60 protein-coding genes and 1 tRNA gene (2 of these 61 cut by a window edge) are annotated in these 54227 nt (G+C 67.1%); 38 read left to right on the top strand and 23 right to left on the bottom strand.

All coding sequences use genetic code 11. The annotated features are described in order from the left end of the window. The 4 genes in view from KV697_RS15295 to KV697_RS15280 are tightly spaced (at most 34 nt apart) and all read left to right on the top strand, a layout consistent with a single transcriptional unit that may run on beyond the window. A protein-coding gene (locus tag KV697_RS15295) for an OprO/OprP family phosphate-selective porin (RefSeq protein WP_374011370.1) crosses the window boundary here: on the top strand, positions 1–1034 show its 3' portion. Its footprint begins 457 nt before the window's first position; only the last 1034 of its 1491 coding nucleotides appear in the window; the start codon falls outside the window, past its left edge; it ends in the stop codon at positions 1032–1034. A gap of 34 nt (positions 1035–1068) precedes the next feature. Next, on the top strand, positions 1069–2370 hold the full coding sequence (locus tag KV697_RS15290) for a CitMHS family transporter (RefSeq protein ID WP_219018929.1): 1302 nt from the start codon (positions 1069–1071) through the stop codon (positions 2368–2370). Positions 2371–2374: 4 nt separating this feature from the next. Further along, entirely contained in the window at positions 2375–3022 is a 648-nt protein-coding gene (locus tag KV697_RS15285; protein ID WP_219018928.1) for a YjbE family putative metal transport protein, read from the top strand. Between the two features lie 33 nt (positions 3023–3055). After that, positions 3056–3712, top strand: coding sequence for an alpha/beta fold hydrolase (locus KV697_RS15280; protein ID WP_257575362.1), 657 nt, complete (start codon positions 3056–3058; stop codon positions 3710–3712). Between the two features lie 359 nt (positions 3713–4071). On the opposite strand, the gene KV697_RS15275 is transcribed toward KV697_RS15280, so the two are convergent. From KV697_RS15275 to KV697_RS15265, 3 genes are all read right to left on the bottom strand, one after another. Continuing rightward, positions 4072–4614: a cytochrome b gene (locus tag KV697_RS15275; protein ID WP_219018927.1), complete on the bottom strand. Its 543-nt coding sequence runs from the start codon at positions 4612–4614 to the stop codon at positions 4072–4074. Between the two features lie 4 nt (positions 4615–4618). Beyond that, positions 4619–5392, bottom strand: coding sequence for a SapC family protein (locus KV697_RS15270; RefSeq protein ID WP_076711644.1), 774 nt, complete (start codon positions 5390–5392; stop codon positions 4619–4621). A 76-nt stretch (positions 5393–5468) separates the two neighbouring features. Continuing rightward, the gene (locus KV697_RS15265; protein WP_219018926.1) at positions 5469–6893 is read right to left on the bottom strand and encodes an FAD-binding oxidoreductase; all 1425 of its coding nucleotides are present in this window, start codon (positions 6891–6893) and stop codon (positions 5469–5471) included. Between the two features lie 67 nt (positions 6894–6960). On the opposite strand from KV697_RS15265, the gene KV697_RS15260 reads away from it, so the two are divergent. The 3 genes from KV697_RS15260 (at position 6961) to KV697_RS15250 (ending at position 9401) form a co-directional block, all read left to right on the top strand. Next, a complete protein-coding gene (locus tag KV697_RS15260; RefSeq protein ID WP_219018925.1) occupies positions 6961–7407 on the top strand; it encodes a hypothetical protein in 447 nt (148 codons plus the stop codon). Between the two features lie 310 nt (positions 7408–7717). After that, a complete protein-coding gene (locus tag KV697_RS15255; RefSeq protein WP_219018924.1) occupies positions 7718–9172 on the top strand; it encodes a DEAD/DEAH box helicase in 1455 nt (484 codons plus the stop codon). Positions 9173–9179: 7 nt separating this feature from the next. Beyond that, positions 9180–9401, top strand: coding sequence for a DUF1289 domain-containing protein (locus KV697_RS15250; protein WP_219018923.1), 222 nt, complete (start codon positions 9180–9182; stop codon positions 9399–9401). A 163-nt stretch (positions 9402–9564) separates the two neighbouring features. Here the strand turns inward: KV697_RS15250 and hemA are convergent, their stop codons facing one another. Next, complete coding sequence (gene hemA / locus KV697_RS15245; RefSeq protein WP_306822653.1) at positions 9565–10806, bottom strand: 5-aminolevulinate synthase; 1242 nt, start codon at positions 10804–10806, stop codon at positions 9565–9567. A 243-nt stretch (positions 10807–11049) separates the two neighbouring features. After that, positions 11050–11847 (bottom strand): glutamate racemase, encoded by a 798-nt coding sequence (murI, locus tag KV697_RS15240; protein ID WP_219018922.1) that lies wholly within the window; start codon positions 11845–11847, stop codon positions 11050–11052. A gap of 103 nt (positions 11848–11950) precedes the next feature. Between murI and plsY the strand changes: the two genes are divergently transcribed. The 4 genes from plsY to topA all read left to right on the top strand — a co-directional run bounded on the left by plsY (position 11951) and on the right by topA (position 16931). Beyond that, a complete protein-coding gene (plsY, locus tag KV697_RS15235) occupies positions 11951–12556 on the top strand; it encodes a glycerol-3-phosphate 1-O-acyltransferase PlsY (protein WP_219018921.1) in 606 nt (201 codons plus the stop codon). Beyond that, the gene (dprA, locus tag KV697_RS15230) at positions 12549–13628 is read left to right on the top strand and encodes a DNA-processing protein DprA (protein WP_219018920.1); all 1080 of its coding nucleotides are present in this window, start codon (positions 12549–12551) and stop codon (positions 13626–13628) included. Before plsY ends, dprA begins: the two co-directional genes overlap by 8 nt. Further along, complete coding sequence (locus tag KV697_RS15225; RefSeq protein ID WP_219018919.1) at positions 13625–14131, top strand: GNAT family N-acetyltransferase; 507 nt, start codon at positions 13625–13627, stop codon at positions 14129–14131. Before dprA ends, KV697_RS15225 begins: the two co-directional genes overlap by 4 nt. 190 nt (positions 14132–14321) lie before the next feature. Beyond that, positions 14322–16931 carry a type I DNA topoisomerase gene (gene topA, locus KV697_RS15220; RefSeq protein ID WP_219018918.1) on the top strand — a complete coding sequence of 870 codons (2610 nt, stop codon included), beginning with the start codon at positions 14322–14324 and terminating at the stop codon, positions 16929–16931. A gap of 71 nt (positions 16932–17002) precedes the next feature. Here topA and KV697_RS15215 read toward each other — a convergent pair whose 3' ends face one another. After that, positions 17003–17308 carry a hypothetical protein gene (locus KV697_RS15215; RefSeq protein ID WP_219018917.1) on the bottom strand — a complete coding sequence of 102 codons (306 nt, stop codon included), beginning with the start codon at positions 17306–17308 and terminating at the stop codon, positions 17003–17005. 74 nt (positions 17309–17382) lie between these two features. Beyond that, positions 17383–18228: a pantoate--beta-alanine ligase gene (gene panC, locus KV697_RS15210; protein WP_219018916.1), complete on the bottom strand. Its 846-nt coding sequence runs from the start codon at positions 18226–18228 to the stop codon at positions 17383–17385. Between the two features lie 75 nt (positions 18229–18303). Here panC and KV697_RS15205 point away from each other — a divergent pair, with 75 nt between their 5' ends. Genes KV697_RS15205 through pgmG form a run of 3 tightly spaced genes read left to right on the top strand, consistent with a single transcriptional unit; the run spans position 18304 to position 20763 of the window. Then, entirely contained in the window at positions 18304–19119 is an 816-nt protein-coding gene (locus tag KV697_RS15205) for a division plane positioning ATPase MipZ (protein WP_219018915.1), read from the top strand. Next, entirely contained in the window at positions 19116–19385 is a 270-nt protein-coding gene (locus KV697_RS15200; RefSeq protein WP_219018914.1) for a J domain-containing protein, read from the top strand. The genes KV697_RS15205 and KV697_RS15200 overlap by 4 nt, the downstream gene beginning before the upstream one ends. Next, positions 19378–20763, top strand: coding sequence for a phosphoglucomutase/phosphomannomutase PgmG (pgmG, locus tag KV697_RS15195; protein ID WP_219018913.1), 1386 nt, complete (start codon positions 19378–19380; stop codon positions 20761–20763). Before KV697_RS15200 ends, pgmG begins: the two co-directional genes overlap by 8 nt. Before the next feature lie 129 nt (positions 20764–20892). On the opposite strand, the gene KV697_RS15190 is transcribed toward pgmG, so the two are convergent. After that, entirely contained in the window at positions 20893–21999 is a 1107-nt protein-coding gene (locus tag KV697_RS15190) for a M14 family metallopeptidase (protein ID WP_219018912.1), read from the bottom strand. Positions 22000–22003: 4 nt separating this feature from the next. Further along, positions 22004–22621: a DUF4136 domain-containing protein gene (locus KV697_RS15185; protein WP_219018911.1), complete on the bottom strand. Its 618-nt coding sequence runs from the start codon at positions 22619–22621 to the stop codon at positions 22004–22006. A 188-nt stretch (positions 22622–22809) separates the two neighbouring features. On the opposite strand from KV697_RS15185, the gene ykgO reads away from it, so the two are divergent. Both ykgO and KV697_RS15175 read left to right on the top strand, forming a co-directional pair. Continuing rightward, positions 22810–22935 (top strand): type B 50S ribosomal protein L36, encoded by a 126-nt coding sequence (gene ykgO, locus KV697_RS15180; protein WP_003046794.1) that lies wholly within the window; start codon positions 22810–22812, stop codon positions 22933–22935. 9 nt (positions 22936–22944) lie between these two features. After that, entirely contained in the window at positions 22945–23604 is a 660-nt protein-coding gene (locus KV697_RS15175; protein ID WP_219018910.1) for an HAD family hydrolase, read from the top strand. A 94-nt stretch (positions 23605–23698) separates the two neighbouring features. On the opposite strand, the gene KV697_RS15170 is transcribed toward KV697_RS15175, so the two are convergent. Further along, positions 23699–24301 (bottom strand): L,D-transpeptidase family protein, encoded by a 603-nt coding sequence (locus KV697_RS15170; RefSeq protein ID WP_219018909.1) that lies wholly within the window; start codon positions 24299–24301, stop codon positions 23699–23701. 197 nt (positions 24302–24498) lie between these two features. Between KV697_RS15170 and KV697_RS15165 the strand changes: the two genes are divergently transcribed. The 11 genes from KV697_RS15165 to KV697_RS15115 all read left to right on the top strand — a co-directional run bounded on the left by KV697_RS15165 (position 24499) and on the right by KV697_RS15115 (position 31463). Next, positions 24499–25212 (top strand): murein L,D-transpeptidase catalytic domain family protein, encoded by a 714-nt coding sequence (locus tag KV697_RS15165; protein WP_219018908.1) that lies wholly within the window; start codon positions 24499–24501, stop codon positions 25210–25212. 183 nt (positions 25213–25395) lie between these two features. Further along, positions 25396–26058 carry an ATP phosphoribosyltransferase gene (gene hisG / locus KV697_RS15160; protein ID WP_219018907.1) on the top strand — a complete coding sequence of 221 codons (663 nt, stop codon included), beginning with the start codon at positions 25396–25398 and terminating at the stop codon, positions 26056–26058. Further along, positions 26055–27350 (top strand): histidinol dehydrogenase, encoded by a 1296-nt coding sequence (gene hisD, locus KV697_RS15155; protein ID WP_219018906.1) that lies wholly within the window; start codon positions 26055–26057, stop codon positions 27348–27350. The genes hisG and hisD overlap by 4 nt, the downstream gene beginning before the upstream one ends. 133 nt (positions 27351–27483) lie before the next feature. Next, positions 27484–27762 carry an aminoglycoside 6'-N-acetyltransferase gene (gene aac(6'), locus KV697_RS15150; RefSeq protein WP_219018905.1) on the top strand — a complete coding sequence of 93 codons (279 nt, stop codon included), beginning with the start codon at positions 27484–27486 and terminating at the stop codon, positions 27760–27762. Positions 27763–27927: 165 nt separating this feature from the next. After that, entirely contained in the window at positions 27928–28383 is a 456-nt protein-coding gene (nusB, locus tag KV697_RS15145; protein WP_219018904.1) for a transcription antitermination factor NusB, read from the top strand. 16 nt (positions 28384–28399) lie between these two features. Next, positions 28400–29305, top strand: coding sequence for a thiamine-phosphate kinase (thiL, locus tag KV697_RS15140; RefSeq protein ID WP_219018903.1), 906 nt, complete (start codon positions 28400–28402; stop codon positions 29303–29305). A gap of 141 nt (positions 29306–29446) precedes the next feature. Beyond that, positions 29447–29665: a translation initiation factor IF-1 gene (infA, locus tag KV697_RS15135; protein ID WP_007403889.1), complete on the top strand. Its 219-nt coding sequence runs from the start codon at positions 29447–29449 to the stop codon at positions 29663–29665. A 14-nt stretch (positions 29666–29679) separates the two neighbouring features. Then, positions 29680–30249 carry a Maf family protein gene (locus KV697_RS15130; protein ID WP_219018902.1) on the top strand — a complete coding sequence of 190 codons (570 nt, stop codon included), beginning with the start codon at positions 29680–29682 and terminating at the stop codon, positions 30247–30249. Then, a complete protein-coding gene (locus KV697_RS15125; protein WP_219018901.1) occupies positions 30242–31192 on the top strand; it encodes a ribonuclease in 951 nt (316 codons plus the stop codon). The genes KV697_RS15130 and KV697_RS15125 overlap by 8 nt, the downstream gene beginning before the upstream one ends. Continuing rightward, on the top strand, positions 31189–31356 hold the full coding sequence (locus KV697_RS15120) for a DNA gyrase inhibitor YacG (protein WP_219018900.1): 168 nt from the start codon (positions 31189–31191) through the stop codon (positions 31354–31356). Before KV697_RS15125 ends, KV697_RS15120 begins: the two co-directional genes overlap by 4 nt. Positions 31357–31387: 31 nt before the next feature. Then, positions 31388–31463, top strand: a tRNA-Phe gene (locus KV697_RS15115). A gap of 236 nt (positions 31464–31699) precedes the next feature. Here KV697_RS15115 and KV697_RS15110 read toward each other — a convergent pair. Genes KV697_RS15110 through KV697_RS15095 form a run of 4 tightly spaced genes read right to left on the bottom strand, consistent with a single transcriptional unit; the run spans position 31700 to position 34031 of the window. After that, positions 31700–32599 (bottom strand): pirin family protein, encoded by a 900-nt coding sequence (locus tag KV697_RS15110; protein WP_219018899.1) that lies wholly within the window; start codon positions 32597–32599, stop codon positions 31700–31702. Beyond that, a complete protein-coding gene (locus tag KV697_RS15105; protein ID WP_219018898.1) occupies positions 32592–33053 on the bottom strand; it encodes an NUDIX hydrolase in 462 nt (153 codons plus the stop codon). Before KV697_RS15105 ends, KV697_RS15110 begins: the two co-directional genes overlap by 8 nt. Beyond that, a complete protein-coding gene (locus KV697_RS15100) occupies positions 33050–33742 on the bottom strand; it encodes a glutathione S-transferase (RefSeq protein ID WP_219018897.1) in 693 nt (230 codons plus the stop codon). The genes KV697_RS15105 and KV697_RS15100 overlap by 4 nt, the downstream gene beginning before the upstream one ends. A gap of 4 nt (positions 33743–33746) precedes the next feature. Then, the gene (locus KV697_RS15095) at positions 33747–34031 is read right to left on the bottom strand and encodes a BolA family protein (protein WP_219018896.1); all 285 of its coding nucleotides are present in this window, start codon (positions 34029–34031) and stop codon (positions 33747–33749) included. Between the two features lie 40 nt (positions 34032–34071). Here KV697_RS15095 and KV697_RS15090 point away from each other — a divergent pair, with 40 nt between their 5' ends. Then, positions 34072–34686, top strand: coding sequence for a J domain-containing protein (locus KV697_RS15090; protein ID WP_219018895.1), 615 nt, complete (start codon positions 34072–34074; stop codon positions 34684–34686). 123 nt (positions 34687–34809) lie between these two features. Here KV697_RS15090 and KV697_RS15085 read toward each other — a convergent pair whose 3' ends face one another. Further along, positions 34810–35574, bottom strand: a complete 765-nt coding sequence (locus KV697_RS15085; protein ID WP_219018894.1) for a VOC family protein — start codon at positions 35572–35574, stop codon at positions 34810–34812. A 192-nt stretch (positions 35575–35766) separates the two neighbouring features. Here KV697_RS15085 and cobS point away from each other — a divergent pair, with 192 nt between their 5' ends. The 4 genes from cobS (at position 35767) to KV697_RS15065 (ending at position 40076) form a co-directional block, all read left to right on the top strand. Continuing rightward, positions 35767–36771 (top strand): cobaltochelatase subunit CobS, encoded by a 1005-nt coding sequence (gene cobS, locus KV697_RS15080; RefSeq protein ID WP_056432053.1) that lies wholly within the window; start codon positions 35767–35769, stop codon positions 36769–36771. A gap of 5 nt (positions 36772–36776) precedes the next feature. Continuing rightward, a complete protein-coding gene (gene cobT / locus KV697_RS15075; RefSeq protein ID WP_219018893.1) occupies positions 36777–38600 on the top strand; it encodes a cobaltochelatase subunit CobT in 1824 nt (607 codons plus the stop codon). Then, positions 38597–38842 carry a ribbon-helix-helix domain-containing protein gene (locus KV697_RS15070; RefSeq protein WP_219018892.1) on the top strand — a complete coding sequence of 82 codons (246 nt, stop codon included), beginning with the start codon at positions 38597–38599 and terminating at the stop codon, positions 38840–38842. The genes cobT and KV697_RS15070 overlap by 4 nt, the downstream gene beginning before the upstream one ends. Before the next feature lie 217 nt (positions 38843–39059). After that, the gene (locus tag KV697_RS15065; protein ID WP_219018891.1) at positions 39060–40076 is read left to right on the top strand and encodes a PepSY-associated TM helix domain-containing protein; all 1017 of its coding nucleotides are present in this window, start codon (positions 39060–39062) and stop codon (positions 40074–40076) included. On the opposite strand, the gene KV697_RS15060 is transcribed toward KV697_RS15065, so the two are convergent. Together KV697_RS15060 and KV697_RS15055 are read right to left on the bottom strand one after the other, a co-directional pair. Continuing rightward, positions 40057–40413, bottom strand: a complete 357-nt coding sequence (locus KV697_RS15060; RefSeq protein WP_219018890.1) for a GntR family transcriptional regulator — start codon at positions 40411–40413, stop codon at positions 40057–40059. The two genes, KV697_RS15065 and KV697_RS15060, sit on opposite strands and share 20 nt — an antisense overlap. A gap of 83 nt (positions 40414–40496) precedes the next feature. Then, complete coding sequence (locus KV697_RS15055) at positions 40497–41087, bottom strand: nitroreductase family protein (RefSeq protein ID WP_219018889.1); 591 nt, start codon at positions 41085–41087, stop codon at positions 40497–40499. Between the two features lie 128 nt (positions 41088–41215). Between KV697_RS15055 and KV697_RS15050 the strand changes: the two genes are divergently transcribed. Next, positions 41216–42799 (top strand): peptide MFS transporter, encoded by a 1584-nt coding sequence (locus KV697_RS15050; protein WP_219018888.1) that lies wholly within the window; start codon positions 41216–41218, stop codon positions 42797–42799. A 151-nt stretch (positions 42800–42950) separates the two neighbouring features. On the opposite strand, the gene KV697_RS15045 is transcribed toward KV697_RS15050, so the two are convergent. Both KV697_RS15045 and KV697_RS15040 read right to left on the bottom strand, forming a co-directional pair. Next, positions 42951–43943: an aldo/keto reductase gene (locus KV697_RS15045; RefSeq protein WP_219018887.1), complete on the bottom strand. Its 993-nt coding sequence runs from the start codon at positions 43941–43943 to the stop codon at positions 42951–42953. Further along, positions 43940–45184 carry a dicarboxylate/amino acid:cation symporter gene (locus KV697_RS15040; RefSeq protein WP_219018886.1) on the bottom strand — a complete coding sequence of 415 codons (1245 nt, stop codon included), beginning with the start codon at positions 45182–45184 and terminating at the stop codon, positions 43940–43942. Before KV697_RS15040 ends, KV697_RS15045 begins: the two co-directional genes overlap by 4 nt. A 101-nt stretch (positions 45185–45285) precedes the next feature. Here KV697_RS15040 and glmM point away from each other — a divergent pair, with 101 nt between their 5' ends. From glmM to KV697_RS15015, 5 genes are all read left to right on the top strand, one after another. After that, positions 45286–46626 carry a phosphoglucosamine mutase gene (glmM, locus tag KV697_RS15035; protein ID WP_219018885.1) on the top strand — a complete coding sequence of 447 codons (1341 nt, stop codon included), beginning with the start codon at positions 45286–45288 and terminating at the stop codon, positions 46624–46626. Next, positions 46626–46850 (top strand): DUF1272 domain-containing protein, encoded by a 225-nt coding sequence (locus KV697_RS15030; protein ID WP_219018884.1) that lies wholly within the window; start codon positions 46626–46628, stop codon positions 46848–46850. Before glmM ends, KV697_RS15030 begins: the two co-directional genes overlap by 1 nt. A gap of 56 nt (positions 46851–46906) precedes the next feature. Continuing rightward, positions 46907–47593 carry a 2,3-diphosphoglycerate-dependent phosphoglycerate mutase gene (gene gpmA, locus KV697_RS15025; RefSeq protein ID WP_219018883.1) on the top strand — a complete coding sequence of 229 codons (687 nt, stop codon included), beginning with the start codon at positions 46907–46909 and terminating at the stop codon, positions 47591–47593. A 308-nt stretch (positions 47594–47901) separates the two neighbouring features. Further along, entirely contained in the window at positions 47902–48360 is a 459-nt protein-coding gene (gene purE / locus KV697_RS15020) for a 5-(carboxyamino)imidazole ribonucleotide mutase (RefSeq protein WP_257575361.1), read from the top strand. A 5-nt stretch (positions 48361–48365) separates the two neighbouring features. After that, positions 48366–49421, top strand: a complete 1056-nt coding sequence (locus KV697_RS15015; protein WP_219018881.1) for a 5-(carboxyamino)imidazole ribonucleotide synthase — start codon at positions 48366–48368, stop codon at positions 49419–49421. Between the two features lie 3 nt (positions 49422–49424). Here the strand turns inward: KV697_RS15015 and KV697_RS15010 are convergent, their stop codons facing one another. From KV697_RS15010 to KV697_RS14995, 4 genes are all read right to left on the bottom strand, one after another. Continuing rightward, positions 49425–50237 (bottom strand): energy transducer TonB, encoded by an 813-nt coding sequence (locus tag KV697_RS15010; protein WP_219018880.1) that lies wholly within the window; start codon positions 50235–50237, stop codon positions 49425–49427. A 46-nt stretch (positions 50238–50283) separates the two neighbouring features. After that, positions 50284–52089: a DUF885 domain-containing protein gene (locus KV697_RS15005; protein ID WP_219018879.1), complete on the bottom strand. Its 1806-nt coding sequence runs from the start codon at positions 52087–52089 to the stop codon at positions 50284–50286. Between the two features lie 238 nt (positions 52090–52327). Continuing rightward, entirely contained in the window at positions 52328–52627 is a 300-nt protein-coding gene (locus tag KV697_RS15000; protein ID WP_219018878.1) for a hypothetical protein, read from the bottom strand. A 12-nt stretch (positions 52628–52639) separates the two neighbouring features. Next, a protein-coding gene (locus tag KV697_RS14995) for a M16 family metallopeptidase (RefSeq protein WP_219018877.1) crosses the window boundary here: on the bottom strand, positions 52640–54227 show its 3' portion. It continues 1265 nt past the right edge of the window; only the last 1588 of its 2853 coding nucleotides appear in the window; its start codon lies beyond the right edge, outside the window; its stop codon occupies positions 52640–52642.

Genomic DNA, 54227 nt, shown 5'->3' with positions numbered 1-54227 from the left:
ATGACGGGCGCAACATCACCACGACCGGCATGCGTGCGCTGCGCCTTGGTCTGGAAGGCGGGGTCGGCACGCACTTCTTCTATCAGTTCGAGACCGACTTCTCCGAGAATGACGTCGATATCGTCACCGCCTTTATCGGCTGGCGCAACCGCATCCGGCCGGGTCTGGATTACGACCTGCGCGCCGGGCATCTGTTCAACGATCGCGGGTTCGAGGGTTCAACGGGATCGGACTCGACGCCGTTCATGGAGCGCACCGTCGTTTCCACCGCGATCATCCCACAACGCGGCTTCTACGGCGTCGGCATCATGCCGCGCCTATTCTGGAAGACCGGCCACGCCTCGTTGACGCTGACCGGCGACCGGATCGACGGCAACCAGGGCGGCAATGACAGCCGCACGGTGCTGGGCCGCGCGCACTGGAACCCGATCAAGAGCGACCATTCGGTCCTGCATGTCGGCCTCTGGGGCTTCGACGAGGCGCTGTCCGCCAACGCGACCACGCTGACCCGCAACACGGTGATCGGCGGCCGCTTCAACGGCGCGCTGCGCGTGTCGACCGGCGCGCTGCTGGGCGGGCGCAGCACCACGGGTTACGGCGCGGAGCTGGGCGGCTATGTCGGCCCGGTCTGGGTCATGGCCGAGGCGGGCGAGCGCCGTGCGCGCCTGACCGGCGGACGTCCCGATTTCCTCAGCAAGGCATGGAGCCTGTCGGGCGGCTGGTTCGTCACCGGCGACCTGCCGCCGTACAACCCCCGCCTCGGCAGCTTCGGCCAGCCGCGTGTCCTAAAGCCGATCTTCGAGGGCGGACCGGGCGCGATCGAACTCACCGCACGCTACGAGAACCTCGATTACACCAGCCTCTTGACCGGCGGGCGCGGCTGGGCCGCGACGGCAGGCGTGAACTGGTATCTCAACAGCTTCACCCGGCTCCAGTTCAACTGGGTCCATTGGGACACCGACAATCGCGCAGGGACCTATACCGGCCCCGACAGCGGCGAGACGATCGGCACCCGCATCGCCGTCACCTTCTAAACACCCCATTTCTCCTTTCACGGAGCATCCTTCGATGGATCTTGCCCTGCTTGGCTTCCTGATGGTCGCCACCTTCATGACGCTTATCATGACGAAGCGGATGACCCCGCTCGTCGCGCTGATCGTCGTGCCCACCGCCTTCGCCCTGATCGCCGGTTTCGCTTCCGGCCTGGGCGACATGATGATCGACGGCATCAAGAACCTCGCGCCGACCGGCGTGATGCTGCTCTTCGCCATCCTGTTCTTCTCGATCATGACCGATACCGGGTTGTTCGATCCGCTGGTCAACCGGCTGTTGCGGGTCGTGCACGGCGATCCGCTGGCGATCCTGATCGGCACGGTGGTATTGTGCGCGCTCGTCAGCCTCGATGGCGACGGGTCGACGACCTACATCATCACCATCGCCGCGCTGCTGCCGCTCTATAAGCGGTACGACATGAACCGGCTGTACCTGTGCTGCCTACTCATGACCACTAGCGGCATCATGAACCTGACGCCCTGGGGTGGTCCGACCGCCCGCGCCGCCAGCGCGCTGAAGCTCGATCCCGCGACGCTGTTCCTGCCGCTGATCCCCGGCATGATTGCGGGCCTCGCCTTCCTGATCGGTCTGGCGATCTGGTTCGGTCGCAAGGAGCGTCGCCGCATCGGCCATGTGAAGGCCAACGAACCGACCGCCTTCACCGGCATGGCCGTGTCGCAATTCCCGGAGGCGCGCCGCCCGCACCTTCGCTGGTTCAACGGCGCGCTGACGCTGGCGCTGATCGCCGGTCTGGTCTCGGGCATCCTGCCGCTGTCGGTGCTGATGATGCTGGCCTTCGCTATCGCCATGATCGTCAACTATCCGCAGGTGGCCGAGCAGAAGGAGCGGATCGCCGCCCATGCCGGTAACGTCCTGTCGGTCGTATCGCTGATCTTCGCCGCCGGTATCTTCACCGGCATCCTGTCGGGCACCGGCATGGTCGAGGCGATGAGCAAAGAAGTCGTCGGCTTCATCCCGCCGGTGCTGGGGCCGTACATGGCGCCGATCACCGCCGCGCTCAGCCTGCCCTTCACCTTCTTCATCTCGAACGACGCCTTTTATTTCGGAATGCTGCCGATCCTGGCCGAGGCGGGCGCGCATTACGGCGTGTCGCCGATGGCGATCGCGCGTGCCTCGCTGATGGGCCAGCCGGTCCATCTGCTCAGCCCGCTGGTCCCGTCGACCTATCTGCTGGTCAGCCTGGCGGGCATCGATCTGGCGGATCACCAGCGCTTCACGCTGGTCCCGGCCGCCGTGGTGTGCGTGGTCATGACGCTGGTCGGGATGGCGGTGCTCGCCTTCCCGCTGGTGGGCTGATCCGATGGCAACGCTCTGGCAGCATATCGTCGCCGACTTCGCCGCGATCGGGACGCCTACCGCGCTCGCCGCCTTTGCCCAGGTCGTCATGATCGACGTGTTGCTGGCCGCCGACAACGCCATCGTCGTCGGCGCGCTGGCGGCCGGGTTGCCCCCGGCGATGCGGCGCAAGGTGATCCTGGTTGGCGTGGTTGCCGCACTCGTCCTGCGCATCGGCTTCGCGCTGGTGGTCACGCAGTTGCTCAAGATCGTCGGGCTGGTGCTGGCGGGCGGGTTGCTGCTGGTCTGGGTCGCCTGGAAGATGTGGCGCGAGCTGCGCGGCGGTGCGGCGGAAGACGATCCTCTGACCGAACAGGCCCTGCGCCGCTTCTGGGCCGCCGCCTGGGCGGTGGCGGTCGCCGACATCTCGATGAGCCTCGACAATGTCCTGGCGGTCGCGGGCGCGGCGCGCGACCATCCCGGCATCCTCGCCATCGGCCTGATCCTGTCGGTCGCCTTGATGGGCCTTGCCGCCAATGTGCTGGCGCGGGTGATCGAGCGTTATCGCTGGCTTGCCTATGTCGGGCTGCTCGTCATCCTGTGGGTCGCGGGCAAGATGATCTGGGAAGGCCTGACCGACCCGGCACGCGGCCTCCTGACCCTGTTCGCCTGACGCTTTCACCCACTTCATTCTCGGAGGACAGCTATGATCCGCAACGCGCCGCCCCTCGTCTTGCTGCCCGCCATGGGATGCGACGGACAGCTCTGGGCCCGACAGATAGTCGACCTCAGCGACATCACCCACCCGATGCTGGGGGACCTCACCGTCGACGATACGCTGGAGGCGATGGCGGCGCGCGTGCTGGCGCATGCGCCGCCGCGCTTCACGGTCGCCGGGGTCAGCCTGGGCGGCTATGTCGCACTGGAGATCATCCGCCAGGCCCCCGAGCGGGTGCAGCGGGTGGCGCTGTTCGGCACCCGCGCGTCGATGCGGATGCGCCCGCGCACCGTCGCCGAGCAGGGACTGCTCGCCACCGCGCCCCATGCCGACCCGACACTGACCCCAATCGTCAGCGGCCCCGTTCAGGCAATGGCCGAACGCGTCGGCGCAGCCGTCTTCGAGCGCCAGCAGCGGGCCATGCTGGCCCGGCCGGATATCAGCTCCGCTATCGCCGCCGTGCGCGTGCCGACGCTGGTGGCGGTCGGCGAGCATGACCGCATCTGCCTGCCTTCCGACGCACGCGAATTATCCGACCATATTCCCGGTTCGCATTTCCACGAAATCCGCAACTGTGGGCATCTGGCCCCGCTGGAACGCCCCGGCGAAGTCACCCAGCTTTTGCGGGACTGGCTGCAAAGCTGAAAAAGATGAGAATGGGTAACATGCGCCCTGCGGCCATACTTGCGGTGCCGTGCTGCTGAACCAATTTAGATTGAGAAGCACATCCGGTCATTCCGACGCTCTCGCCCGCTGCCCAGAATCCGCCCTTTGTTCAGGGGAGCGGACCGACCGCTCGGACAAGCCAAAGTAGCAGCTTGGACGCCCCGTACGGAAGACCTTCAGAGGTTGATCTCATCTCATTCTTGATAAGGCTGCCCCCAGCCTCACCCGATGTCAGAGCCAATTCTGGCCGTCTATCCTAGTTCCAAAGCGGCCGAACACGCATCAACAACCAGTAAATAGGACAATCAACCAAGTACATTTAACGCCGACGAAACCGCTCAGCCCCGGCGAAAGCTCATTCGCGCCAGCAGGCCATCGCGCAGCAGATAATGATGCCGCAGCGCCGCCGCGACATGGATCACCACGAGCACCAGCATCGCCCAGCCGAGAATCTCATGCGCCTCGTGCCCGACACCGGCGGCGGCCTTGCCGATGGGGAGTGGCGGTACGTCGAACAGGCCGAACCAGCTGACGGGACGCGGCACGTCGCGACCGGAGCCCATCGCCCAGCCGGTCATCGGCATGGCGATCATCAGAAAATAAAGGGTGGCGTGGAGCGCATGGGCACTTCCGCGCGCCCAGACCGGGATTTCGGCGGGCAGCGGCGGCGGGCGATGGCCCAGTCGCCAGGCGATCCGTGCCGCCGTCAGCGCCAGCACGGTCAGGCCGATCGCCTTGTGCAGCGGGATGGTGCCGGGCAACAGACTCTCATGGAGCAGCCCGATGGCCAGGTTCGCCACGACCAGCGCCGCGATCGTCCAGTGAAAGACGATCGCGACCTGGCTATAGCGCGGACTGGCGGAAACGACCGGCCCGCGCATCGGATCAGCCGACCGGCTGAAGCTGCGGCTGCGGCATCTTGCCCAGCTGCGCCTGACGGGCGAAGATGTCGCGCATCAGCGAGAGCGAGAAGAGGTGCGCATAGAGCAGCGGGAGCATGCCCGACTGGCTCATCTTGCGCAGCTGGTCCCCGCGCAGGTCGACCAGCTTTTCCTCGTTGATCATCTGGAAGCCGCGATAGACGAAGGGCTGCTCGGCGCCGTCCGGCTGGATCGAGACTTCACCGTCCATCAGCAGACCCATTTCGCCCAGTTCCTTCATGAAGTTCTGGGTGCGGGCGCCCGCCTGTTCGAACGATTCGTTGAACTGGAGGATGTTCTTGGTCAGCTCGCTCGGCTGGTTGCCGTCGAACAGCGACTCGCCATCGTCGAACGCACCGATGGTCGGCGAGGTCGGGTCGAAGCACAGCGACAGCTCTTCCGATTCCGGGCGCAGGCGCGCCAGCATGTACGGATAGCGGCGGATATAGGCGGGAACGTAGAAGTTCGTCTCGGTCAGGCGGCCTTCGTCATCGACAAAGACGTTCACGCCCTCGTTCAGGCCCATCAGCGCCAGCGGGATCGGCTGGTCGCCGACCGAGAAGACGATCGGCATGAAACGCTGCACCAGCGGGAATTCGTCCACGGTCACGGGGATGGCGTGCTGGCCGACCAGGAAGGGCGCGGTCTCCTGCGGGCGAACCTTGTAGTTCGCATGAGCCTCGCTCGAAAGCGGCTCCAGGCCGTTATAGAAAAGCGGAAGGGACGGCGCGCTCGCCATGATATTCTCCAAAAAACTCGATCCACGCGAGCCCCCCGGCCGCGTGTCCTGCGTCCGTGTCTATGGGCCTAGCGCCTCATGCGCAAGCGACGAGCTTGCCCGGATTGAACAGACCGTGCGGATCGAGCGCCGTCTTGATGGCGCGGATCGCCGCGACCCGTTCCGGCGACAGGCGGGCGAGTTCGTCGCGCTTCATCTGGCCGATACCGTGTTCGGCCGAAATCGTGCCGCCCGCCGCCATCACCAGATCATGGACGAAACGGGTGATGGTCGCGGCATCCTCGGCATAGAAACGGTCGCGATCGGTGCCGGGGGCGGCGCGGACATGGAAATGGATATTGCCGTCGCCCAGATGCCCGAAGCCCGAGGCATGAGTGCCGGGGAAGCGCGCATCGCAGGCGGCCGCCGCCTCGACCATGAAGCGCGGCATCGCATCGACCGGCACGGCGATGTCATGCTGCACCGCCGGGCCCAGTGCGCGTTCGGCATCGGACAGCGAGTGACGGAGCAGCCAGAAGGCTTGCGATTGCGCTTCCGAGGCGGCGATCACCGCGTCGGCGACGACTCCATCCTCCAGCGCGCGGGCCAGTTGCACCTCCAGCATCGTAGTCGGATCGGCCTGGGTATCGCCGGTCACCGCCTCAATCAGGACATGCCAGGGATGCGTGCCCTCCAACGGCGAGCGCGCGCCGGGCAGGTGCGCGACGGCGGCGGCCAGGCTTTCGGCGGGCATGATCTCGAAACTCTCGATCATGTCGGTCGCCGCCTGCAACCGGCGCAGCAGGGTCAGGCCCGCCGCCGGATCGGTCAGCCCGACCCAGGCGGTTGCCGACCGCGCGATCCCCGGCGCCAGTCGCAGCGCGGCGGCGGTGACGATGCCCAAGGTCCCCTCCGCCCCGATCAGCAACTGGCCCAGATCGTAACCGCGATTGTCCTTCTTCAACGCGGACAGCCCGTCATAGAGCGTCCCGTCGGGCAGCACCGCCTCCACCCCCAGCGTCAGGCCGCGCATCGTGCCGAAACGCAGCACCTGCGTACCCCCCGCATTGGTGGAGACGAGGCCGCCGACCGTCGCATTGCCCTTCGCCCCCAGGGTCAGCGGGAAGCGCGCGCCCTCCGCCTCGGCAGCGGCGTGAAGGTCCGCCAGGATCACCCCCGCCTCGGCCACCACCATGCCCGCACCCGTATCGATCCGCCGGATGCGGTTCATCCGCCGGGTAGACAGGATCAGTGCCGATCCGTCGCCGGGCGGCGTCGCGCCCCCGACCATCGAGCTGTTGCCCCCCTGCGGCACGAGCGGGACGCGTTGCTCGGTCGCCGCACGCAGTACCGCCTGCACCTGCGCCGTGTCGGCGGGTGCGAGGATGGCGGGGGCATGGCCGGAAAAGCGCCGCCGCCAGTCCACTTCCCATGGCGCGATCAGCGCGGGGTCGGTGACGATGCCCTTGTCGCCCAAAATGGGGGCCAGGGTCTGGAGCAGCGCGGTCTGGGCGGGAGTCATGACAGGGGTCAGTTAGGTCAGGTTCATAAAGCGTTCAATCATGCACCCTATGAAGGGGGTCGCTGACATGCTGCGCCGCCATCGAAACCTGATCGCCATCGCCCTGATGACGCTGACGACGCCCGCGCTGCTGGGCGCGACCGATCCCTACGCCCAGACGCAATATGCACAGGTCATCATCCATGAGCGCGTCGTGATCCGCGTCCCCCGCGCCGCGCCGCCGCCCGCTACGCCGATCCGGTGGAAGGAGCGCAAGGGCCCGCGCTGCATCCCCGCCCAGCAACTGGCAGGCGCGCTGCCCGCCGAGGAAGGCGCGGTCGACATCGTCCTGACCGGCGGCAAGCGGGTGCGCGCCCGTTTGATCCGCGCCTGTCGCCAGATCGATTATTATTCCAGCTTCTATATCCGCCCCGGCCCCGACGGCCAGATTTGCGTTGGGCGCGATCCCATCCGAACGCGCGCGGGCCGCACCTGCGAGATCGAACGGTTTCGTAGCCTGGTTCCGGTTCGCTGAAGCGGTCCTGCCCGCCAAGACGCCATCGAAATTGCCCTGCCCAATCCACAAGCACGCCCCTCCCGCAGGCGGGAGGGGATGGGGGAGGGAGCGCCACGGGCGACGATCTCAGTGAGACCCCCTGCCCTCCCCCGACCCCTCCCGCCTGCGGGAGGGGAGGAAGAAACGGAGAAGAAGACGGGATTTTCCATGACCGTCACCCCCTCCCCCATGTGGAAAACTTGACTTTCGCCACCAAATCCGCAAGCGGCATAGGCTGCTGGGCGCGTGCGGGGCGATTCCCATTCCGCACCAAATTCCGGAAAATTGCATGAGCTTTGCCGATCTCGGCCTCTCCGACGAACTTCTCAAGACGGTCACCGACGCCGGCTATACCGAGCCGACGCCGATTCAGGCCTCCGCCATTCCCTCCGTGCTGATGATGCGCGACATCATCGGCATCGCGCAGACGGGCACGGGCAAGACCGCCGCCTTCGTCCTGCCGATGATCGACATCCTGGCGCATGGCCGCAGCCGCGCGCGGATGCCGCGCAGCCTGATCCTGGAGCCGACGCGCGAACTCGCCGCGCAGGTCGCCGAGAATTTCGAGAAATATGGCGCGGGTCAAAAGCTCTCGATGGCGCTGCTGATCGGCGGCGTGTCGATGGGCGACCAAATCAAGGCGCTGGAAAAGGGCGTCGACGTGCTGATCGCGACGCCGGGCCGGTTGATGGACCTGTTCCAGCGCGGCAACATCCTGCTGACCGGCTGCTCGATGCTGGTCATCGACGAGGCGGACCGGATGCTCGACATGGGGTTCATCCCCGATATCGAGGAAATCTGCACCAAGCTGCCCAAGCAGCGCCAGACCCTGCTCTTCTCCGCGACGATGCCGCCGCCGATCAAGAAGCTGGCCGACAAATTCCTGGAAAACCCCAAGACGATCGAGGTCGCGCGTCCCGCTTCGACCAACATCAACATCACTCAGTTCGTCGTGCCGGTCGCACCCCAGTCGTTCGAGAAGCGCAAGCGCCTGCGCCAGCTGCTGGGGCAGGAAGAGGTTCGCACCGCGATCATCTTCTGCAACCGCAAGACGACGGTGCGCGAGCTGAACAAGTCGCTCAAGCAGCACGGCTTCCGTTCGGGCGAAATCCATGGCGACATGGAACAGCCCCAGCGTCTGGCCGAGCTGGAACTGTTCAAGCGCGGCGACATCAACATCCTAGTCGCCTCGGACGTCGCGGCGCGCGGGCTGGACATCAAGGGCGTCAGCCACGTCTTCAACTTCGACGCGCCCTGGCACCCGGACGATTACGTCCACCGCATCGGCCGCACCGGCCGTGGCGGCGCGACCGGCACCGCCTATACCTTCGTCGCGCCGGATGATGCCGAGAATCTCGAAAATATCGAGAAGCTGACGGGCCAGAAGATCGACCGCCTCGAACTCCCCGCTCCGGCGGAAGAGGAACGCCCCGCCCGCCGCACGCGCCGTGATCGCGCGCCCCGCACGGCGGACTTGGACATCGAGACGACGGTTCCCGTGGCCGAAACGGTCGAGGAAGCGCCCCGCGCCCGCCCCGCCCGTGCCCGTCGCGAAGAACCGCGTCGCGAGCAGCCGCAGCGTGACGAAGCTCCGCGCGAACAGGCTCGCCGCGAAGAACCGCGCGAGGCGCGGGGCGACGACCGTCGTCGCGACCGCCGCCGCTCGCATACCGACGAGACGCCCGATGACGGCGGCTGGAACGGCCCGATCCCGGACTTCCTGAAGGTCTCGTTCGGGATCTAAGCCGCCCATGTCGCTCGACATCATCAGCTTCGTCGAACCTCAGCCGGCGAGCGTGGCCAGCCCGTGCGTCCTTGTCTGCACGATGGACAAGGCGACCGGCTGGTGCCTGGGCTGCGCCCGCACCATCCGCGAGATTTCCAACTGGAGCGCGAAACCGCCCGAGGAACGCCGCGCGATCCTGGCCGCTCTGCCCGCGCGCAAGGCGGAACTGGCGGCGCGTCAGGGCTGAGGCCCTGCCGCCTCATCCGCACCTCCGTTCCGCCTGAGCCCTTCGACTGGCTGGAAAGCTAGCCGCTTAGGATAAACTTCGGCGCCTAGCGCCGAAGTCGAAGAAAAAACTCGCGTCCCAAGGGACACGCCCAGCCGCAATCACCTGGCGCCGAAGCCCGGCCTTACGCCGCCATCTTCAGATCGAGCCGCTCCCAGATCTCGACCAGCGCGGACACCAGTTCCGCCATCATCGCCTCGTCATGGGCAGGCCCCGGCGTAAAGCGCAGCCGCTCGGTCCCGCGCGGGACGGTAGGATAGTTGATCGGCTGGACGTACACGCCATATTCGGCGAGCAGGATGTCGCTGATCTTCTTGGCCTTGACCGGATCGCCGACCATCACCGGCACGATATGCGTCTCGCCCAGCATGACGGGCAGGCCCGCGTCGGACATCATCGCCTTCAGCTTCGCCGCAGCCGCCTGTTGCCCCTCGCGCTCGACCGAGCTTTGCTTGAGGTGGCGCACGCTCGCCAGCACGCCCGCGACCAGCACCGGCGACAGCGAGGTGGTGAAGATGAAGCCCGGCGCATAGGACCGGATCACGTCGACGATCATCCGGTCTGCCGCGATATAGCCGCCCATCACGCCGAACGCCTTGCCCAGCGTACCCTCGATCACGGTCAGCCGGTGGGCGACCTGATCGCGCTCCGAAATGCCGCCGCCGCGTGCGCCGTACATGCCGACCGCATGAACCTCGTCGAGATAGGTCAGCGCGTTATACTTGTCGGCCAGGTCGCAGATCGCGCCGATCGGGGCAATGTCGCCCTCCATCGAATAGACGCTCTCGAAGGCGATCAGCTTGGGCACCGCCGGGTCCGCCGCCGCGAGCAGCTCTTCCAGATGCGCGAGGTCGTTGTGGCGGAAGACCTGCTTCTCGCAGCCCGAATTGCGGATGCCCGCGATCATCGAGGCGTGGTTCAGTTCGTCGGAAAAGATCACGCAGCCCGGCAGGATCTTCGCCAGCGTCGCCAGCGTCGCCTCGTTGGAGACGTATCCGCTGGTGAACAGCAACGCCGCTTCCTTGCCGTGCAGGTCGGCCAGCTCGCCTTCCAGATCGACATGATAATGGGTGTTGCCGCCGATATTGCGCGTACCGCCCGAGCCGGCACCGACATCGTGCAGCGCTTCCTCCATCGCGGCGATGACCTTCGGATGCTGTCCCATCGCCAGATAGTCGTTGGAGCACCAGACGGTGATGGGCTTGGGTCCGTTATGCCCGGCAAAGCACCGGGCATTGGGGAACATGCCCTTGTTGCGCAAAATGTCGATGAAGACGCGGTAACGTCCCTCGGCGTGCAGGCGGTCGATCGCCTGGGTGAAGACGCGGGAATAATCCACGCGCGCGTCCGTGCCCTCGATGCTCATGGATGGGGAATGTAGGCGCAAGCCGCGCATGAATCGAGTCGGGAACTGCGCTTACTGTGATCGATCATGGTGGACATATTGTCCCAAGGGTCGATCGGTTCCTGATGCGGGTGGTTCTCAGGCCCGCCAACCTCTCACCCCTCACCTCCGTTCAGGCTGAGCGAAGTCAAAGCCCAAGGCAAAGCTTCGCCGTACGCGCATCCCGTGCACTTCGACTTCGCTCAGTGCGAACGGAGGTTGGGCTTACAGTGCCTCGATCCGCGCGAAACCCCGCGCCGCCAGTCCCGGCGCGAGCGCCTGCTCGCGCTGCCCAAGTCGCGTGAACACCGCCACCCCCTCGCCCGGATCGGCGGGCCAGTCCTGATCTTGCGTCAAAAACGCGATCCGCCGCGCGATTCCCGGTCCGCCATCAACGAAGCGGACCGCATGGGGCGCCGCCGCCGCCAGCTCTGCCTCGACCAGCGGGAAATGGGTGCAGGCATTGACGATGACGTCGATCCGCTCGCCGCCCGCCTGCCCGAACAGGCCGTCCAGCACCGCCGCAAAGGATTCGGGTGCCAGCGCCTCACCGCGCAGCTTCGCTTCGGCCAGCTCGACCAACCCCGCCGAACCGTGCCGGATCACCCGGCAATCCCCGGCGAACTTCGCCGCCAGATCATCGACATAGGCCTGGCGCACCGTCGCCCGCGTCCCCAGCACGCCGATCGTCCGCGTCTCGCTCATCGCCGCCGCCGGTTTGATCGCGGGCACCGTGCCGACCACCGGCAGGTCCAGCGCCGCGCGCACGGCGGGCAGTGCGATGGTCGAGGCGGTGTTGCACGCGATCACGATCAGGCGCGGATGATATCGCTCCGCCAGCCGCCCGAGCAGCGCCGGCACCCGCCCGGCAATCTCCGCCTCGGTCTTCTCGCCATAGGGAAAGCCCGCACTGTCCGCGACATAGACGAAGGGCGCAGTCGGCAGCGCTGCCCGCGCAGGTCCCGCGATCGACAGCCCGCCCACGCCGGAATCGAAGAACAATATGGGACGCGCATCGCTCATCCCCGCCTCATAAGCGCCGTGCGCGTGCGAAACCAGAGCCGCACCGGATTGGACAGGCCAACGCGCATGTTCTATGTCTGTCCCGGAGCACAGGGGAAGACTATTGCCGACCGAAATCATCTGGGGGCCGCCGACCTGGGCCTTGCTGATCGGCTATCTGCTGGGATCAATTCCCTTCGGCATCATCCTGACGCGCGCCGCCGGAGCAGGCGATCTGCGCAGTATCGGGTCGGGCAATATCGGCGCGACCAACGTACTGCGCACCGGCCGCAAGGGACTGGCCGCCGCGACCCTGATCCTCGACATGCTGAAGGGTGTTGCCGCCGTCCTGGTCGTGCGCCACTGGCTGCCCGGTGAGGAAGCGCTGGCGGCGGCGGCCGCGTTCGTCGGGCATTGTTTCCCGATCTGGCTGAAGTTTCGCGGCGGCAAGGGCGTCGCCACGCTGATGGGCGTGGTGGTCGCGCTCCACTGGCCGCTGGGTCTGGTCTATGCTGTGGTGTGGCTGGGCCTGCTCGCGACGCTGCGCATCTCGGCGGTGGCGGGCATGGCGGCGGCGGTCAGCGCTCCTCTGGCGGCGGCGGTGATGGGGCGGTTCGATCTGGTCCTGCTGCTGATCGCGCTCGCCCTGATCGTTATCTGGAAGCACGGCTCGAACATCGAGCGGTTGCTCGCGGGCACCGAACCCCGTATCGGCAAGAAGCGTGACTGACGCCCGGTTCGCGCAGCTCCGACTGTTGCGAACCCATGGCATCGGACCCGTCACCTGGCGGCAATTGATGGCGCGCTTCGGCGAGGCGCAGGCCGCGCTCGACGCCCTGCCCCATCTCGCCCGGCGCGGCGGCGGTGAGGCCCCCAAGGCCGCTGACCCGACCGTCATCGCGCGGGAGATCGAGACGGTGGCGCGACTGGGCGCGCGGCACATTCTGCTGGGCGAAGCGGACTATCCCGCGCTGCTCGCCGAACTCGATACCGCCCCGCCAGCGCTGATCGTGCGCGGCGACATCGGGCTGGCACAGCGCGGCGGGGTGGCGCTGGTCGGCGCGCGCAACGCCTCGGCCGCATCGTGCCGCTTCGCGCGGGGGCTGGCGCAGGATCTGGCGGCGCAGCGCGTGCCCGTCACCTCGGGGCTGGCGCGGGGTATCGACACGGCGGCGCATATCGGCGCGCTCGACGGCGGCACGATCGGCGTCATCGCCAGCGGCATCGACATCGCCTTCCCGCCCGAAAACGTGCGGCTCCAGGAAGAGGTCGCGACCCGCGGCCTACTGATCGCGGAACAACCGCCCGGCACCCAGCCGCTCGCCCGGCATTTCCCCTCGCGCAACCGGATCATCGCAGGTCTTGCGCAGGGAACGGTGGTGGTCGAGGCCGCCCCGCGCTCCGGCTCGCTCATCACCGCGCGGCTGGCGGGCGAGGCGGGGCGCGAGGTGATGGCGGTCCCCGGACACCCCGCCGACCCGCGCGCGCAAGGCTGCAACATGCTGATCCGCGAAGGCGCGACGCTGATCCAGTCGGCGGCGGACATCCTCGAACAGATCCGCCCCATCGACCCGCGCATGGTCCGCACGCCTGAGAGCCGCTACACGCCTCCGCCGCCGCAAGATGCCAGCGATGCCGACCGGCAGCGGGTGAGCGATCTGCTCGGCCCGGTCGCGGTGACGGTCGACGAACTCATCCGCCAGAGCGGACGCCCCTCCGCCATCGTGCAGACGATTCTGCTGGAACTGGAACTTGCCGGGCGGCTGGAGCGCCATGCCGGGGGCCGGGTGGCGCTGGCATGATCCAGACCGAGCGCCTGACTTTGCGCCCCTATGAGATCGCGGATTACGACGCCTATGCGGCGATGGTCGCCGATCCGGTGGTGGTCCGCCATGCCGGGGCACCGATGACCGGCGAGGAAGCGTGGATGCGGCTGCTCCGCTTCATCGGCTATTGGTCCGTATTCGGCCACGGCCTGTTCGCCGTCTGCGACCGGATGAGCGGCCAGTATCTCGGAGAGACAGGCTTCATGGATTTTCGGCGTGAGGTGACACCGAAGCTGACACCGTCGCCACCGGAAGCGGCGTGGGTTTTCACCAGCGCCGCGCATGGCAAGGGCTTTGCGTTCGAGGCGGCGAGCGCTGCGCACCGCTGGATGGACGAGCATCATGCGCCGTCCTCGACCCAGTGCATCATTTCGCCGGTCAATCTCGGGTCGATCAGGCTGGCGGAGCGGCTGGGTTATGCCTTGCATGACCGGCCGCATTACCGGGGAGAAGCCATGCGCTTTATTCGCGAGGGTTGAGCATGGCCTTCGACTTCGCTCAGGCTGAACGGAGTTTGGGGATATGGCCACACATGCCACCATCCGTTCAGCCTGAGCGAAGTCGAAGGCCACGCCCCGACACCCGCCACACCCGAACCAACCCCGCTTGACGGCCCCCCGCCCCCTCCCCATCCTCGCGTACACACGTAAGGGACGCATTTTACCACTCATGCAGCTTGTCATCGTCGAATCGCCCGCCAAGGCGAAGACCATCGAGAAATATCTGGGTTCGGACTACCGCGTCCTGGCGAGCTATGGTCACGTCCGCGACCTGCCGCCCAAGGACGGCTCGGTCGACCCCGACCAGAATTTTTCGATGGAGTGGGAAAATTACGCGGACAAGGCGCGCCAGCTGAAGGCGATCGCCGACGAGGCCAAGAAGGCCGACAGATTGATCCTGGCCACCGACCCTGACCGCGAGGGCGAGGCGATTTCGTGGCACGTGCAGGAGGTTCTGAAGAACCGCAAGGCGCTGCCCGACAAGGTGGAGCGCGTCACGTTCAACGCGATCACCAAGCCCGCCATCCTCCACGCGATGCAGAATCCGCGCGAGCTGGATACCGACCTGATCGACGCCTACCGCGCGCGCCGGGCGCTCGACTATCTGGTCGGCTTCACCCTGTCGCCGGTGCTGTGGCGCAAGCTCCCCGGCGCCAAGTCGGCGGGCCGCGTCCAGTCGGTGGCGCTGCGCCTGATCGTCAGCCGCGAGCGCGAGATCGAGGCGTTTCGCCCGCAGGAATATTGGTCGGTGACGGCCGATATGGAGCAGGACGGCACGCCCTTCGTCGCGCGTCTGGTCCAGTGGGAGGGCAAGAAGCTCGATCGCCTGTCGATCGGCAATGAGGGCGACGCGACCCGCGCCAAGGCGGATGTCGAGGCGGGCCGGTTCCAGGTCCAGTCGGTCGAGACCAAGCCCGCGACACGCAACCCGCCGCCGCCCTTCACCACCTCGACCCTGCAACAGGAGGCCGCGCGCAAGCTGGGCTTCTCGGCCGATCACACAATGCGGATCGCGCAGCAGCTCTATGAGGACGGTGCGATCACGTACATGCGTACCGATGGCGTCCAGATGGACGGATCGGCCATCTCGGCGGCGCGCAAGGCGGTGGCCGAGCGCTACGACGCCTCCTACGTCCCCGACAAGCCGCGCATGTACCAGTCCAAGGCGAAGAACGCGCAGGAAGCGCACGAGGCGATTCGCCCGACCGACTTCTCTCGCGATCGTGCAGGATCGGGCGATCATGGCCGCCTCTACGACCTGATCTGGAAGCGTGCGCTGGCGTCGCAAATGGCCTCGGCACGGATGGAGCGCACCACCATCGACATGGCCGACGGCACCGGCCGTCACGTCCTGCGCGCGACCGGCCAGGTCGTGCTCTTCCCCGGCTATCTGGCGCTCTATGAAGAAGGCCAGGACGACAGCCAGGACGAAGAGGCGCGCCGCCTCCCCCGCCTGCGCGAGGGCGATGCCCCCGCCAAGAAGGAGGTCAAGGCCGAGCAGCACTTCACCCAGCCGCCGCCGCGCTTCTCCGAAGCCTCGCTGGTCAAGCGGATGGAAGAACTCGGCATCGGGCGTCCGTCCACCTATGCCTCGATCATCAAGACGCTGAAGGACCGGGCCTATGTCCGCGTCGAGAAGAACCGTTTCTTCGCCGAGGAGAGCGGGCGACTGGTGACGGCGTTCCTGGAGCGCTTCTTCGAGAAATATGTCGGCTACGACTATACCGCCGAGCTGGAAGAGGAACTGGACGACGTGTCCGGCGGCCGCGCCCAGTGGCAGGCGGTGCTCGACGCCTTCTGGCGCGACTTCAAGCCGCGCACGTCCGAAGTGATGGAGCAGCAGCCCTCGGCAATTACCGCCGAACTGGATCAATTCCTCGCGCCCTATCTGTTCCCCGAAAAGGCGGACGGATCGGACCCGCGCCTCTGCCCCAATTGCGGCGAAGGCAAGCTGGCCTTGCGCGGCGGTCGATTCGGCGCGTTCATCGCCTGCTCTAACTATCCGGAATGCAAATATACCCGCCGATTCGCCCAGGGCGGCGAAGGGGCTGGCGAGGATACCGGGCCGGAAACGCTCGGTCAGGATCCCGAAACCGGGCTGCCCGTCGAGCGCAAGTCGGGGCGGTTCGGCCCCTATATCCAACTGGGCGAGGGCAAGGACGCCAAGCGCGCTTCCATCCCCAAGGATGTCGATCTCGACCTGGAATGGGCATTGAAGCTGCTCAGCCTGCCGCGGACCATCGGCAACCACCCGGAAACGGGCGAGCCGATCACCGCCTCGATCGGGCGCTATGGCCCCTATCTGGCGCATAGCGGCAAGTACGCACGCCTGACCTCGACCGCCGAGGTGTTCGAGACAGGCATGAACGCCGCTGTGGTCAAGCTGGCCGAAGCGGCGGCAGGCGGCGGGCGCGGTGCACGCAACACGGCCTCGCGCGAACCGCTCAAGGTGCTGGGCAAGCATCCGCGCACCGAGGCGGAGATCAAGCTGATGGAGGGGCGCTACGGCCCTTACGTCACCGATGGCGAGACGAATGCGACCATCCCCAAGACGGTCGACAAGGACCAGCTGACGCTGGAGGAAGCCGCGCAACTGATCGATGCGCGGGCGGCGGCCGCTCCGGCTCGCAAGAAACCGGCGAAGAAGGCAGCAGCGAAGAAGGCACCCGCCAAGAAGACGGCGGAGAAGACGACGGCGGAAAAGAAAGCGCCGGCCAAAAAGGCTCCAGCCAAGAAAGCCCCTGCCAAGAAGGCTGTGGCGAAGACGAGCGAGGCCTGAGTCGAACCGATTCCGTAAGCTGATCCCGGCCCGCCCCGTTCGGGCGGATCAGCATGCGGCGGTCGGCAGGTTCAGGCCGCGCGCATCTGTGGCATGTTGCCGTGGAGGAAAGCGCGGGCCTGACGCTGCGCCTCGGCGATTTCGCGGGCGGTCATGTCGCTGGCCACTTCGGCGCGCGCGATCTGCGCCGGCAGGAAACCCGCGACCGCCGCCAGGTTGAACCACTTATGCGCCTCGACCAAATCCAACTGCTTGCCTGCGGACCCGGTCGAATAGGCGACCCCCAGATCGTACATCGTCGCACCGTCATCGGTCGCCACATGGTCGGCGAACCGGCTTTCCATCAGAAACTGTGCGGACTTGCTGCTATTGGCCATATCCTGCCCCTCTGTTCGGACCCCTCTGCGTCCGACACTAGGTCTATGGCCAAAACGGTCACAAATTGGTTAACTCATGACGGGTCGGTGACAGCGATATTATCGATCAGTCTGGTCGATCCCATACGTGCGGCGGCGACCAGCCTGCACGGGCGACCGACATTGCAATCGAGTGAAAGTGTTACCGCGTCGACCAGCTCGACATAATCGACCTCGAATCCGGCAGCGGTCAGCGTCGCGCGGGCATCGGCCAAAATGGTCGCCACTTCCTCACCGCGCCCAATGGCGCGCGCCGCGACGCCCAGCGCCCGCGGCAGGGCGACCGCCTTGGCCCGCTGCTCCTCGTCGAGATAGATGTTGCGCGACGACAGGGCGAGGCCGTCATCGTCACGCTGGGTGGGCACGCCGACCACGTCGATGGGGAAGTCGAGATCGGCGACCATGCGGCGGATCACCGCCAGCTGCTGGAAATCCTTCTCGCCGAAATAGGCGGCGTCGGGGCCGACCTGGTTGAACAGCTTGGCGACGACGGTGGCGACTCCGTCGAAATGGCCAGGGCGCGATGCGCCCTCCAGCCCTTCGCTGACGCCGTCGACGCGGATCGAGGTCGCATGCCCCTCCGGGTACATCACCTCGACGCTCGGCATCCACAGCAGGTCGCAGCCCGCCTCGGTCAGCATCCGGATGTCGGACTGCTCGCGCCGGGGATAGCGGCCAAGATCCTCGCCCGCGCCGAACTGCTTGGGGTTCACGAAGATCGACGCCACGACCTTGGTGCCCGGCCGCTTCGCCGCCTCGATCAGCGCGATATGCCCGGTGTGGAGCGCGCCCATGGTCGGCACCAGCGCCACGCGCGCGCCCTCGGCCCGCAGAGCGGCGAGCGCCTCGACCAAGGCTTCGCGATCCCGAATGACTTGCACTGATTTTACCCCTCGTTCCCCACGCCGAGGGCTTCTATGTAGGGTGGCAACGGGGATCAATAAGGAAGCGACGAGTTGCCGGAACGGCTATCTTCAACGCACGTGATTGTCTTTGCCAATGAAAAAGGTGGCACAGGCAAATCGACGACGGCGGTTCATGTGGCGATCGCGCTGGCCGCCAAGGGTGCACGCGTCGCGTGCCTCGATCTGGATCATCGCCAGCGGACGGTCGGCCGCTATCTCGACAATCGGGCCGAGACGATCAAGCGCACCGGGCACAAGCTGCCCATGCCCATCCATGCGACTCACACCAGCCAGACGGAGGAAGGGTTCGAGGAGCTGTGGTTCGGCCTGTCGCAGGACGCCGACTTCCTGATCGTCGACACGCCGGGGCGCGACGATCACTTCGCGCGCACGGCGGCGGCCCTGTCCAACACGCTGGTCACGCCGATGAACGACAGCTTCGTCGACTTCGACCTGATCGGACAAGTCGACCCGGAGACATTCCAGGTGACGCGCCCCAGCTTCTATTCGGAGCTGATCTGGGACGCGCGCAAGCAGCGGGCGCGTGCCGACGGCACCACCATCGACTGGGTCGTGCTGCGCAACCGGCTTCAGCATATCGAGGCGCGCAACATGCGCCGCGTGTCGGATGCACTGGTCGACCTGTCGCGCCGGGTCGGTTTCCGCGTCATCCCGGGGCTGGGCGAGCGCGTCATCTATCGTGAGATGTTCCCCAACGGCCTGACCATGATCGACGCCAAGGAATTCGGCGCGATGGGGCTGGGCCATGTCGCCGCGCGGCAGGAACTGCGCGAAATGATGGCCGCGCTGCAACTGCCCGAGGCGGGGGCCGAAATGGCTACCAAAGAGGCAGACGCCGCCGCATGAAATGGCTGATCGCGCTGGCGGTCATCTGGCTGGTGTGGCGCTATATGCCGCGCCCGGCCAGGCCGAAACCCGCGCCCCGGCTGCCGCGTGACGAGGCGGATGCGCTGGCGATCCTGGACCTGCCGCCGGGCGCGGATGCCGAGGCGATCCGCCAGGCGCATCGTCGCCTGATCGGGCAAGTCCACCCCGATCGCGGCGGCTCGGCCGACCTGACGCGGCGGGTCAACGCCGCGCGCGACCTGTTAATGGCGCGCCGCGATGGGTGATCGGGGGGCTGAGCGGATCGCCGCGATCCACCCGAGCGCCTGCCGCGAATACGACGTGCGCGGCACCGTGCCCGAGACGCTGGACGAGGGCGCCGCCTATGCGGTCGGTCGCGGGTTCGCGACGCGGGTACGGCGGGCGGGCGGCGCCCGCGTCGTGGTCGGGCGCGACGGACGGCTCAGCTCACCGATGCTGGAGGCCGCGCTGGTCGACGGGCTGACCGACAGCGGCGTCGATGTCGTGCGCATCGGCCTTGGCCCGACGCCGATGGTCTATTTCGCTGAAGCGACCCTAAAGGTGGACGGCGCCGTACAGGTAACGGGCAGCCATAATCCCCGCGACGACAACGGCTTCAAGATGGTGCTGCGCCATCGCCCCTTTTTCGGCGAGGATGTCCAGGACCTGGCCCGCATGGCGGCGGCACGCGACTGGACTGAGGGCGCGGGTACGGTCGAGCAGGTCGACATTCTCGACGCCTATGTCGAACGGCTGCTGGCCGGCTATGGGGGCGGCGAATACCGGATCGGCTGGGACTGCGGCAGCGGCGCGTCCGGCCCGGTCATCGAAAAGCTGGTCCAGCGCCTGCCGGGTGAGCATCACACGCTGTTCACCGATGTGGACGGTCATTTCCCGCATCATCACCCCGATCCGACGGTCGAGGCGAATTTAGACGCGCTGAAGAATCTGGTCGCCGCCAAGCAGCTCGATTTCGGATTCGCTTTCGACGGCGATGGCGACCGGATCGGCGCGGTGGACGGACGGGGCCGGGTCATCTGGGGCGACCAGATATTGATGCTGCTGGCAGGCCCTGCCCTGACCGAGCATCCCGGCGCGCCGATCGTCGCGGACGTGAAGGCCAGCCAGGCGCTGTTCGACCATATCGAGGCGCTCGGCGGCCAGCCGGTCATGTGGAAGACCGGCCACAGCCTGATGAAGACCAAGATGCTCGAAACAGCCGCTCCGCTAGGCGGCGAGATGTCGGGGCATATGTTCTTCGCGGGCGAATGGTACGGCTTCGACGATGCGCATTACGCCGCGATCCGGCTGATTCGCAGCGTCCGTCTGGCAGGTCGCTCGATGACCGAGCTGCGCGGTACGATGCCCGCGATGGTCGATATTCCCGAGACGCGAATCGTCGTGCCGGAGGCGGACAAGTTCGCGCTTGTCGAGCGCGTGGCGGCGGCGCTGGCGCGTGACGGGGCGGACATCAACCACACCGATGGCGTCCGGGTGCGGACGGCGGATGGCTGGTGGTTGCTCCGCGCGTCCAATACGCAGGCCGCGCTGACCGTGCGCGCCGAGTCGGGGGATAGCGCCGGACTGGAGCGGGTTTTGGCGGAAATGGATGGCTATCTCGCGGCGGAGGGGGTGCGGCGATAGCGTCGGGCGTGGCCTTCGACTTCGCTCAGGCTGAACGGGTGTCGGGAATCCGCTCCAAACTCCGTTCAGCCTGAGCGAAGTCGAAGGCCAAGGGAAACCCTCTCCCAAGGGCTTCCCCGCCCGCACGGATCAAATCTCCCCGATCATCTCCGACAGCACCTCCAGGCACGCCACGCCCAGCTTGGCCGAACGCTCGCCGGACCAGCCATGGACGCGGTCCGGATTCGGGGCATGGTCCTTGAACGGCATTTCCAGCGTCACCGACACCGCACCGAACCGCTCGGCGAGCTGGTTGGTCGACATGGCGAGGTTCGCATTGCCCGCGCTCGACTTCTCATAGCCCATCTGGGTCTGGAAATCGGGCGTATGCGCGGCGAGGCGGCGGCCGAATTCATAGAATTTGGCGCCATGCTCCTCGGTCCAGCTGGGAATCCCCTCGAACCCGGCGATGAAGTTCGCCGGAATCGCCTCGTCGCCATGCGCGTCGATCGCGAAATCGACGCCGGTCTGGTCCATGCGGTTGCGCACGCACAGCACTTCGGGACTGCGCTCGGGGGTCGGCTCATGCCATTCGCGGTTGAGGTTCACCCCCGCCGCATTGGTGCGCAGATGCCCGCGCCGCGTGCCATCGGGGTTCATGTTGGGCACGACATGGACGGTCGCCGCCGCCAGCAGCGACTCGGCCGCCGGGCTGGTCAGCCAGTCCAGCGCGCCCTCCATCCACCATTCGGCCATCGATTCGCCCGGATGCTGGCGGGCATAGAGCCACACCTGCTTGGGGCCGGAGCCAAGGCGGAAATAGTCAATCGGCTGGCCGTCCAGCGTCTGGCCGATCTCTTCGTGATGAACGCCCCGCGCGGCGATTCGCGCGATCAGGTCGCTGTGCCGCTCCATCGTGTACGGCTCGAAATAGGCGAACCAGGCGAGGTCCGACTCGCCCGTCCACTGCCATTCCAGCACGCCGTCGGCATAGGTCGTCGGCGTCATTCGCCATTCCCGCCGGTCGGTCGAGGCGCGGACATGGTAGTTCGGCCAGCCATCGGGAAAGGCCGAATCCGCGCCGTTCAGGATGCGGAAGGTCAGCGTGCGCCCCTTCGCCCCGCCGACGCGGAAATAGAACCACTGATAGAAGTCCGAATCCTTGTCCTTGACGATTTCCAGGTCGACCCGGTCGCCTTCGATCGCCACCACGCGGATGTTGCCGCCGTCGAAGGACGCGTTGATGGTCAGCGTCATCGTCTTACTTCACCTCGATCGTGCGGCCCGATTCGCCGGGGAATTTGGTGAACAGCGCATCGGCGAGCTTGGCGGCCTGCGCCTGCGCGTCCAGCTTGGCCAGCGTCTGAACCGGCGCGATGTTGCGTGCGCTGCCTTCCCAGATAGGCGACTGGTCCATGCGGCGCTTGATCTGGACCGACAATTCGGTGCCGATGATCTCCTGCGGCTGGCTCTTGCCGATCGGGAAGCTCAGCCCCCCGCCCAGCCCGACGCCACCGCCACGACCGCCCGAGAAGCTGCCGCCCCCCAGACCGATCGAGAAGGGCGAGGGACGCGGCGGCCCCAGCCGGTTGGCGCGGGTGAAGGACACGGTCGCGATATAGTCGGGCTGCGCATCGCCCTGGGGCAGCGTATAGCCATTGCGCAGCAGCGCGGTCTCGACCGCGGCGGCATAGGTCTTGAACTCGATGCTGGCCGGGCCGGTGTTCGACAGCGGCTCGACCCGGATGGTCCCGCGCGCGATCGGCTCGCCCAGGTGATAGCGGATCACCTCGGTCGGCGGCAGACGCCCGCCCGTGGTGGAACAGGCGGCCAGCGTACCGGCGGCGGCCGCGAGGATCAGGAGCGAGCGGGCTTTCATGCGTTGAAGACACCTTAAAGGATGTTACGGATGGGCAACGCATGACATATGAGGGATGATCCGGTGGCGGAAGAGGGCGCGGCGATCATGACCCATCCGTCATGCCGGAACCTTGACTTAAGCGCCGGTTGCCACTAGGCGGCGACGCTTTCCAGATCACCCTCCAGTTCAAAAGAAGCGAATCGATCATGAAGATCCGCAATTCCCTGAAGTCGCTCAAGGATCGTCACCGGGACAACCGCGTGATCCGCCGTCGCGGCCGCACCTATGTCATCAACAAGACCAACCGTCGTTTCAAGGCGCGCCAGGGCTAATCAGCCCTGATGCCGATCGAATCGAACGTGGCGGGCGAACGGCTCGCGACGCACGCCGATCGGCCGACCGCCGTCATCTTCGACGTCGGTCGTGTGCTTTACGACTGGGATCCCCGGATCCTGTATCGGCGCCTGATCGCGGACGATCGGGCGCTCGATGCATTTGTGCGCGACGTCGTTACCACCGAGTGGCATTTCCAGCATGATGCGGGCCGCGACTTCGCCGACACCTCGGCGGAGCTGATCGCGCTGTACCCGCAGCATCGGGAACTGATCGCCGCCTGGGGGCCGCGCTTCAGCGACAGCATCGGTGATCCGATCGCCGGGATGCACGAACTCGTCGCCGAACTGGATGCGGCGGGCGTGCCCCTGTTCGCGATTACGAACTTCAGCCACGAATTCTGGCCGCCCTTCCGCGCGCGCGAATCGGCGCTGTTCGATCGCTTCCGTGATATCGTGGTGTCGGGCGCCGAAAAGCTGGTGAAGCCCGATCCCGCCATCTACCGCCTCGCGCTCACCCGATTCGGGTTGGAGCCGGGGCAGGCGGTATTCATCGACGACAACCGCGCGAATATCGATGCGGCGGCGGCGCTGGGAATGCATGCGCTGCACTTTACCGATGAGGCGACGTTGCGGCCGCAGCTTCGGGCTTTGGGATTGGTGGCTTAGGCCTTCGCGTGGCCTTCGACTTCGCTCAGGCTGAACGGAGCTTGATACTAAACCCCGTTCACGCTGAGCGTAGTCGAAGCGCAAGGGAACAACCTCACCGCGACAGTGACGCCAGCTGCGCCTGATTCGCCTGGCTCGCCTCTGTTTCCAGCAGCATCGGATCGAGATGATCGCCGACCATCTGGTCGGTGACGATCACGTTCGTCCCCACCGAGGTGATCGAAAACAGCTTCTTGGCAAAAGCGGCGGGCAGTCGGATGCAACCATGCGAATCGGGGAAGCCCGGATTGTTGCCCGCATGGAGCGCCACACCGTCCCAGGTCAGCCGCTGCATGAACGGCATGGGCGCCGCGTTGTACAGGTTGCTGCGGTGCATCTCGCGCTTCTGGAGGATCGGGAAAACGCCCGTGGGCGTGTCCTTGCCATCCTTGCCGGTGGACACGGTCGCCGCCGCGATCATCGTGTCGCCGCGATAGACATAGGCACGCTGCATCGGAATGCTGACAACCACGGTCACCGGCTGGGTGACCGGATCGGCCTGCACCGTCGACGGATCGGCCCAGACGAATCGGTTGGGGGCGAGTGCGGCCGCGGCCTGCGCCACGGCGATGGTGCCGGGCCCGTCCTCGGCCAATGCCGGTGCGGCCAAACCCAGCGTCGTCGCGCCCAACAGGGCGGCAAAAGCGAGAGCCTTCATATCCCTTTTCCTTGGCGAGTTCACAAATTCTTAAACACGTCAAGCGACTATTGGTGCCGAACGAAAATTTTTGCGATGACGCGGAACTTTCGCTGAATCGATGGAACCAAGCGATCAACCGATGGGGTGATGGGCAGAAAAATGGCCCAACCTTTGCTACATAGGTGTCGCGGGATTTCTGGGGTTGAAGGACCAAAATGCACGATAATCTGGACGCGGCGCCGGGTCGGCGCGCGCTGCTTAAGAACGCGCTGGTGCTGGCCGGGGCACTGGCGGTTCCGGGGGCTGTGGCCGCTCGCGAACGGCTGACGGCGGGCGATCTTCGCCCGGTGCGCCAGCCCCCGATCCCGAGCCGCCCGACCGTTCCGGCGGTGCCGCAGGCGATCCTGGCCTCGTCGCGGGTCGTCCGCCCGGCGCTGCTGCGTCAGGCGATGGCCTCGCTGCAGAAGCATGGTTCGCAGGTGCGCCAGCGCGACCGGATGGCGATCGTCGATTTCGCGGTCGGCTCGTCCGAACCGCGCCTCCATCTGGTCGACCTGATCAGCGGCAAGAGCACTTCGCTGCTCGTCTCGCACGGCAGCGGCTCGGATCCGTCGCACAGCGGCTATGTCCAGCGTTTTTCCAACGCGTTCAACTCGAACGCCAGCAGCGAGGGCGCCTTCCTCACCGACAATTATTATGTCGGCAAGCATGGCCGGTCGCAGCGCCTGATCGGGCTGGACCCGACCAACGACAATGCGCTGGGCCGCGCGATCGTGGTGCATTCGGCCTGGTACGCCAATCGCGATATGATCAAGACGCATGGGATGCTGGGCCGCAGCCAGGGCTGCTTCGCGGTCGGCGAGAACGACTTGGACCGCGTGTTCGCCAATCTCGGCCCCGGCCGGATGATCTACGCCGCCAAGGTGTAACGATCTCAAATCCTCCCCGGCACGGGGAGGTGGCAGGCCGCAGGCCTGACGGAGGGGGCCATCCACACAGGGCGTACCTTGCGGGACGCCCCCTCCACCACCGCTTCGCGGCGGTCCCCCTCCCCGTACCGGGGAGGATAAGAATTGCGATCCCCGGTGGCGGGGGTTAAGCCCCCGATCCTCATGGTCCAGCCGCTCATCATCGCCGTCCCCAAGGGACGCATCCTGGCCGAGGCGCTGCCGCTGCTCGCCGCCGCCGGCATCCGGCCCGAAGCCGCCTTCACCGACAAGGACAGCCGCGCGCTGCGCTTCGCCACGGATGTCCCCGGCATCGAGCTGATCCGCGTCCGCGCCTTCGACGTCGCCACCTTCGTCGCGCATGGCGCGGCGCAGCTGGGCATCGTCGGGTCGGACGTGCTGTCCGAATTCGGCTATTCCGAGCTTTACGCGCCGGTCGACCTGAAGATCGGCCATTGCCGCATCTCGGTTGCCGAGCCTGCCGCGATGGCCGAGAGCGACGATCCGCGCGGGTGGAGCCATGTCCGCGTCGCGACCAAATATCCGCACATCACCAGCCGCCACTTCGCACGCCGCGGGGTCCAGGCCGAGTGCGTCAAGCTGAACGGCGCGATGGAACTGGCCCCTACGCTGGGCCTGGCGCCGCGCATCGTCGACCTAGTGTCGTCGGGACGGACGCTGAAGGAAAACGGGCTGGTCGAGGTCGAGGTGATCGAGGAGGTCACCTCGCGCCTGGTCGTCAACCGCGCTGCGATGAAGACGAGGGGCCAGGTCGTGCCGCTGGTCGAGGCGTTCCGCCGCGCGGTGGCCGAGAGGGAAGCGGCATGATCCGGCTGAACACGCAAGATGCTGGCTTTGCGGCCGCGTTCGACGAACTGGTCGATGCCCGCCGCGAGAGCGACGCCGATGTCGCGCGCGACGTGCAGGTCATCCTGCGCGCGGTCCGCGACGATGGCGAGGCGGCGGTGGCGGCCTTCACCAAGCAATTCGACGGGCACGACCTGGCCGAGACCGGCTGGCGGATCGAACCGGCGGACTGCCGCGCGGCCTATGAGGCGCTGGAACCGGAACTGCGCGCCGCGCTCGACCTCGCCGCCGCGCGTATCCGCGCCTATCACGAGAAGCAGAAGCCGACCGATACCGACTATGTCGATCCGCAGGGCGTCCGACTGGGCGCGCGCTGGACGGCGGTGGATGCCGCCGGGATCTATGTGCCCGGCGGGCGCGCGGCCTATCCCTCCTCGCTGCTGATGAACGCGATCCCCGCCAAGGTGGCCGGGGTCGAGCGGCTGGTCATGGTCACGCCGACGCCCAAGGGCGAGATCAACCACCTGGTCCTGGCCGCCGCCCATCTGGCGGGCGTGGACGAGGTATGGCGGATCGGCGGTGCGCAGGCCGTGGGCGCGCTGGCTTACGGCGCAGGGAGAATCCAGCGGGTCGATGTCGTCACCGGCCCCGGCAATGCGTGGGTCGCCGAGGCCAAGCGGCAGGTCTATGGCATGGTCGGCATCGACATGGTGGCGGGGCCGTCCGAGATCGTCGTCGTGGCGGACGGCAAGAACGACCCCGACTGGATCGCCGCCGACCTGCTCAGCCAGGCCGAGCATGACACCGTCACCCAATCGATCCTGTTCACCGACGATGCCGACTTCGCGCAGCGTGTTGCCGAAGCGGTCGACCGGCAGATTCCCGAGCTGGCCACCGCCAGCGTCGCGCGCACGGCATGGGATGCGAACGGCGCGATCATCGTCGTCGATTCGCTCGAGGCCGCCATGCCGCTGGTCGACCGGCTGGCGCCCGAGCATCTGGAACTCGCGGTCGACGATCCGCAAAGCCTGTTCGACCGGCTACGCCATGCCGGGTCGGTGTTCCTGGGCCGCCATACGCCCGAGGCAATCGGCGATTATGTCGCGGGGCCGAATCACGTCCTGCCAACCGGCCGCCGCGCGCGCTTCGCCAGCGGGCTGTCGGTGCTCGACTTCATGAAACGGACCAGCTTCCTGGGGCTGACCGAGACGGCGCTGAACGAACTCGGCCCCGCCACGGTGGCGCTGGCCCATGCCGAGGGGCTTCCGGCGCATGCCAAGTCGGTGGCGCTGCGGTTGCGGCTCAACCGGTGATCGTCACGCCCGCCGCGCCGGAGCATCGGGAAGGATGGCTGGCGTTGCGGGTGGCACTCCGGGGCGCGGAAGCAGGCGAACCGGGGGAGTTGCCGGAGGGAGACGGAATTTCGTCGCGCTCGTGGATGACCGAGTGATCGGTTTTGCCGAGGCGGCGATCCGGCATGATTATGTGAATGGCTGCGACACGTCGCCGGTGCTGTTTCTGAAGGGCTTGTTCGTCGATCCCGACCATCGCCGACAGGGCGTCGCCGGGGCGCTGGTCGCGGGGGTGGCGGAATGGGGCCGGGCGCGAGGATGTACGGAATTCGCCTCCGATGCCGAACTGGACAATGGCGACTCGCACGCCATGCACCGGGCGCTGGGGTTCGTGGAAACCGAGCGGGTGGTGTATTTCCGCCGGCAACTGTGAAAGGTTCGGCCCTTGGCCTTCGACTTCGCTCAGGCTGAACGGAGTTTTGTATCCCGCCCAGTTTCCCAACCGCCGTTCAGCCTGAGCGAAGTCGAAGGCCACGCTGAAACGCCCCCTCGCCCAAAATACGTGACGAATTGACGACAGCCCGGTAAAGGCCCGCCAATGACTCGTCCTCCAGCCCGTACCCAGGCGCGCGCCGCCGCGCGCCTTGCCGCCGTTCAGGCGCTTTATCAGCATGACATGGAACAGACCCCGCTGGCGGCGCTGCTCCACGAATTCCACAATCACCGCATCGGCGCGACGATCGAGGATGTCGAATATGCCGATGCCGATATCGATTTCTTCGACGACATCGTGAAGGGCGTGCAGGCGCGCCTGGGCGAAATCGACGTGATGATCGAGGGCAAGCTGGCCAAGGGCTGGACGCTGAACCGCCTCGACAAGCCGATGAAGGCGATCCTGCGCGCCGGGACCTATGAGCTGATCGCGCGCCATGACGTGCCGGTCGGCGCGGTCATCAGCGAATATGTCGATGTCGCGCACGCCTTTTATGAGAAGCGCGAATCGGGCTTCGTCAACGGCCTGCTCGACGCGATCGCCAAGGTCGCGCGGACCTGACGGCCCAACCGCCCCGATGACCGAGGCGGAGTTCATCGCCGCGTTGCGCCGGATGCCGCTGCATCCCGGCGCGCGGCACCTGGTCGACGACAGCGCGGTGATCGACGCCGGGCCGCTGGTCGTCACCACCGACACGCTGGTCGAGGGCGTGCATTTCCTGCCCGACGACCCGCCTGGCGATGTCGCGTGGAAGCTGGTCGCGACCAACCTGTCCGACCTCGCCGCCAAGGGCGCGCTGGTCGAGGGGGTGTTGCTCAACTATCCGCTGGGCGACTCGGCTTGGGACCGCGCCTTTCTCGACGGGCTGGCGGCGGTGCTGACGCGCTTCGACGCCCGCCTGATCGGTGGCGACACCGTGTCGAAGCGCGGACCACGCACCCTGACCCTGACCGCCTTCGGCCGCGATGCGCCCGCGCCGTCGCGCGACGGCGCCAGAGCGGGCGACGGCCTGTGGGTCACCGGCACGATCGGCGATGCCGGACTGGGGCTAACCATCGCAAGGGCCGGCCACGGGCCGCTTCCCCTGCGCGAAACCTACCGCCGCCCCGTGCCGCGACTGGCCGAGGGCCGTGCGCTGGGGCCGGTGGTCCATGCGATGATGGACGTGTCAGACGGCCTGCTGATCGATGCGGGCCGCATGGCGCGGGCGAGCGGGCTGGCGGTGAGCATCGCGATCGATGCCATCCCGCTGTCCGATGAGGCACGCGCCTTTGGCGGCGATGACCGGGCCGCCCGCCTGGCGGCCGCGACCGCCGGAGACGATTACGAACTTCTCTTCGCCCTGCCTCCCGACACCGCGCCGCCGGTCGCCGCCACACGCGTCGGATACTTCTCGGCGGGCGAGGGCCTGACGCTGTATGATAGCACCGGTCCGATCCCCCTTCCCCCGCGCCTGGGTTTCGAGCACGATCCGACCCGTTGAACCCAGTGCTTCACGGCCTTGTCATTGGCGAGAATCACCCCATATCCTGGGTTGATTCGGCGCGCCTTTCCTTTTGAAGCCATTGCGGCTATGGCGGCGCCTCTTCGACATACCCTATAACACGACGAACCGAGGTATTTTTTGGCCAAGGAAGAACTGCTCGAGATGCGCGGCCGCGTGGTGGAACTCCTCCCCAACGCGATGTTCCGCGTCCAGCTCGAGAATGATCACGAGATCCTGGGGCATACGGCGGGCAAGATGCGCAAGAATCGCATCCGCGTGCTGGTTGGCGACGAAGTGCTCGTCGAGCTGACGCCGTACGACCTGACCAAGGGCCGGATCACCTACCGCTTCAAGTGAGCGACCGGCCCCCTATGCCGATCGTCCTTGCATCCTCCTCCCCGCGCCGCCGCGATCTGCTGGCGCGGCTGGGAGTCGTGCCCGACCGCATCGCATCGCCCGACATCGATGAAGCCCCCCGCCCTGCCGAGCCTCCCCGCGTCTACGCGCTGCGGCTGGCGGTGGAAAAGGCGCACGCGGTTGACCGTGCAGAGGGTGAGATCGTCATCGCGGGCGACACCACCATCGCGCTGGGCCGCCGCATCCTGCCCCCCGCCGAGACCGAGGACGTACAACGCAAGCTGCTGCGCCTGATGTCCGGGCGGCGGCACCATGCGCTGTCCGCCGTGTGCGTCATCGACGCCACCGGCAAGGCACGCACCCGGCTGGCCGACACCATCGTGGCGTTCAAGCCGCTCTCCGACGACGAGATCGACGCGTACATCGCGTGCGGCGAAGGGCTGGGCAAAGCCGGGGGCTATGCCATCCAGGGCCGCGCCGAGGCGTTCGTGCGATTCCTGCAAGGCTCGCATTCCGGCGTCATCGGTCTGCCGCTGTTCGAAACCCGCGCCCTGTTGAAAGCCACCGGACTGCCGCTTGTCTGAATGGCTCTATGAGGCCGGTATCGGCGAGGCGCGCGCCGCGCTGGTCGAGGACGGCCGCATCGTCCGGGCCGCGATCGAGCTGACGGACACGCTGAGCGTCGGTACGGTGGCCGAGGGGCGGCTGGTCGAGCTGCTGCCCGGCCGGCAGGGTCGGGTGACGTTGGCGCAGGGCGGCGACGTGCTGCTGGCGCCGGTGCCAAAGGGCATGACGCAAGGGTCGGCGCTGACGGTCATCGTCACGCGCGAGGCGATTCCCGAACGCGGCCGCGCCAAGCTGCCCAAGGCGCAATTCGCCCCCGAAGACGCGCGCCCTGCCCCCGGCCCCGATCTACACGCGCGAATCGCCGCGAGCGGGCTGCCCGTGCGCGAGTCGCTGCCGCATCAACCAGACGATCTGGAAGCGGCAGGCTGGTCCGAACTGCTCGACGAGGCGGTGACGGGCGAGATCGGATTCGGCGCGGGCGTGCTGCGCATGACGCCGACCCCGGCGATGACGCTGTTCGACGTCGACGGCTCGCCCCCGCACGAACCGCTGTCGATCGCCGCCGCGCGGGCCGTGGCGGAGGCGATCCTGCGCCACGGCATCGGTGGGTCGATCGGCATCGATTTCCCCACGCTGGAGGGCAAGGGACCGCGCCAGGCCGTGGCCGAGGCGCTGGATGCCGCCCTCCCCCTCCCCTTCGAGCGGACGGCGGTCAACGGGTTCGGCTTTCTCCAGATCGTCCGCCCGCGCCCCCGCGCCTCGATCCCTGAGCGCCTGGGCATCGACCCCGTCGGCGCCCGTGCGCGCGCGCTGCTCCGGCTTTGGGAACGCGAGCCGCCCGGTCCTGCGCCGACCTATCGCGTCTCCGGCCCCGTGCATGACCGGTTGATGGCGAATCCCGACTGGCGCGCGGCGCTGGAACGCCGCACCGGCCGTCCCCTGCTATTGGAACGCTCATGACCACCTGCCCGATCTGCGACAAACCGACCGCCGCCGAACACGCCCCCTTCTGTTCGCGCGGGTGCAAGGATCGCGACCTGCTGCAATGGCTGGGCGAAGGTTATCGCATTCCGGTCAAAGAAAATGACGAAGAGGGGCTGGACACCGGCGAAAGCCACCCGTAAAGGCACGCCTCCAATCGCAATCGCGGTGTGGGCCCAAGTAGCTCAGTTGGTAGAGCATGCGACTGAAAATCGCAGTGTCGGTGGTTCGATCCCGCCCTTGGGCACCATTTTTTCCTAAATTGATGGTGCTTTAGCGGTTCGTTGTTTGACGGACTGTTTTTGTGTGTCTGATGTTAGCCCGTGGCCTTCGACTTCGCTCAGGCTGAACGGGGTTTGGTATTCCGGACCCCGATCCCACGCCCCAATCACTCCCCTCCCGCAGGCGGGAGGGGCTGGGGGAGGGTAAGGCGCCTCGCAGAGGGAACGGCCTGTGGCCCTTGCCCTTTAGGCCTCCCCACCCCCCTCACGGATAGCTGACAGTCTTCGGAATCTCCGGAATCTCGATCCGCTCCAGATCATCCCCCGGCACGGTCGGAAACTCTCGCGCGCGCCAAGCCCGCTTGGCTTCCTCGATCCGCTCGCGACGGGAGGATACGAAGTTCCACCACACATGCCGCGGCGTCGTGAAGGCATCGCCCCCGCACAGCATGACCCGGCCACCACTTTCGGACCGCAAGGTCGCCGCGATGCCCGGCTTCAGGATATAGAGCCGCTGCGGCTCCAGCGTCATGCCCTCCAGGCTCGCCTCGCCCAGCGCGCAATAGACGGCACGTTCCTCGGCGGACGAATCGATGGGGATGCTCCCGCCCGGCTCCAGCGCGATGTCGGCATAGATGGTGCCCGCATAGGTGGTCGTCGGCGCGCGTTGTCCCCAGAGTTCGCCCATGATGACCCGCGCGGTAGCACCCTGCCCCTGAATCTCCGGCAGCGCCTCGGCGGGGATATGTTCGAAGGCCGGGTCGATTTCCTCCTGCGCCTCGGGCATCGCCAGCCAGGTCTGGATGCCCGACAGCGTCGGCCCCTGCGGCCGGACCTCGCCGGGGGAGCGTTCGGAATGGACTATGCCGCTGCCCGCCGTCATCAGGTTCACCGCCCCCGGCTCGATGACCAGATCGCTGCCCAGCGAATCGCGATGCCCGATCGCGCCGTCGAACAGATAGGTAACGGTCGACAGGTTGATATGCGGATGCGGCCGCACGTCAATCCCCGAACCGGGCAGCAGCTGCGCCGGCCCCATCTGGTCGAAGAAGATGAAGGGGCCGACCATCGTCCGCTCCTTGTTGGGCAGCGTGCGGTGGACCTTGAACCCGCCCAGATCATGGCTGGAGGGTTGCAGCGTGCGCAGCAGGAAATCGTCAAACATGGGGTTGCTCCGTGGGGGCCGGCTCCGTCGCGGCGAGCAGCTCGATCAGGTCGGTCGGGAAATAGGGTTCGGTGTGCGCGGCCAGCTCGTCGCGTGTGAACCAGCGCCAGCTCTGCATCACCCGCTGTTCGAGGGCGGTGTGGCCCGCGCCGTTCACCTCATGCGCATCGATGTCGACGCGGAAGTAACGCTCGTCCGCCTCGACCTCGACACCCTCGATGGTCAGGAACTCGACCTGCCGCCGCGCGACCTGCGGCCCGCAATCGCGGTCCAGCCCGGTTTCCTCCAGCAACTCGCGGCGCGCGGCCTGTTCGTAACTCTCGCCCGGATCGACCGCGCCGCCGGGCGTGCACCAGAAGGGCGGGCGATCATCGGGGGTGAAGCGGAACATCAGGGTCCGGCCCACCGCATCGACCAGCAGGATGCGCGCGGCGGGACGGGGCAAGCGGGTCATTCGGCGTCAAGCTCCGGATAATGGCGGAAAATTCCGTCCTCATTGAACGCCTGTCGCCGCTCGCTGTCCAGATAGGCGGCGATGCCCGGCAGGGCTTTCACGCGGTCGTGCAAGCCGACGAGCGCGGGATACTCGTCCTCGACCGCCGCCATCCGCCGGGGAAACATATAGCGCAGCCCCGCGATCACCTGGAACAGTGAGGTGTCGACGGGCGACCAGCGCCCGCCCGCCATCCAATCGCGGTCGCCCAACGCATCCTCGAAATAGCCGAGGAATTTCGGCAACCGCTCCGCACGGAACTGTTCGGCGGCGCGCGCGGCCTCCGGCTTCTGTTCGTGGTAATAGGCCATCATCGCGACCGGGTGATGGACGTTGTGCACCTCGGCCACCATATCGCTGATCGTCAGTTGCAGCTGATCCAGCCAGACGCGGTCACCTACCGGCGCCAGATCGTGCCGTTCGGTCAGCCAGTGGAGGATGTTGGCGACCTGCGCGATCGCCTGGCCTTCGGTGCGCAGATACGGCGGTGCGAAGGGTAGATGCGCGCCCTTGCGCATATCGGCGAGCAACGCCTCCGTGCCCTCCTCCACGCCCCGATCGCGGTAGGGCAGACCTGCGGCCTCCAGCGTCAGCCGGACGAACTCACCGCGTCCCGGCAGGCCGGGCCAGTACCACAGATCATAGGGCATATGCTTATTCTCCGGGCGCCTTCGCGCTGATCGCCAGCGCGTGGATGCGCTCGGACAACAGATCGGCGAGCGCGTGGTTCACCATCCGCTGTCGGGCGACGCGCGACTGGCCGGAGAAAGCGGGCGATTCGACGATGACGCGAAAATGGCTCTCGCCCGTGCCGTCATCGCCCAGATGGCCGCGATGCATCGCGCTTTCGTTGATGACTTCCAGATGGGTAGGGGCCAGCGTCTGGGTCAGGCGGGCGGTGATCTGATCGGCGACTGGAGCGGTGGTGATATCGGTCATGGCCCCTATATAGACGGTTTTTCGGGACAAGCGGATAGCCGTGGCGCGTCGGTCGAGCAGCGAAACACCCAAGGACAAACCCAGCCCGCGTTTTCACGGCCGGGTCGAAAACACCGGCCGCGCCTGCGACCATGCCGGATGCCAGGAAGCGGGCGAATTTCGCGCGCCCCCGCCCGAAGGTGCGCGCAGCGGCGACGGGCCGGGCCAGTTCCGCTGGTTCTGCCTGGAGCATGTCCGCGCGTTCAACAGCCGCTATAATTTCTTCGACGGGATGAGCGCCGACGAGATTCACCGCGCCCAGCGCCCCTATGCGGGCTGGGAGCGCGAGACGCGGGCCTTTGCGCAAGGCGGCACCGATCCGGGCCCGCGCTGGGCCGATTTCTCCGATCCCCTGGATGCCATCGCCGCACGCTATCGCCGGGAGGCCGCGCCCGAGCGCAAGGACGGCAAGCCGCTGTCGGGCCAGGACCGCGAGAGCCTGAAGGTGCTGGGGCTGGAGGCGGATGCCGATCGCGGGATGCTGCGGCGGCGCTATAGCGAACTGGTGCGACGCTATCACCCCGACCGCAATGGCGGGGATCGGAGCCACGAAGGGCGGCTGCAAAAGGTCATCGCGGCGTATCAGCAGTTACGCCAGGCACCCGCATTCGCGTGACCCCTAATTCCTCCCCTGTAAGGGGAGGTGGCAGTCCGCAGGACTGACGGAGGGGTGTCACCATCAGCGGGGACACCCCTCCACCAGCTTCGCTGGTCCCCCTCCCCTTACAGGGGAGGATCATTACTTCCTCGGCCCGACCAGTCCGAATCGTGCGCCCTGCGGGTCGCGGGCGGACAGCGAATAGTCCCCGCCCGAAATTTCCATCGGCCCGAACTCGATCGTACCGCCCGCATCGGTCACACGCGCCGCCGCGGCGTCGATATCGCCCACCGCGAAATAGAAATGCCAGCCCGGCTCTCCCCCCGGCGGCACGCCCATCAGCGCGCCCAGCATCACCGGCCCATCGGCCAGGAAGCGATATTCGCCCAGCTCGCCCATCGGCATCCCGCCCTGATGGCTCCAGCCGAAATGCCGCCCGAAAAAGGCCAGCGCCCGGTCGGGGTCGCTGGCGATCCGCTCGTTCCAGACGACATGGCCGGTCGCCGGGCCGGTGCCGTGCTCGACGAAGGCGCGCGAAGGCTGCGGGTCCTGCGGCGCCATGATGTAGAAGGGCGCGCCCAACGGATCGGCAACCAGCGCCATCCGCCCCACCCCGTCCATCGTCCAGGCGGGCATCAGCACCTGTCCGCCATCCTCGACGATGGCGCCCAGCGACTCGTCGACATCGACCACGGGCAGGTATCCGAACCAGACCGGCTTGCCCGGCGCACCCTCGGGCCGCTGCATCAGGCCGCCGATGGCCTCGCCCTCGGGAGTCGCGAAGATACGATAGTCGATTCCCGCGATGCCGCTGTCGCCGACCTGCCAGCCGATGACGCGGGCATAGAAATCCTGTGCCGCCGCGATGTCGTCGGTCAGCAATTCGTACCAGATGAAATTCGCCATGATCCCCCCACCCGCTTATTTAGCGTGACAGATGAACAGCTTGCCCATCGTCCCGACTCGCGATTCGGTGGCGGGAGGATGACCGCGAAGCCGTCGCCCCGCAATCGCCGGAAGACCCATTTCCTGCGATCACCGCCATTGAGTAGGGAGCCGCGCTTGGCTTAAGGCGTTGAGCGACGAGACGAGGGCCTGATGACCAACATCCCGAATACGCTTCCCGACAGCCGCGATACGACGATTCTCGATGCACCCGACAAGATGGTGTCGGTGCGCGACCTGTTCGGCATCGATACCGATATGGAGGTTCCGGCCTTTTCGGTGTCGGACGAGCGCGTCCCCGATCTCGATCCCGCCTATGTGTTCGATCCCGACACCACGCTGGCGATCCTGGCCGGTTTCGCGCACAACCGCCGCGTGATGGTGCAGGGCTATCACGGCACCGGCAAGTCGAGCCATATCGAACAGGTCGCCGCCCGCCTCAACTGGCCGTGCATCCGTATCAACCTGGACGCGCATATCAGCCGTATCGACCTGATCGGCCGCGATGCTATCGTCCTGAAGGACGGGCAGCAGGTGACCGAATTCCGTGAGGGCCTGCTCCCCTGGGCGCTCCAGACCCCGACCGCGCTCGTCTTCGACGAATATGATGCGGGCCGCCCCGACGTGATGTTCGTGATCCAGCGCGTGCTGGAGACCGAGGGCAAGCTGACCCTGCTCGACCAGAACCGGGTAATCCGCCCGAACAAGTGGTTCCGCCTGTTCGCCACCGCCAACACGGTGGGTCTGGGCGACACCAGCGGGCTGTATCACGGCACGCAGCAGATCAACCAGGGCCAGATGGACCGCTGGAACATCGTGGTCACGCTCAACTATCTGCCCGCCGTCACCGAGGCGCAGATCGTGCTCGCCAAGTCGGGCGAATATGACAAGCCCGACGGCAAGCAACTGGTCGAGAACATGGTCCGCGTCGCCGACATGACCCGCAAGGGCTTCGTCAACGGCGACATCTCGACCGTGATGAGCCCTCGCACGGTCATCACCTGGGCGCAGAATACGCTGATCTTCGGCGATCCGGGCTTTGCCTTCCGCCTGTCCTTCCTCAACAAGTGCGACGAGAACGAACGCGCGCTGGTGGCGGAATATTATCAGCGCGTCTTCGGCAAGGATCTGCCCGAAAGCGTCGTCGGCCGGGCCTGATCCCCTTGGGCAACGAAACCCCTCTCGACCGGTTCAAGGCGGTCCTCGGCGGCACGGCGCGCACCATCGCGCAGGAGCCGGAGGTCGAACTCGCCTTCACCGCCGATGCGCCGACCTCCTCGGGCAAGCATATCCGCGTGCCCATGCCCGGCCGCGCACTGCCCGCCGAACAGGTGGCCGAGGCGCGCGGGTTCGCCGACGCCTTCGCGCTGCGGCTGAAGCTGCACGACACCGCGCTTCACGCCAAGGCCGCCCCGGTCGAGGCGGTGGCGCGCGCGGTCTATGACGCGGTCGAGACGGCGCGGATCGAGGCGCTGGGTGCGCGGGGCTATGCGGGGATCGGCGACAATCTCGCCCATGCGCTGGACGTCCGGTTGCGCTCCGACCCGCTGACCCGTGCGCGCAACCGCGACGAGGTACCCTTGTCGACCGCGCTGGGGCTCCTCTTGCGGGAACGGATGACCGGGCGGCCTTCGCCTGCCGAAACCGCGCCCGCCTTGGCGCTCGTCCGCGACTGGCTGGAGGGGGCGACCAACCTCGATTCGCTGGCGGGCGCGATGGACGATCAGAAGGCGTTCCAGGCGCTGACCGCCAAGATGCTCGCCGATCTCGAACTCGCCGAGCCGCCCGCCGAGCCCGATCAGGCCGATGAAGGCGGCGACGATCAGGAAGGCGAGGACGAACAGCAGCAGGACGAGAGCGAAGAGGATAACGACGAACAGGGCCAGGGCGAAGGCGAGGTCGAGGCCCGCGCCGAAAAGCGCGACTCCGACAGCGAGGACGGCGAATCGCAGGAGCAGAGCCAGGACTCGCTCGACGATCTCGACGGCGAACCCGGCGAGGATGGTGACGAAGGCAGCCAGCCGACCCGCCCCAACCGCCCGCTCAACGATCTGGCGTCGCAATTCGACTATAAGCCTTGGACCACCCAATATGACGAGGTGATCGCGGCGGGCGAACTGTGCGACGCCGACGAACTGGCGCGGCTTCGCGGCTATCTCGACCAGCAGCTGGCGCATCTGCAATCGGCGGTGTCGAAGCTCGCCAACCGCTTGCAACGCCGGTTGATGGCACAACAGTCGCGGTCCTGGGATTTCGACCAGGAAGAAGGCATTCTCGACGCCGCGCGCCTCGCCCGCGTTGTGGTCAATCCTGGCCAGTCGCTGTCCTACAAGATCGAGCGCGACACCGATTTCCGCGATACGGTCGTCACCCTGCTGATCGACAATTCCGGGTCGATGCGCGGGCGGCCGATCGGCATCGCCGCCATCTCCGCCGACATCCTCGCGCGCACGCTGGAGCGCTGCGGGGTGAAGACTGAGATTCTCGGCTTCACCACTCGTGCCTGGAAGGGCGGACAGAGTCGCGAGACCTGGCTGGCGGCCGGTCGTCCGCCGCAGCCTGGGCGGCTGAACGACATCCGCCACATCGTCTACAAACAGGCCGACGAGCCGTGGCGGCGCGCGCGCAACAATCTCGGCCTGATGATGCGTGAGGGGCTGCTCAAGGAGAATATCGACGGCGAGGCGCTGATGTGGGCGCATAGCCGCTTGATCGCGCGGCCCGAGGAGCGGCGCATCCTGATGGTCATCTCCGACGGTGCGCCGGTCGACGATTCGACGCTGTCGGTCAATTCGGGCAGCTATCTGGAGCGGCATTTGCGCCAGGTCATCGGCTGGATCGAGAGCAAGAGCCCGGTCGAGCTGATCGCGATCGGCATCGGCCATGACGTGACCCGCTATTATGCGCGCGCGGTGACGATCATGGATGCCGAGCAGCTGGGCGGCACGATCATCGAGCAGCTGGCCAGCCTGTTCGACACCGAATGAGCCGGATCGCGGCCCCGGCGGAAGGATTCGTCGGTCCGGTCAAACGCTCGATCACCATCGCCGGGCACCAGACCTCGATCAGTCTGGAACCGGTCTTCTGGACCGCGCTGGAAGAGGCCGCGGTGGCGCACGGCCTACCGCTGTCGGCGCTGGTCGCGGAGATCGACGCGTTGCGGATCGGGGCGGACGACCCGCCCAATCTAGCGAGTGCGATCCGGTCGTGGTTGTTCCTGCGGCGGTGATTTTGTACGCGCAGAGGCGCGGACAAAATCCCACCCCTCCGTTCAGCCTGAGCGAAGTCGAAGGCCAAGGGATGACCTTTGTGCTTGGGGCGAGGTCTGGGCGTGGGCTTCGACTTCGCTCAGCCTGAACGGAGGGGTGGGATGGAACAGCATGGCCCTCCCCGATTGACGCCGCCCTTCGCCTCCGGCAGGGCGCGCCGTCTGTTTCGGGGTTTGTGTGGCCGGAATTACCCTTCGCGATACGGGAGTGCGGGTCCATCGCTGGCTGGGGCTGGCGATCGGGCTGATCGCGATCGCCTTGGCCCTGTCCGGCGCGATTCTTGCTGGTGCGCCGATGCTCGAGCGGATCGCCACCCCCGCCCGCTTCCGGGTGAGCGGTGAGCAGCGCCAGCCTGCCTCTCGTTATGTCGACGCCGCCTATCGCCGCCTGCGCCCCGGCGAACGGATCGCCGCGCTGTCGCTGGAGCAGGGATCTTCGCCGGTCGTCGTGACGCTCGACCGAGCCAGCGACCGCGCGCAGCGGCTGCTGTTTCTCGACCCGCCGACCGGACGGGTACTGGCGAGCGCATGGAAGGATGGCGGCGTCATCGGTGCGGCGCGGCGGCTGCATGACGGGCTGTTCCTGTCGGGCCTGGGCCGGTGGATCGTCGGGCTGGGCGGGGTCGGGCTGATTCTCTCCTGCCTGACCGGCCTCTGGACACAGGCGACGCGCGAGCGGCCCAAGGCCTCCGCCAAGCGCAAACCCAACGAAACAGGGTGGACGCTGGCGCACCGCCGCGTCGGGCTATGGTCGGCGCTTCCGGTTCTGGCGATGACCGCGACCGGCCTGGCGCTGGTCCCGACGTCGGGCGCAAAGACCAGCCCCGCCCCGCCGCCGGTCCCCCGCGCCTCCCTGTCCGTGGACCGGGTCGTCGCCAGCGCGAGCGGCTGGACGCATGGAACGCTGCGCTCGATCGACTGGCCGACCGAGCGTTCGCCCGACTGGACGCTGCATTTCGAGGGTAGCGAACCGAGCATCGTCAAGGTCGCCGACGACAGCGCCAAGGCGCTCGCCGCGCCCGGTCATGCGGAACCGGTGGTGCTGTCCTGGGTCCGCCAGTTCCATGGCGGACAGGGCATGCCCTGGATCTGGTGGCCGCTCGCCGCGCTGACCGGATTGCTCGCCGTCTGGGTCGCGGCGACCGGGCTAATCGCCTGGGGTCGCCGCCCGAAGGTCAGACGCGCTCGGCGTTGAGCAGGTCGGCGGGGTCGAGGCCCAGCAGTTCGATATGGTCGCGGATGCGCGGCCACTGCACCGACAGGAAGCTCTGCCGCTCCGCCGCGCGCAGCCGGTCGACCGCGCCGGGCATCACGAACATGCCGACACCGCGCCGCACCTCGACATAACCGTCGTCCTGAAAGCTCTGATAGGCCTTGGCGACGGTCAGCGGGTTCGCGCCCTGTTCGGCGGCCAGCGCGCGCACCGAGGGAAGCTGGTCCCCCGTGCGGTAGGTTCCGTTGAGAATGCCCGCCGCGATCGTGCCGCGCAGGCGGATGTAAACCGGGCTGTCGTCGCCGCTAAGAGCTGTCATGCCGAGTTAATACAGCATGGGAGAAACCATGTCGAGGCCTGATCCCGATAACGTTTGCAATCCCGCCGCACCCGAACCCCGGCTCATCCGTGCCAGGTCGAGACGATCCGGTCCATGTCGGGACGCGGCCGCTCGTCGAGCGGGCGGCCGGGCGTGCCGATGAAGACGAAGCCGACGATCCGCTCGGGCGCGGCGCCGAACGCATCGCGCACCGCGTCCGAAAAGGCGGGCCAGCCGGTCAGCCAGCCCCCGGCATAGCCCATGGCATGGGCGGCATGGAGCAGGTTCATGCACGCCGCTCCCGCCGACAATTCCTGTTCCCACAGCGGAATATGGCTGTCGGTGCGGGGGCTGGACAGGACGACGACCAGCTCGGGCGCCTGGTGCGCGAACTGTTCCAGCGCGGCGATCTCGGTCGCGCCCGCCTGCGGCCGTTCGGCGCGGTAGGCGGCGGTGATGACCTCGGCCAGCTTCGCGCGGGCCTCCGTCGGTACGATCACGAAGCGCCAGGGGGCCAGCTTGCCATGATCGGGCGTGCGCGCCGCGATGGTCAGCATCTGTGCCAGCTCCTCCGGCTGCGGCCCCGGCGCGATCAGGTCGCGCGGCTTGCCCGAACGGCGGGTCGCCAGCAGCGAAAGGGGGGTCGAGCGGTCGTTGAAAGCGATGTCGGTCATGGCTTCGATCCTTACGTCGTCGCGCATGATATTTACAGTCGTGGCTTTGGCGTTAGGTTACCAAAGCATTACGCCCCCGCGTGCGCCGCTGGCGCGCCGGGGGCGATCCCGATGGAGTGAACGCCGGCATGGCGACTGCGTATGAGGCCGCCGCGCGCGGCAAAACGGTTTTGGGGCATCCCCGAGGCCTATTCCTGTTGTTCTTCACCGAGATGTGGGAGCGTTTTTCCTATTACGGAATGCGCGCCATCCTGGTCTTCTACCTGACCAAGCATTTCCTGTTCGCCGATGAACCGGCCTTCGGCACCTATGCCGCCTATACCTCGCTGGTCTATGTGACGCCGGTCATCGGCGGCTATCTCGCCGACCGTTATCTGGGGGCGAGACGCGCGGTGCTGGCGGGAGGCCTGTTCATCGCCTTCGGCCATATCCTGATCGCGATCATGGAGGGGCCGCAGGGCGCGACGGGGGCCTATCTAGAGGGCTTCTACCTGGCCCTCGCCTCGATCGTGATCGGCACCGGCTTCCTGAAGGCCAATATCTCGGTGCTGGTGGGACAGCTTTATGCGCGTGACGACATGCGCCGCGATCCTGCCTTCTCGATCTTCTACATGGGCATCAATGCGGGCGGCGCGCTGGGGCCGATCGTCTGCGGCGTGCTGGGCGAGACGGTGGGCTGGGCCTATGGCTTCGGCGCGGCGGGTGTCGGCATGTTGCTGGGCCTGGTCGCCTTCATCGCCCTGAAGCGCGAGCTGTACGGCGCGGGCGAAGCCCCCTCGCTGCCTGCGCTGCGGGCGCCGGTCGTGGCGGGCCTGTCGCGTGAATGGCTGATCTATCTGGGCGCGATCGTCGCGACGCTGAGTGTGTGGCAGCTGATCCAGCATCAGGATGCGGTCGGTACGCTGCTGGTCGTCTTCGCTGCCGCCACCGTGATCTTCATCCTGTGGCGCGCGGTGTTCCAGCTTCCCAAGGTCGACCGCGATCGCATCTTCGCCGCCCTCTTCCTGATCGCGCTCTGCCCGCTCTTCTGGGCGCTGTTCGAGCAGGCGGGGTCGTCGCTGAACCTCTATACCGATCGCTCGGTCGACCGGACGCTGCTGGGCTGGACCATCCCCGCCTCGGCCTTCCAGTCGGTCAACTCGATCTTCATCATCCTGCTTGCCCCGCTGTTCGCGGCGCTGTGGACGGTGCTGGGCAAGCGCGGGTGGGAGCCGAGCGCGCCGTTCAAGTTCGGCATCGGCCTGGTCGGCGTGGGCGCGGGCTTCATGGTGCTGGTCGCCGGTGCGGCCGCCTATGCGGGCATGCCGACGCCGGTGATCTTCGTCATCCTCGTCTATCTGATCCACACCATGGCCGAGCTGTGTTTCTCGCCGGTCGGTCTGGCGGCAATGACGCGGCTGTCGCTGCCTAGCATGACGGGTCTCATGATGGGCACCTGGTTCCTGGCGACGGCGGCGGGCAACTTCATCGCCGGGCTGATCGCGCAGGCGACCGGCGGCGAGGGCGCGGGGCCGGAAAAAGTGCTCGACGTCTACACCCGGATCGGCTGGTTCTCGATCGGGATCGGCGTGGTCGTGCTGGTCGTGTCGCCGTTCATCGCCAAGCTGATGCATCTCGACCTGCTGAAGGCCGAAGCCGCGCTGGCGGGGGACAAGGAACTGGCCGAACCGGCGGCGGGGGTCGATACGCGGCTGGAGCAAAAGCCGCATTGATCCGGGCGGGGCGGTTGGGATGGATGCCCGGCCGCCCATCCCAACCGCCGTTAGCACTGAGCGAAGTCGAAGTGCACGGGATGACGCTCGTCGATAGGCACTGGCGTGGGCTTCGACTTCGCTCAGCCTGAACGGAGGTAGGAGGCGCGACTTACAGCCGCGTCATCGCCATCGCCTTCTCGCCGTAACGCGGCCCGGCCGTGCCGCCGCGCGGGGATGCCGCGTCGAGCTTGGCGAGTTCCTCCGCCGACAGCGTCAAATCCGCCGCCTTCATCGAATCCTCCAGCGTCACGCGCCGCTTGGAACCGGGGATCGGCACGATGTCGTCCCCTTGCGCCAGCAGCCACGCCAGCGCCACCTGCGCCACGCTGGCCTCATGCGCGGCGGCGATGCTCTTCACCACCTCGACGACCTGCATGTTGCGGTCGAAATTCTCTTCCGAATAGCGCGGGTCGTTGCGGCGATAATCCCCCTCCGGCAGGTCCTCGCGGGCGGTGATCTGCCCGGTCAGGAACCCGCGCCCCAGCGGGCTGTACGGCACGAAGCCGATGCCCAGTTCGCGTACCACGGGCAGGATGTCCGCTTCGACATCGCGCTCCCACAGCGAATATTCGGACTGGACCGCCGCGATCGGATGGACAGCGGCGGCGCGGCGGATCGTCTCGGCGCTCGCCTCGGACAGGCCCAGCCGACGCACCTTGCCCTGCTCGACCAAGCGGCCCATCGCGCCGACCGTTTCCTCGATCGGGACGTTGGGGTCGACCCGGTGCTGATAGAACAGATCGATCGTCTCGACGCCCAGCCGCTTGAGCGAACCCTCGCACGCGCGCTGGACATTGGCCGGGGTGGAGTCCACGCCGGTCATGCCGTTCTCGTCATAGCGGAAGCCGAACTTGGTCGCGATGACCACCGCGTCGCGCTTGCCGCGAATGGCGCGGCCGACCAGCTCCTCATTGACCAGCGGACCATAGATTTCGGCGGTGTCGAACAGGGTCACGCCCAGCTCGATCGCGCGGTGGATGGTCGCGATGCTCTCCGCCTCGTCCGCCTCGCCATACATGTTCCGGCCGACACCGGCCATCGGCATACAGCCCAGGCCGAGCGCGGAAACCTCGAAATCGGGGCCGAGCGTGCGATACTTCATGAGACGTCCTCGTCGATGGTGCGGCTGCCCCGGGAAACGGTCGCGGTGGCGGCAAGGTCCATGCTGACATTGCCCAGCGTCCGGAAGATGTCGGGAATCGTCTCCACTGCGATCAACAGCCCCAAGGGCGCGGCGGGCACCCCCAACGCGACGCAGACCGGCGCGATCGAGGCGAAGAAGGTGATCTGCGACGGCAGGCTGGCCGAGCCGAGCGAACACAGGATCGCGACCACCACGGCGGCGGCGACTGAGGCCATGCCGGGCACGATCCCGAACCAGTCGGCGATATAGAGCGCCACCGCGACGTTCATCGCGGGCTGGGTCCCCCGGAACATCGCCACCGCCATCGGCAGGACGAGGCCTGCGGTCGCCGGTGCGATGCGTAGCGTCTTCGTCCCCTCGATCATCGCGGGCAGGCTGGCGAGCGAGCTCTGGGTCGAGATGGCGACCGCCTGGGCCGGGGCCAGCGCGCGGGCGAATCGCGACAGCGGCACCCGCGCCGCCAGCATCGCCACGCCGTACGCCATCAGCATCACGATGACGCCGATACTGGCGATGATCGTGATGTAATGCGCCAGCGCCCCGAACGCCCCGCCCCCCGCCGTCGCGCCCACGACAAAGGCCAGCGCGAAGACGCCCAGAGGTGCCAGCCACAACACCCATCCGATCAGCACCAGCATCGCATCGCGGATCGCGGTGAAGAATTGCAGCAGCATCGCCCGCCCCTCACCCTCGATCCGGGTGATCGCAAAGGCGAAGGCCAGGGTGAATAGAATCAGCGACAGCAGCGCATTGTTGGTGGCGGCAGCGAAGATGTTGGTCGGCACGATGCCAGTCACGAACTCGGCGATCGGCGGCGGCGGCGCGACCGGCTCGGCATGGCCCAGCGCCGCCTTCAGCGCGGCGGCCGCCTCGCGCGGGATGGGCAACAGGTGCAGCAGGGCTGGCGTGACCAGCGCCGCCATCGTCGCGGTCAGCGTGACCAGCACCAGAAAGGTCACGATCGCCCGCCCCGCGATCCGCCCCGCCTGTGCGGCCTGCGCGGTCGAGGCGACGCCGGTGATGAGGAGCGTGACGACCAGCGGGATAACCGTCATCTGCAATCCGTTCAGCCACAAGGTCCCGACCGGCCGCGCGACGAACACCGCGCCCGCCGCCATCGCGGGGGCGAGCGTCGCCGCCCCCACGCCGATCAGCAGACCGGCGGCAAGGCAAAGAAGGATCAGGGTCGCGCGCGACATGGATGGTTCTCGCCTATTTGGAGCTTTGGCCAAGGTCGCGCTAAAGGATGCGCGCAACCCGATTGTTCCACATCCTCTTAATCCGGCAGGGACTTGGCCGCATGGCAAGAAAATATTTCGGCACTGATGGCATTCGCGGCGCGACCAACGGCGCGGTCATGACGGCCGAGATGGCGATGAAGGTCGGCATGGCCGCCGGTGCCTATTTCCAGCGCGGCGATCACCGCCACCGCGTCGTCATCGGCAAGGACACCCGCTTGTCGGGCTATATGCTCGAATCGGCGCTGGTCGCTGGCTTTACCAGCGTCGGCATGGATGTGGTCATGCTCGGCCCGCTGCCGACGCCCGCGGTCGCGATGCTGACCCATTCGATGCGCGCCGATATCGGTGTGATGATCTCGGCCAGCCATAATCCCTTCGCCGACAACGGCATCAAGCTGTTCGGCCCGGACGGCTACAAGCTGTCCGACGAGGCCGAGGAAGCGATCGAGGACCTGATCGAGCAGAATGTCCCGCTGGTCCCCTCGGGCAAGATCGGCCGCGCGCGCCGGGTGGACGACGCCGCCGGGCGCTATATCCACTTCGCCAAGTCCACCTTCCCGCAAAACCTGCGTCTGGACGGGCTGCGCGTCGTGATCGACTGCGCAAATGGGGCAGCATACAAGGTCGCGCCCGCCGCCTTGTGGGAACTGGGTGCGGATGTGGTCGCGATCGGCGTGACGCCCAACGGCACCAACATCAATGACGGCGTCGGCTCGACCGCGCCGCAGACGCTGGCCGAGACGGTGGTGGCCAGCGGCGCGGACATCGGCATCGCGCTGGACGGCGACGCCGACCGGCTGATCATCGTCGACGAGACCGGCGCGGTGGTCGATGGCGACCAGCTGATGGCGATGATCGCGACCAGCTATGCCCGTGAGGGACGGCTGGCGGGCGGTGGCCTGGTCGCCACCGTCATGTCCAATCTGGGGCTGGAGCGGCATCTCGCCGCACAGGGCCTCGGCCTGATCCGCACCAAGGTCGGCGACCGCCATGTGCTCGAGGCGATGCGCACGCGCGGCTATAATGTCGGAGGCGAGCAGTCGGGGCATATCATCCTGTCCGACTATGCCCGTACCGGCGACGGGCTGGTCGCCGCGCTCCAGGTGCTGGCCGAGCTGAAGCGCGCGGGCGCGCCCGCCAGCGAGGTGCTGCACCGCTTCGACCCGCTGCCCCAGTTGCTCAAGAATGTCCGCTTCGCGGGCGGCAAGCCGCTGGAGCATGAGAAGGTCCAGGGCGTCATCGCCGCCGCCGAGGCCGAGCTGGCCGGGCGCGGCCGCCTGGTCATCCGCCCGTCGGGCACCGAGCCCGTCATCCGCGTGATGGCGGAGGGCGAGGACAAACGTCAGGTCGAAACCCTTGTCGACCGCATCTGCGACGTGGTGCGCGAGGTGGCCGCCTGATGCTGGAGATGCGCCCCGATTGCGAGCGCTGCGGCGCGGACCTGCCCCCGAGCCAGGGCGGCGCGTTCATCTGCTCGCTGGAGACGACCTTCTGCGCCGAATGCGCCGACGAGCTGGACGAGATCTGTCCCGATTGCGGCGGCGAACTGCTCGACCGACCGACACGGATGGGCCGCGTGCTGAAGGCCAACCCTGCGTCCACGCAAAGCCGTTTCCGCGGCTGACCTCGACCCCGCCCGCCCGTTTCTCTATGCGGGCCTGACCATATCAAGGAGTTTCCATGCCCCAGCTCGTCCTGATCCGCCACGGCCAGTCCGCCTGGAACCTCGAGAATCGCTTTACCGGCTGGTGGGATGTCGACGTGACCGCGCAGGGCGCCGCCGAGGCGCGCGCGGCGGGCGCGATGATGGCGGAGAAGGGCCTCGACTTCGACCTGACCTTCACCAGCCTCCAGACCCGCGCGATCAAGACGCTGAACCTGGCGCTGGAGACGATGGGCCGCCTCTGGCTGCCGACGGAGAAGCACTGGCGGCTGAACGAGCGGCATTATGGCGGGCTGACCGGCCTCGACAAGGCCGAGACGGCGGCCAAGCATGGCGACGAGCAGGTGAAGATCTGGCGCCGCAGCTTCGACGTGCCCCCGCCCCCGGCCGAGGCGGGCGGCGAGTATGACGTGTCGAGCGACATCCGCTACAAGGGCATCGACGTTCCCCAGACCGAGAGCCTGAAGGACACGATCGCGCGCGTGCTGCCCTATTGGGACGAGCGCATCGCCCCGGCTCTGCGCGACGGCAACCGCGTGCTCATCTCGGCGCACGGCAACTCGCTGCGCGCGCTGGTCAAGCATCTGTCGAACATCCCGGACGACGAGATCACCGGTCTCGAGATCCCGACTGCCCAGCCGATCGTCTATGAACTGGCCAACGACCTGACGCCGACCGACCGCTATTATCTGTCGGAGCGGTGAGAATGTTCGGCCTCCATTCCTCCCCTGTAAGGGGAGGTGGCAGGCCGAAGGCCTGACGGAGCGGTGTCCCGCTATCGAGAGGGGGACACCCCTCCACCATGCTTCGCATGGTCCCCCTCCCCTTGGAGGGGAGGAATAGGGAAGTTGAAGCCCACGCCCCCGCCCACGCCAAAATGCGCTCGGGGTATACGGAAACGCATACGGAAACTTGCCCCCCTCGCCCCACCCCGCTAGTCAGCCGCTTCCCCCGGCACCGGGGCCACAGGGGCTAAGGCGGAACAGCGGATATGATTTCGGTCGGGATCATCATGGGGTCCACTTCGGACTGGGAAACCATGCGGCACGCCGCCGAGACGCTCGAGGCGCTGGGCGTGCCCCACGAAACCCGCGTCGTCTCCGCACATCGCACGCCGCAGCGTCTGTACGACTATGCGACCACCGCCGCCGATCGCGGGATCAAGGTCATCATCGCGGGCGCGGGCGGTGCGGCGCATCTGCCGGGCATGGCCGCCTCGATGACGCATCTGCCCGTGCTGGGCGTGCCGGTCGAATCCAAGGCATTGAAGGGCATGGATAGCCTGCTCTCGATCGTCCAGATGCCCGGCGGAATCCCCGTCGGCACGCTGGCCATCGGCAAGGCGGGGGCGATCAATGCAGGCCTGCTCGCCGCCTCGATCCTGTCGCTGTCGGACGAGGGCCTCACCGAGCGTCTGAAGGACTGGCGCCAGCGTCAGACCGACAGCGTCGCCAACGATCCGCAAGGGTAAGCCAAATGTTGAAGCCGGGTTCGACCATCGGGATTCTGGGCGGCGGCCAGCTGGGCCGGATGCTGGCGGTGGCCGCCGCGCAGCTCGGCTATCGCACCCATGTCCTGGCCCCCGATGAGGACAGCGTGGCGGCACAGACCGCATCCTCGCTGACCCGCGCCGACTATCACAACAAGGTCGTGCTCGCCGATTTCGTCGCCGCCTGCGACGTCGTGACCTATGAGTTCGAGAATGTCGACGTCGCGCCGGTCGAGTGGCTGGCCGAGCGGTTGCCCGTCCATCCCTCGCCCGCAGCCCTTCGCGTCGCGCAGGACCGGATTGCCGAGAAGAGCTTCGTCGAAAAGGTCGGCGGCCGCCCTGCCCCCTGGGCCGAGGTCAACTGCGCGGCCGATCTGACTGCCGCGCTGGAGCGGATCGGCTGCCCCGCCATCCTGAAGACCACGCGCTTCGGCTATGACGGCAAGGGTCAGGCGCTGATCCGCGACATGGCCGACGCTCCGGCGGCGTTCGAGGCGATCGGGGGACCTGCCGTGCTGGAAGGGTTCATCCATTTCAGCCACGAATTCTCGATCCTGATCGCGCGGGGATTGGATGGGCAGACGGTCCGCTACGACCCGCCGCACAATGTCCACCGCGATGCGATCCTGCGCACCTCGACACTGCCCGCGCCGCCCGAGATCGCGGCACAGGCCGAAGAGGCGGCCGCGCTCGCCATCCGCATCGCCGAGGAGCTGGGCTATGTCGGCATACTCGCCTGCGAGTTCTTCGCAACCGAGAACGGCCCCGTCTTCAACGAGATGGCGCCGCGCGTCCACAATTCGGGGCACTGGACCATCGAGGGCGCCGAAACCTCGCAGTTCGAGAACCATATCCGCGCGATCTGCGGCCTGCCGCTGGGCGACACGGCGCTGACCGGCGCGCAGGTGCAGATGGAAAACCTGATCGGCGACGATGCCTGGGAGGGCGCACTGACCCAGAAGGGGGCGCACCTGCACCTGTACGGCAAGGGCGAGGCGCGGCCCGGCCGCAAGATGGGGCATATCACGCGGGTGGTGCGGTAAGTCCTATCGGCGGACGGTGAAGGTCACGGGCACCAGCACCTGGGCCTGGATGACTTCATTGCCCTTCATCACCGGCCGGATGCGGAACTGGGGATAAAGGCCCAACGCCGCCGCGCCGAAACCGCGCCCCTTGGGCCGCTCCGCCGCGACCGTGCAGCTTTTGGGTTTGCCCGGTGTCGGCACGACGCAGAGAAGCACCGCCACGCCGCTGACCCCGCCATGCCGGGCCATGCGGGGGAACGCCTCGTCGATCAGGGCCTGGCTCGGCTTCTCAATCCATTCGGCCAGTGCATAGCGTAGCCGCCCCTGCCCCGGACCGTCGCCATTGCCCTGTCCATTGCCGGTGCCATGCCCCTCGCCGCCCGTGCCCCGTCCGCTGGCGATGCCGCTCCCCGCACCGTCGGAGATGGCGGTGCCGGCCCGCAGCGGCAATTCGGCACCGATGTCCGCCGCAGGAGCGGGCAGGTCGACCGTATCGAACCGCGCGGGCATGACGGCCTTCGGGGCCGCTTGTTCCGCCGGGGCGGCGCGTACCGGACGCGGCGATCCGCCCCCGGCGGTGGAACGAATGACAACGGCTTCGCGCTTGACCGGGGTGGGCAGCACCGGCGGCGGCGGTACCGTGACGGGAAGCGGTTCGGGTGGGCGCGGCAGATCGAACAGCATCAGGCTCGGCCGTTCGGAGTCATCGATCAGACGATGCCGTGGCGCCCCCCAGAGGAGCAACGCCACGAATAGGGCATGAACCACTACCGTCGCGATGACGGCCGTTCGCCGCCGCCCCCCGTCCAGCCCGATCGAAGCGCTGACCCGCATCGCGATATTCTCCCGCAAAGGAGGATCACCGCGATGCTGATTCAGGTCAAGCCCGCGCCCATTCCTCCCCGATCCGGCGCAGCACGTCGAGCGGCACGCGGCCATGGCGCAGGACGGCGGTGTGGAACGCCTTCAGGTCGAAGCGGTCGCCCTTCTGCCTCTTCGCCGAATCGCGAATGTCCACGAACACCGAATGGCCGAGCTTGTAGCTCGCCGCCTGGCCGGGATTGACGCAGTAACGCTCCACCTCGCGCGTGGCGAAACCCTCCGCCTCGCCCTCGGCCTCGACGAAGTGGCGGATCGCCTGTTCGCGGGTCCAACGCAGATGGTGCAGCCCGGTATCGACGACGCAGCGATTGGCGCGGAACAGCAGGAATTTGAGATAGCCCAGCTGCCCCAGGGGATCGTCGTCATACATGCCGATCTCGTCCGCCAGCTGCTCGGCATAGAGCGCCCAGCCCTCGCCATAGCCGGAGAAACCGTTGATCTTGCGGATCAGCGGCAGGCGGGTGTTCGACAGCGCAAGGCCGCCCTCCATCTGATGCCCCGGCAGCCCTTCATGATAGACCGTCGTCGCCAGACAGAATTTGGGCCAGTCGGCGCTGTCCTTCAGGTTGAAATAGACCAGGCCGGGACGCGAGCCGTCGATAGCGGGGCCCTGCGCAAAGGCCGCCGCCGCCCCGGCCTCGGTCTGCGGCGGCACGCGGCGCACCTCGAAACCATAAGGGGGTATCCGCTCGAACACCTGCGGCAGGCGGGTGCGGATCGCGTCGAGCCGGGCGTTGCAATAGGCAATGGCGGCGCGCTTGCCCTCATCGGTATTGGGATAGAGCTGGTCAGGATTCTTGTAGAGCGCGGCCATGCGCTCCCCCATCGTGCCCTTGGTGTAGCCCTGTTTCCTGAGCAGCGCGTCGAGCCGCGCCGACAGCATCGCCGCCTGATCGCGTCCAAAACGGTGCACCTCGTCGGGCGAGAAGCTGGTCGTGGTATTGGCCTTCAGCGCGACCGGATAATAGGCCGCACCCTCGCGCAGTTTCCACACGCCCGCATCATGCGTCGCCTTGGCCCGCAAGCCCTTGGCATAGGCGATCTGGCGGTCGAGCGCCGGCAGTAATTCAGCGTCGTAGATCTGCGTCGCCTGCGCGGCATAGCGATCGCCCAGCCCCTTCTCCGCCGTTCGCCGCGCGAGCGACTGGACGACCAGCGCCTGGTCGGCGGGCTGGCGCGTCTTGCCCATCTGTTCGAGCGCGAGGTCGAGGATGAAGTCGGGCGGCACCACGCCCTGCCCGGCGTCATGGCGCATCCGGTCGGTCTGCGCATCGATCTGGCGGGCAAAGGCGCGCAGCCGCATCAGATAGGCGTCGGTATCGCCCGCGCTGGCGATCTTGTGCTTGGTGTCGAGGAAGTCGGGGACGGATTGATAGGCCCCCGACAGCTGCGACACGACATAGGGGCTGGGGCCATAGGAATAGCCGCCGAAGTCGAACGCCTGCACGGCCTGCGCCGAGCGACGGGTGTAGAGGATCGATTCGAGGTCGATCCGTTCCTCGGGCGACAGGGTGGCGGGGTCGATCGCCTCCAGCCGGGTCAGGTCTGCCTGGGTCGCAGCCTTTGCGGCGGCGATTCCGGCAGGTGACTGGTCGGCGAGTTGGCTGCGCAGATCGGCATTGGCGCCGGTGTCGAGGCCGAGACTGGTCGCGCCCTCCGGGCTGCGGCGGAGCTGTTCCTGGACCAGCGTGTCGAACAATGCGGTCAGTCGGGCCGACGCGGTGTTCTGCGCCACGACGCCTTCGCTGCCCGCCGCTACGGCCAGTGCCGCCGATCCGCCCAGGAAATGCCGCCGGTCTATCATGCCTGTCCCCTTTTTGGTTTTCCGGGAGCAGGGTAACGGGATTTGGCGGGAAATGAACCGGTTATGTCGTTGGCGTCATCCCTTGGGCTTCGACTTCGCTCAGCCTGAACGGCCGCAGGATATGGAATGGATACCTCATGCCGTTCAGGCTGAGCGAAGTCGAAGCCCACGCCCCACGCCAAAAAAAGGGCGGCCCGTCAACCGACGTACCGCCCTTTTCCCACTCAGGCCACGGAGATCACCCCGCGCGCGTACCCGACAGTGGGAAGCTGCCGAACGCGCCCGCACCGACCGATCCGGTCAGCGTGTCGCCATCGGCGGTCGCTTCGCAATCCAGCGTCATCGGCATCGGCGAGGAGATCGACATCTTCCAGCTGATCGTGTTGCCGGACACGTCGCCTTCGATCTCCATCGCGCCCATTTGGCCGCCGCCGGAGCCGGTGAAGCGATCGCCCTCGGTCGTGACCGTCAGCGTCATCTCCTGATCGCCCAGCGGCGACTTCACGATGCAGTTCCAGGTCCCGTCGATATCGGCCATTGATACTCTCCCTTATTGCGCCGCCGGGGCGGGTGCGACGACCGCCGCCGGTTCGATCACCTCGACGGGCAGGCCCAGCGTGTCGAGCTGCGGCTTGACCGTCTTGGCATCGCCGACCACCACCCAGACGAAGCTCTTGGGGTTCAACGCCGCCTGGATCGACTTGTTCAGCTCGGGCAGCGTCATCGCCTGATAACGCTGGGTGATCGTCGCGTAATAATTGTCCGGGCGGCGATACAGGTCGTTGGCCTGCATCGCAGACAACACCGCATCCGAGGTTTCGAAATTGCCCGACAGCGAGCGAATCGCCCCGGTGATCGCGCGATCATATTCGACCTGGTCCATCGGCTTGGTGGTCAGGAATTCGGCCACATCGGTGCGCAGCGCGTCGATCGACGGGCCGGTCTTGTCGGCCTGAACGGGTGCCGACATGATATAGGGCGCTGCGAATTCGGAGGTCCGGAAGCCGCCATTGACGCCGTAGGACCAATGCTTGCTCTCGCGCAGATCCATGTTGATCCGGCCCAGGAAGCTGCCGCCCAGTGCGTCATTGGCGGTATTCTGGATCAGCAGATTGTCGGTGCCCTTCAGCGTCGTCGGCGCGCCTGCGAGGATGATCGACTGCGGGCTGTCGGGTCGGTTCACAAGAACGATCTTCGGCGCCGAGGGCTGGCCGGCGGTGAAGTTCTTCACGCCCGCCGCGCCGTTACCCTTCCAGTCGCCGAACACGCGGTCCAGCGCCGCCTTGATCTCGGCCAGCGGGCGGTCCGAGGTGACGAAGATCTTCGCCTTGTCGGGACGCAGCCAGGCCTGCTGGAATGCGATCAGCTGTTCGCGGGTCATCGCCGCGACCGCCGCCGGATCACCCGCACCCAGCGCCTTGGCATAGGGGCTGGTCGGCCCATAGACGAGGGGCGGCAGGACACGGCCCGCCAGCCCCTGCGGGCTGGTCAGTTCCTGCTTGATGCTGGCCAGCGTCTGCGCCTTCACCCGCGCCAGTTCGGGATCGGGGAAGGCCGGATTGCGCAGGATGTCGGCATAAAGATCGAGCGCGGGCGCCAGGTTGATGCTGGGCACGTCGAGGTTGACGACGGTGCGGTCGTTCGACGCGCTCGACCCGATCGAGGCGCCGAGCCGCTCCTGCTCCTCGGCGATCGCGATGGTGTTGCGGCGGGTGGTGCCCTCGTCGAGCATCGCCTGCACCATGCGCTGCGTGCCCAGCTTGCCCGGCACGTCGGCGGCGATACCGGCATCGAACGAGGTCGCGATCTGCGTCACCGGCACGGCGGTCCGCTGCGCGTAGATCAGCTCGATCCCGTTCGCCAGGCGGCTGCGCTGGACCGCCGGGAAGCTCAGCGGCTTGACCTGTCCGACCTCGGGCAGGCCCCCGCGCGTGCCCTTGGCGGGCTGATCGGGGGCGGCGGGAACGTCGGCGCGCGGCGGCACCTTGGCCTCTTCATAGGCATCGCGCGCACCCGGCACGACGGTCAGCGTATAGGCCGGACGCGACAGCCACTTGTCCGCCGCCGCCTTGACGGTGGCGGGCGTTTGCGCCGCGATCGCCAGCAACTGCTTCTTATACTCGCCCGGATCGTTCGAG

Origin of the sequence: Sphingomonas sanguinis (assembly GCF_019297835.1) — a bacterium.
GTDB classification, from domain to species: domain Bacteria; phylum Pseudomonadota; class Alphaproteobacteria; order Sphingomonadales; family Sphingomonadaceae; genus Sphingomonas; species Sphingomonas sanguinis_D.
The sequence above is the reverse complement of the archived record's forward strand: the minus strand, read 5'-3'. Positions and strand labels throughout refer to the sequence as shown.

What these genes read in the sequence shown, in the direction of transcription:
- KV697_RS15165 (WP_219018908.1), top strand. Translation starts at nt 24,499, where the DNA reads ATGCACGATAATCTGGACGCGGCGCCGGGTCGGCGCGCGCTGCTTAAG.
- KV697_RS15000 (WP_219018878.1), bottom strand. Translation starts at nt 52,627, where the DNA reads ATGGCCGATATCGACGGGACCTGGAACTGCATCGTGAAGTCGCCGCTG.
- KV697_RS15280 (WP_257575362.1), top strand. Translation starts at nt 3,056, where the DNA reads ATGATCCGCAACGCGCCGCCCCTCGTCTTGCTGCCCGCCATGGGATGC.
- purE (WP_257575361.1), top strand. Translation starts at nt 47,902, where the DNA reads ATGGGGTCCACTTCGGACTGGGAAACCATGCGGCACGCCGCCGAGACG.
- KV697_RS15085 (WP_219018894.1), bottom strand. Translation starts at nt 35,574, where the DNA reads ATGGCGAATTTCATCTGGTACGAATTGCTGACCGACGACATCGCGGCG.
- KV697_RS15190 (WP_219018912.1), bottom strand. Translation starts at nt 21,999, where the DNA reads ATGACGCTGACCATCAACGCGTCCTTCGACGGCGGCAACATCCGCGTG.
- thiL (WP_219018903.1), top strand. Translation starts at nt 28,400, where the DNA reads ATGACCGAGGCGGAGTTCATCGCCGCGTTGCGCCGGATGCCGCTGCAT.
- KV697_RS15215 (WP_219018917.1), bottom strand. Translation starts at nt 17,308, where the DNA reads ATGGCCAATAGCAGCAAGTCCGCACAGTTTCTGATGGAAAGCCGGTTC.
- KV697_RS15170 (WP_219018909.1), bottom strand. Translation starts at nt 24,301, where the DNA reads ATGAAGGCTCTCGCTTTTGCCGCCCTGTTGGGCGCGACGACGCTGGGT.
- KV697_RS15120 (WP_219018900.1), top strand. Translation starts at nt 31,189, where the DNA reads ATGACCACCTGCCCGATCTGCGACAAACCGACCGCCGCCGAACACGCC.
- hisD (WP_219018906.1), top strand. Translation starts at nt 26,055, where the DNA reads ATGATCCGGCTGAACACGCAAGATGCTGGCTTTGCGGCCGCGTTCGAC.
- KV697_RS15270 (WP_076711644.1), bottom strand. Translation starts at nt 5,392, where the DNA reads ATGGCGAGCGCGCCGTCCCTTCCGCTTTTCTATAACGGCCTGGAGCCG.
- KV697_RS15060 (WP_219018890.1), bottom strand. Translation starts at nt 40,413, where the DNA reads ATGACAGCTCTTAGCGGCGACGACAGCCCGGTTTACATCCGCCTGCGC.
- KV697_RS15290 (WP_219018929.1), top strand. Translation starts at nt 1,069, where the DNA reads ATGGATCTTGCCCTGCTTGGCTTCCTGATGGTCGCCACCTTCATGACG.
- nusB (WP_219018904.1), top strand. Translation starts at nt 27,928, where the DNA reads ATGACTCGTCCTCCAGCCCGTACCCAGGCGCGCGCCGCCGCGCGCCTT.
- cobS (WP_056432053.1), top strand. Translation starts at nt 35,767, where the DNA reads ATGACCAACATCCCGAATACGCTTCCCGACAGCCGCGATACGACGATT.
- KV697_RS15095 (WP_219018896.1), bottom strand. Translation starts at nt 34,031, where the DNA reads ATGACCGATATCACCACCGCTCCAGTCGCCGATCAGATCACCGCCCGC.
- KV697_RS15070 (WP_219018892.1), top strand. Translation starts at nt 38,597, where the DNA reads ATGAGCCGGATCGCGGCCCCGGCGGAAGGATTCGTCGGTCCGGTCAAA.
- KV697_RS15005 (WP_219018879.1), bottom strand. Translation starts at nt 52,089, where the DNA reads ATGATAGACCGGCGGCATTTCCTGGGCGGATCGGCGGCACTGGCCGTA.
- KV697_RS15175 (WP_219018910.1), top strand. Translation starts at nt 22,945, where the DNA reads ATGCCGATCGAATCGAACGTGGCGGGCGAACGGCTCGCGACGCACGCC.
- KV697_RS15255 (WP_219018924.1), top strand. Translation starts at nt 7,718, where the DNA reads ATGAGCTTTGCCGATCTCGGCCTCTCCGACGAACTTCTCAAGACGGTC.
- KV697_RS15185 (WP_219018911.1), bottom strand. Translation starts at nt 22,621, where the DNA reads ATGAAAGCCCGCTCGCTCCTGATCCTCGCGGCCGCCGCCGGTACGCTG.
- KV697_RS15050 (WP_219018888.1), top strand. Translation starts at nt 41,216, where the DNA reads ATGGCGACTGCGTATGAGGCCGCCGCGCGCGGCAAAACGGTTTTGGGG.
- KV697_RS15040 (WP_219018886.1), bottom strand. Translation starts at nt 45,184, where the DNA reads ATGTCGCGCGCGACCCTGATCCTTCTTTGCCTTGCCGCCGGTCTGCTG.
- topA (WP_219018918.1), top strand. Translation starts at nt 14,322, where the DNA reads ATGCAGCTTGTCATCGTCGAATCGCCCGCCAAGGCGAAGACCATCGAG.
- KV697_RS15010 (WP_219018880.1), bottom strand. Translation starts at nt 50,237, where the DNA reads ATGCGGGTCAGCGCTTCGATCGGGCTGGACGGGGGGCGGCGGCGAACG.
- gpmA (WP_219018883.1), top strand. Translation starts at nt 46,907, where the DNA reads ATGCCCCAGCTCGTCCTGATCCGCCACGGCCAGTCCGCCTGGAACCTC.
- pgmG (WP_219018913.1), top strand. Translation starts at nt 19,378, where the DNA reads ATGGGTGATCGGGGGGCTGAGCGGATCGCCGCGATCCACCCGAGCGCC.
- KV697_RS15265 (WP_219018926.1), bottom strand. Translation starts at nt 6,893, where the DNA reads ATGACTCCCGCCCAGACCGCGCTGCTCCAGACCCTGGCCCCCATTTTG.
- KV697_RS15045 (WP_219018887.1), bottom strand. Translation starts at nt 43,943, where the DNA reads ATGAAGTATCGCACGCTCGGCCCCGATTTCGAGGTTTCCGCGCTCGGC.
- ykgO (WP_003046794.1), top strand. Translation starts at nt 22,810, where the DNA reads ATGAAGATCCGCAATTCCCTGAAGTCGCTCAAGGATCGTCACCGGGAC.
- hemA (WP_306822653.1), bottom strand. Translation starts at nt 10,806, where the DNA reads ATGAGCATCGAGGGCACGGACGCGCGCGTGGATTATTCCCGCGTCTTC.
- KV697_RS15130 (WP_219018902.1), top strand. Translation starts at nt 29,680, where the DNA reads ATGCCGATCGTCCTTGCATCCTCCTCCCCGCGCCGCCGCGATCTGCTG.
- KV697_RS15055 (WP_219018889.1), bottom strand. Translation starts at nt 41,087, where the DNA reads ATGACCGACATCGCTTTCAACGACCGCTCGACCCCCCTTTCGCTGCTG.
- KV697_RS15015 (WP_219018881.1), top strand. Translation starts at nt 48,366, where the DNA reads ATGTTGAAGCCGGGTTCGACCATCGGGATTCTGGGCGGCGGCCAGCTG.
- KV697_RS15275 (WP_219018927.1), bottom strand. Translation starts at nt 4,614, where the DNA reads ATGCGCGGGCCGGTCGTTTCCGCCAGTCCGCGCTATAGCCAGGTCGCG.
- KV697_RS15100 (WP_219018897.1), bottom strand. Translation starts at nt 33,742, where the DNA reads ATGCCCTATGATCTGTGGTACTGGCCCGGCCTGCCGGGACGCGGTGAG.
- glmM (WP_219018885.1), top strand. Translation starts at nt 45,286, where the DNA reads ATGGCAAGAAAATATTTCGGCACTGATGGCATTCGCGGCGCGACCAAC.
- KV697_RS15225 (WP_219018919.1), top strand. Translation starts at nt 13,625, where the DNA reads ATGATCCAGACCGAGCGCCTGACTTTGCGCCCCTATGAGATCGCGGAT.
- KV697_RS15200 (WP_219018914.1), top strand. Translation starts at nt 19,116, where the DNA reads ATGAAATGGCTGATCGCGCTGGCGGTCATCTGGCTGGTGTGGCGCTAT.
- KV697_RS15105 (WP_219018898.1), bottom strand. Translation starts at nt 33,053, where the DNA reads ATGACCCGCTTGCCCCGTCCCGCCGCGCGCATCCTGCTGGTCGATGCG.
- KV697_RS15260 (WP_219018925.1), top strand. Translation starts at nt 6,961, where the DNA reads ATGCTGCGCCGCCATCGAAACCTGATCGCCATCGCCCTGATGACGCTG.
- KV697_RS15110 (WP_219018899.1), bottom strand. Translation starts at nt 32,599, where the DNA reads ATGTTTGACGATTTCCTGCTGCGCACGCTGCAACCCTCCAGCCATGAT.
- hisG (WP_219018907.1), top strand. Translation starts at nt 25,396, where the DNA reads ATGGTCCAGCCGCTCATCATCGCCGTCCCCAAGGGACGCATCCTGGCC.
- KV697_RS15285 (WP_219018928.1), top strand. Translation starts at nt 2,375, where the DNA reads ATGGCAACGCTCTGGCAGCATATCGTCGCCGACTTCGCCGCGATCGGG.
- KV697_RS15250 (WP_219018923.1), top strand. Translation starts at nt 9,180, where the DNA reads ATGTCGCTCGACATCATCAGCTTCGTCGAACCTCAGCCGGCGAGCGTG.
- murI (WP_219018922.1), bottom strand. Translation starts at nt 11,847, where the DNA reads ATGAGCGATGCGCGTCCCATATTGTTCTTCGATTCCGGCGTGGGCGGG.
- KV697_RS15030 (WP_219018884.1), top strand. Translation starts at nt 46,626, where the DNA reads ATGCTGGAGATGCGCCCCGATTGCGAGCGCTGCGGCGCGGACCTGCCC.